45 protein-coding genes and 1 pseudogene (2 of these 46 cut by a window edge) are annotated in these 57,671 nt (G+C 68.0%); 19 read left to right on the forward strand and 27 right to left on the reverse strand.

What is annotated here, in order from left to right:
- The 7 genes from AB0H50_RS09460 to AB0H50_RS09490 all read left to right on the forward strand — a co-directional run.
- On the forward strand, positions 1-1,475 hold the 3' portion of the coding sequence (locus AB0H50_RS09460; protein ID WP_357448930.1) for an alpha/beta hydrolase-fold protein. The gene continues 400 nt to the left of window position 1, outside the view; 1,475 of the gene's 1,875 nt are visible here — the last part of the coding sequence; its start codon lies off the left edge, out of view; the stop codon is at positions 1,473-1,475.
- Between the two features lie 101 nt (positions 1,476-1,576).
- A complete protein-coding gene (locus tag AB0H50_RS09465) occupies positions 1,577-2,125 on the forward strand; it encodes a DUF732 domain-containing protein (RefSeq protein WP_357448932.1) in 549 nt (182 codons plus the stop codon).
- A gap of 47 nt (positions 2,126-2,172) precedes the next feature.
- On the forward strand, positions 2,173-3,105 hold the full coding sequence (locus AB0H50_RS09470; RefSeq protein WP_357449401.1) for a cutinase family protein: 933 nt from the start codon (positions 2,173-2,175) through the stop codon (positions 3,103-3,105).
- Between the two features lie 167 nt (positions 3,106-3,272).
- Positions 3,273-4,292, forward strand: coding sequence for an LLM class F420-dependent oxidoreductase (locus AB0H50_RS09475; protein ID WP_357448933.1), 1,020 nt, complete (start codon positions 3,273-3,275; stop codon positions 4,290-4,292).
- A gap of 196 nt (positions 4,293-4,488) precedes the next feature.
- Entirely contained in the window at positions 4,489-6,408 is a 1,920-nt protein-coding gene (gene fadD32, locus AB0H50_RS09480; RefSeq protein WP_357448935.1) for a long-chain-fatty-acid--AMP ligase FadD32, read from the forward strand.
- Positions 6,409-6,606: 198 nt separating this feature from the next.
- Positions 6,607-11,769, forward strand: coding sequence for a polyketide synthase Pks13 (pks13, locus tag AB0H50_RS09485; RefSeq protein WP_357449402.1), 5,163 nt, complete (start codon positions 6,607-6,609; stop codon positions 11,767-11,769).
- Entirely contained in the window at positions 11,766-13,310 is a 1,545-nt protein-coding gene (locus AB0H50_RS09490; protein ID WP_357448937.1) for an acyl-CoA carboxylase subunit beta, read from the forward strand. Before pks13 ends, AB0H50_RS09490 begins: the two co-directional genes overlap by 4 nt.
- Positions 13,311-13,373: 63 nt before the next feature.
- Here the strand turns inward: AB0H50_RS09490 and AB0H50_RS09495 are convergent, their stop codons facing one another.
- Complete coding sequence (locus tag AB0H50_RS09495; protein ID WP_357448939.1) at positions 13,374-13,877, reverse strand: peptidylprolyl isomerase; 504 nt, start codon at positions 13,875-13,877, stop codon at positions 13,374-13,376.
- A 163-nt stretch (positions 13,878-14,040) separates the two neighbouring features.
- Between AB0H50_RS09495 and AB0H50_RS09500 the strand changes: the two genes are divergently transcribed.
- Positions 14,041-17,352, forward strand: a complete 3,312-nt coding sequence (locus AB0H50_RS09500) for an arabinosyltransferase domain-containing protein (RefSeq protein WP_357449404.1) — start codon at positions 14,041-14,043, stop codon at positions 17,350-17,352.
- Between the two features lie 147 nt (positions 17,353-17,499).
- Complete coding sequence (locus AB0H50_RS09505) at positions 17,500-18,087, forward strand: Uma2 family endonuclease (RefSeq protein WP_357448941.1); 588 nt, start codon at positions 17,500-17,502, stop codon at positions 18,085-18,087.
- 501 nt (positions 18,088-18,588) lie between these two features.
- Here AB0H50_RS09505 and AB0H50_RS09510 read toward each other — a convergent pair.
- The 8 genes and pseudogenes from AB0H50_RS09510 to AB0H50_RS09545 all read right to left on the reverse strand — a co-directional run.
- The gene (locus AB0H50_RS09510; RefSeq protein ID WP_169810867.1) at positions 18,589-18,750 is read right to left on the reverse strand and encodes a hypothetical protein; all 162 of its coding nucleotides are present in this window, start codon (positions 18,748-18,750) and stop codon (positions 18,589-18,591) included.
- Between the two features lie 341 nt (positions 18,751-19,091).
- On the reverse strand, positions 19,092-22,346 hold the full coding sequence (locus tag AB0H50_RS09515; RefSeq protein WP_357448943.1) for an arabinosyltransferase domain-containing protein: 3,255 nt from the start codon (positions 22,344-22,346) through the stop codon (positions 19,092-19,094).
- Between the two features lie 142 nt (positions 22,347-22,488).
- Positions 22,489-24,327: a glycosyl transferase gene (locus AB0H50_RS09520; protein WP_357448945.1), complete on the reverse strand. Its 1,839-nt coding sequence runs from the start codon at positions 24,325-24,327 to the stop codon at positions 22,489-22,491.
- Between the two features lie 203 nt (positions 24,328-24,530).
- A complete protein-coding gene (locus AB0H50_RS09525) occupies positions 24,531-26,450 on the reverse strand; it encodes a galactan 5-O-arabinofuranosyltransferase (protein ID WP_357449407.1) in 1,920 nt (639 codons plus the stop codon).
- A 156-nt stretch (positions 26,451-26,606) separates the two neighbouring features.
- Complete coding sequence (locus AB0H50_RS09530; RefSeq protein ID WP_357448947.1) at positions 26,607-27,047, reverse strand: PIN domain-containing protein; 441 nt, start codon at positions 27,045-27,047, stop codon at positions 26,607-26,609.
- Positions 27,044-27,286, reverse strand: a complete 243-nt coding sequence (locus tag AB0H50_RS09535; RefSeq protein ID WP_357448949.1) for a hypothetical protein — start codon at positions 27,284-27,286, stop codon at positions 27,044-27,046. The genes AB0H50_RS09530 and AB0H50_RS09535 overlap by 4 nt, the downstream gene beginning before the upstream one ends.
- Before the next feature lie 119 nt (positions 27,287-27,405).
- Entirely contained in the window at positions 27,406-28,209 is an 804-nt protein-coding gene (locus AB0H50_RS09540) for a hypothetical protein (RefSeq protein WP_357449454.1), read from the reverse strand.
- Positions 28,210-28,413: 204 nt separating this feature from the next.
- Positions 28,414-28,632 (reverse strand): annotated as a pseudogene (locus AB0H50_RS09545) (helix-turn-helix transcriptional regulator); the annotation flags it as partial.
- 240 nt (positions 28,633-28,872) lie between these two features.
- Here AB0H50_RS09545 and AB0H50_RS09550 point away from each other — a divergent pair.
- Both AB0H50_RS09550 and AB0H50_RS09555 read left to right on the forward strand, forming a co-directional pair.
- Positions 28,873-29,052: a hypothetical protein gene (locus AB0H50_RS09550; RefSeq protein WP_357448951.1), complete on the forward strand. Its 180-nt coding sequence runs from the start codon at positions 28,873-28,875 to the stop codon at positions 29,050-29,052.
- A 6-nt stretch (positions 29,053-29,058) separates the two neighbouring features.
- Positions 29,059-29,559, forward strand: coding sequence for a DUF4254 domain-containing protein (locus tag AB0H50_RS09555; protein ID WP_357448953.1), 501 nt, complete (start codon positions 29,059-29,061; stop codon positions 29,557-29,559).
- A gap of 379 nt (positions 29,560-29,938) precedes the next feature.
- Here the strand turns inward: AB0H50_RS09555 and AB0H50_RS09560 are convergent, their stop codons facing one another.
- The gene (locus AB0H50_RS09560; RefSeq protein ID WP_357448955.1) at positions 29,939-30,718 is read right to left on the reverse strand and encodes a decaprenylphospho-beta-D-erythro-pentofuranosid-2-ulose 2-reductase; all 780 of its coding nucleotides are present in this window, start codon (positions 30,716-30,718) and stop codon (positions 29,939-29,941) included.
- Complete coding sequence (locus AB0H50_RS09565; protein ID WP_357449409.1) at positions 30,715-32,202, reverse strand: FAD-binding oxidoreductase; 1,488 nt, start codon at positions 32,200-32,202, stop codon at positions 30,715-30,717. The genes AB0H50_RS09560 and AB0H50_RS09565 overlap by 4 nt, the downstream gene beginning before the upstream one ends.
- A gap of 226 nt (positions 32,203-32,428) precedes the next feature.
- Between AB0H50_RS09565 and AB0H50_RS09570 the strand changes: the two genes are divergently transcribed.
- On the forward strand, positions 32,429-32,956 hold the full coding sequence (locus tag AB0H50_RS09570; RefSeq protein ID WP_357448957.1) for a GtrA family protein: 528 nt from the start codon (positions 32,429-32,431) through the stop codon (positions 32,954-32,956).
- A gap of 15 nt (positions 32,957-32,971) precedes the next feature.
- Here the strand turns inward: AB0H50_RS09570 and AB0H50_RS09575 are convergent, their stop codons facing one another.
- The 3 genes from AB0H50_RS09575 to AB0H50_RS09585 all read right to left on the reverse strand — a co-directional run bounded on the left by AB0H50_RS09575 (position 32,972) and on the right by AB0H50_RS09585 (position 36,689).
- Positions 32,972-33,616, reverse strand: coding sequence for a pyridoxamine 5'-phosphate oxidase family protein (locus AB0H50_RS09575; RefSeq protein WP_357448959.1), 645 nt, complete (start codon positions 33,614-33,616; stop codon positions 32,972-32,974).
- 227 nt (positions 33,617-33,843) lie between these two features.
- Positions 33,844-36,033 (reverse strand): molybdopterin oxidoreductase family protein, encoded by a 2,190-nt coding sequence (locus AB0H50_RS09580; protein ID WP_357448961.1) that lies wholly within the window; start codon positions 36,031-36,033, stop codon positions 33,844-33,846.
- A gap of 173 nt (positions 36,034-36,206) precedes the next feature.
- A complete protein-coding gene (locus AB0H50_RS09585; RefSeq protein ID WP_357448963.1) occupies positions 36,207-36,689 on the reverse strand; it encodes a hypothetical protein in 483 nt (160 codons plus the stop codon).
- A 254-nt stretch (positions 36,690-36,943) separates the two neighbouring features.
- Between AB0H50_RS09585 and AB0H50_RS09590 the strand changes: the two genes are divergently transcribed.
- On the forward strand, positions 36,944-37,504 hold the full coding sequence (locus tag AB0H50_RS09590; RefSeq protein ID WP_357448965.1) for a DUF4282 domain-containing protein: 561 nt from the start codon (positions 36,944-36,946) through the stop codon (positions 37,502-37,504).
- 256 nt (positions 37,505-37,760) lie between these two features.
- Positions 37,761-38,606, forward strand: a complete 846-nt coding sequence (locus AB0H50_RS09595; RefSeq protein ID WP_357448967.1) for a helix-turn-helix transcriptional regulator — start codon at positions 37,761-37,763, stop codon at positions 38,604-38,606.
- 52 nt (positions 38,607-38,658) lie between these two features.
- On the opposite strand, the gene AB0H50_RS09600 is transcribed toward AB0H50_RS09595, so the two are convergent.
- The gene (locus AB0H50_RS09600) at positions 38,659-39,063 is read right to left on the reverse strand and encodes a MarR family transcriptional regulator (RefSeq protein WP_357448969.1); all 405 of its coding nucleotides are present in this window, start codon (positions 39,061-39,063) and stop codon (positions 38,659-38,661) included.
- 85 nt (positions 39,064-39,148) lie between these two features.
- Between AB0H50_RS09600 and AB0H50_RS09605 the strand changes: the two genes are divergently transcribed.
- Positions 39,149-40,612 (forward strand): MFS transporter, encoded by a 1,464-nt coding sequence (locus tag AB0H50_RS09605; protein ID WP_357448971.1) that lies wholly within the window; start codon positions 39,149-39,151, stop codon positions 40,610-40,612.
- 79 nt (positions 40,613-40,691) lie between these two features.
- Here AB0H50_RS09605 and rfbC read toward each other — a convergent pair whose 3' ends face one another.
- Positions 40,692-41,240, reverse strand: a complete 549-nt coding sequence (gene rfbC / locus AB0H50_RS09610; protein WP_357448972.1) for a dTDP-4-dehydrorhamnose 3,5-epimerase — start codon at positions 41,238-41,240, stop codon at positions 40,692-40,694.
- Between the two features lie 2 nt (positions 41,241-41,242).
- A complete protein-coding gene (rfbA, locus tag AB0H50_RS09615; RefSeq protein WP_357448974.1) occupies positions 41,243-42,115 on the reverse strand; it encodes a glucose-1-phosphate thymidylyltransferase RfbA in 873 nt (290 codons plus the stop codon).
- A gap of 283 nt (positions 42,116-42,398) precedes the next feature.
- Between rfbA and AB0H50_RS09620 the strand changes: the two genes are divergently transcribed.
- Positions 42,399-43,391, forward strand: a complete 993-nt coding sequence (locus tag AB0H50_RS09620) for an alpha/beta hydrolase (RefSeq protein ID WP_357448976.1) — start codon at positions 42,399-42,401, stop codon at positions 43,389-43,391.
- A 70-nt stretch (positions 43,392-43,461) separates the two neighbouring features.
- Here the strand turns inward: AB0H50_RS09620 and AB0H50_RS09625 are convergent, their stop codons facing one another.
- The gene (locus AB0H50_RS09625) at positions 43,462-44,151 is read right to left on the reverse strand and encodes a hypothetical protein (RefSeq protein WP_357448978.1); all 690 of its coding nucleotides are present in this window, start codon (positions 44,149-44,151) and stop codon (positions 43,462-43,464) included.
- 375 nt (positions 44,152-44,526) lie between these two features.
- The gene (locus tag AB0H50_RS09630) at positions 44,527-45,240 is read right to left on the reverse strand and encodes a hypothetical protein (protein ID WP_357448979.1); all 714 of its coding nucleotides are present in this window, start codon (positions 45,238-45,240) and stop codon (positions 44,527-44,529) included.
- 303 nt (positions 45,241-45,543) lie between these two features.
- Here AB0H50_RS09630 and rfbB point away from each other — a divergent pair, with 303 nt between their 5' ends.
- On the forward strand, positions 45,544-46,554 hold the full coding sequence (gene rfbB / locus AB0H50_RS09635; protein ID WP_357448981.1) for a dTDP-glucose 4,6-dehydratase: 1,011 nt from the start codon (positions 45,544-45,546) through the stop codon (positions 46,552-46,554).
- 100 nt (positions 46,555-46,654) lie between these two features.
- Here rfbB and AB0H50_RS09640 read toward each other — a convergent pair whose 3' ends face one another.
- Together AB0H50_RS09640 and AB0H50_RS09645 are read right to left on the reverse strand one after the other, a co-directional pair.
- Entirely contained in the window at positions 46,655-48,301 is a 1,647-nt protein-coding gene (locus AB0H50_RS09640) for a DUF2142 domain-containing protein (RefSeq protein WP_357449411.1), read from the reverse strand.
- 2 nt (positions 48,302-48,303) lie between these two features.
- Positions 48,304-49,293, reverse strand: coding sequence for a glycosyltransferase (locus AB0H50_RS09645; protein WP_357448983.1), 990 nt, complete (start codon positions 49,291-49,293; stop codon positions 48,304-48,306).
- 109 nt (positions 49,294-49,402) lie between these two features.
- Between AB0H50_RS09645 and AB0H50_RS09650 the strand changes: the two genes are divergently transcribed.
- Entirely contained in the window at positions 49,403-49,969 is a 567-nt protein-coding gene (locus AB0H50_RS09650; protein ID WP_357448985.1) for a GtrA family protein, read from the forward strand.
- A 127-nt stretch (positions 49,970-50,096) separates the two neighbouring features.
- Positions 50,097-51,995, forward strand: a complete 1,899-nt coding sequence (locus tag AB0H50_RS09655) for a glycosyltransferase (protein ID WP_357448987.1) — start codon at positions 50,097-50,099, stop codon at positions 51,993-51,995.
- A gap of 42 nt (positions 51,996-52,037) precedes the next feature.
- On the opposite strand, the gene AB0H50_RS09660 is transcribed toward AB0H50_RS09655, so the two are convergent.
- The 6 genes from AB0H50_RS09660 to AB0H50_RS09685 form a co-directional block, all read right to left on the reverse strand.
- Positions 52,038-52,658, reverse strand: a complete 621-nt coding sequence (locus tag AB0H50_RS09660) for a hypothetical protein (protein ID WP_357448989.1) — start codon at positions 52,656-52,658, stop codon at positions 52,038-52,040.
- Between the two features lie 213 nt (positions 52,659-52,871).
- Positions 52,872-53,723, reverse strand: a complete 852-nt coding sequence (locus AB0H50_RS09665; protein WP_357448991.1) for an NAD(P)-dependent oxidoreductase — start codon at positions 53,721-53,723, stop codon at positions 52,872-52,874.
- A 151-nt stretch (positions 53,724-53,874) separates the two neighbouring features.
- Entirely contained in the window at positions 53,875-54,921 is a 1,047-nt protein-coding gene (gene rsgA / locus AB0H50_RS09670) for a ribosome small subunit-dependent GTPase A (RefSeq protein ID WP_357448993.1), read from the reverse strand.
- Positions 54,922-55,173: 252 nt separating this feature from the next.
- A complete protein-coding gene (locus tag AB0H50_RS09675; RefSeq protein WP_357448994.1) occupies positions 55,174-56,169 on the reverse strand; it encodes a glycosyltransferase family 2 protein in 996 nt (331 codons plus the stop codon).
- On the reverse strand, positions 56,166-57,017 hold the full coding sequence (locus AB0H50_RS09680; RefSeq protein ID WP_357448996.1) for an ABC transporter ATP-binding protein: 852 nt from the start codon (positions 57,015-57,017) through the stop codon (positions 56,166-56,168). Before AB0H50_RS09680 ends, AB0H50_RS09675 begins: the two co-directional genes overlap by 4 nt.
- Positions 57,018-57,028: 11 nt before the next feature.
- On the reverse strand, positions 57,029-57,671 hold the 3' portion of the coding sequence (locus AB0H50_RS09685) for an ABC transporter permease (protein ID WP_357449413.1). It continues 194 nt past the right edge of the window; 643 of the gene's 837 nt are visible here — the last part of the coding sequence; the start codon falls outside the window, past its right edge; the stop codon is at positions 57,029-57,031.

Consider the following 57,671-nt stretch of genomic DNA (forward strand, 5'->3'; position numbering starts at 1 on the left):
TCACGGTGGTGCTGCCGATCGGCGGCCAGTCCAGCTTCTACTCCGACTGGCTGCAGCCGGACAACGGCAGGAACTACAAGTGGGAGACGTTCCTGACCAAAGAGCTCCCTCCGCTGTTGGAGAGCCAGTGGCGAGCCACGGATGTGCGTGGCATGCAGGGTCTTTCGATGGGCGGCACGGCGTCGATGTTCCTCGCCGGGCGCAATACGGGCTTCACCAAATATGCCGCTTCGTACTCGGGCTTCCTCACCACGACCACCCTCGGCATGCCCCAGGCCATCGAGTACGCCATGCGCGAGGCGGGCGGTTTCGACTCGGCCGCGATGTGGGGCCCGCCGACCAGCCAGGAGTGGGAGAACCACGACCCGTACGCGCTGGCCGACCGGTTGAAGGGCATCAGTCTCTACGTCTCCAGCGGCAGCGGCGCGACCGGGCCGTTCGATCCGGCCGCGGGCATTCCCGGTATCAGCACCAACTACGCGGGCATGGGCCTGGAGATCCTGTCCCGGCTCACCTCGGAGAACTTCGTCGCCAAGCTGACCGAGTTGTCCATTCCGGTGCAGGTCAACTACCGCGCCTCGGGCACTCACTCGTGGCCGTACTGGGATTTCGAGATGCGGCAGTCCTGGCCGCAGGCGGCGTCCGCGCTCGGCGTCGAGTCCGGCAAGCCCGCGTGCGCGCCCGCGGAGTCGATCGGCGCAGCGGTGGCCGCCAACGGCTGGCTCGGCGAGTGCCTCACCGGGGAGTACCAGGTGGCGGGCGGCGTCGCGCAGGATTTCCGCGGCGGTCGGGTGTTCTTCTCGCCGGAGACCGGGGGCCACGCGGTGGCGGGCATGATCGGCGGCGGCTATCAGGCCGCGCACGGACCCGCGGGCCCGCTCGGCCTGCCTACCGGCGGCGAACGCGCGCTGCCCGACGGCCGCGGACGGTTCCAGCCGTTCCAGCACGGCTCGCTGTATTGGACGCCACAGACCGGCGCCCAAGTGGTGCGCGGCGCGATCCTCGACGAATGGGGCAGGCAGGGCTTCGAGCGCGGGCCCGCGGGCTACCCGACCGCGCCCGAGGTCAAGACGCCGAACAAGGACGGCGCGGTGCAGGCCTTCGAAGGCGGCCCGTTCTACTACAACGCCAAGACCGGCGTGCACCGAGTGCAGGGCCTGATCCTCGTGAAGTACGCCGAGCTGGGTTACGAGAACAGCTGGCTGGGTTTCCCTGCGGACGAAGAACTTCCGCTGAAGGACTTCGGTCGCTACAGCCGATTCGAGGGCGGCAACGTCTACTGGAGTCCGCTGTCCGGCGCGTGGGCGGTCCGCAACGGACCGATGCTGGACGCCTGGCAGAGCGTCGGCTTCGAGAACGGCAAACTCGGCTATCCGATCAGCGACGAATTCGCGATTCCCGGCGGCGTGCGGCAGAACTTCCAAGCCGGGTTCATCACGGTGCGTGACGGCAAATCGGAGGTTCACGGCCTTTGATTCCGACCGGTCTGTCGGCTGACTGACGGCACTCGGCTCGTCGTTGCCATTACCCTGGGGGCGACCGATCCCCCTTGCCGACAGATCGAGGACAGAAATTCATGCATCGGACCCGTGGAAAGGTACTGGGCGTTGCCGCGGCGATCGCGGCGACCGGCCTGCTCGCCGCTTGCGGTGACAACGATTCGACCGCGACGAGCACGCCGACGCTGGCGCCGACCACGACGGTGACGTCACAGCCCGCTGCCGCGCCGACCAGTCCCGCCGAAAGCGGCCACGAGGGCCACCAGAGCACCCCGGCCCCCGCCCCCGAGCAGGCACCGCCCGCCGAAACCGTCCCGCCCGAGCGCCCGCAGCCGGTGCCGACCAACGAGGTGCCGCCCGCGGACACCTCCAACCTCAGCGAGAAGGACCGCAAATTCCTCGACGCGCTGAAGGCGCAGGGCGTGACCCCGTCCAGCCCGGACATCGCGCTGAGCATCGGCAGCTACGTCTGCCAGGGCGTCGCCGCGGGCGCGTCCGAGGCTGATCTGACCACGTTCGTCAATGCCATGGCCGGTTCCGATCCGTCCTTCGACCCGGCCAAGATGCCGGTGGAGCAGGCCGGGCAGATCTACATCCAGACGGCCAAGCAGAACTACTGCCAGTGAGTGCGCGTCGCGGTTCGAGACCCCGCCGGATAGGCCCGGCGGGGTGCCTGGTGTTTCTCGCGGTCATCGCGTTGATAGTCGTCGTGGTGATCCTGTTGTGGTTCCTGCTGGCCGGACGGCTGCGGGTGCCGAAGCCGGGACCCGAGCCGACGCCGCCGCCCACCTCGCAGCCTGCCACCTGTCCGGACGTGCAGATGATCTCGGTGCCGGGCACGTGGGAGTCCAGCAGCACGGACGACCCGCACAACCCGGCGGCCAATCCGCTGTCGCTGATGCTCAACATCTCCGGGCCGGTGCGGCAGCAGTTCCCCGCCGAGCGGGTCGATGTCTACACCGTGCCGTACGTGGCGCAGTTCTCGAACCCGGTCGCCATCCCGCCGGACGGCCAGCAGTCCTACAACAACAGCCGTTCCGAGGGCACCCAGCGGATGGTCGACATGATGACCGAGCGAGCCCGTGAATGCCCATTGACCACCTATGTCATCGCCGGGTTCTCGCAGGGCGCGGTGATCGCGGGCGACATCGCCGCGCAGATCGGGGCTGGCAAGGGGCCGGTTCCCGCCGACCGCGTGCTCGGCGTGGCGCTGCTCGCCGACGGCCGCCGCGCGGGCGGGCCAGAAGCGGGCGGAGCCATCCCGGTCGGCACGCCGCCGCCCGGCGTCGGCGCGGAGGTCGCGTTGGCGGGCCTGAAGGTGCCCGGCATCACGATGACCGGTCCGCGGGACGGTTTCGGCGCGCTCGCCGACCGCACCTACACCATCTGCGCCCCGGGCGATCTGATCTGTGATTCGCCGCAGCAAGCGCTGAATCCGGTGAACTGGATTCCGAGTGTGGTCACGCTGGTGCGCGCCGTCGGGAACCCGGTGCACGCTCTCTACAATGGTTTCGTGGTGGACGGAAACGGCACCACGGCGACGCAGTGGACTTCGAGTTGGGCCAGCGGTCTGATCGAGGGAGCCCCTCGGCCGCCGCATTCGTGAGATGGCACAAACCACGCCGACGTAGGCGTGTGTTAAGCCATCCGGTGCCGCCGCAAACGCACGTGAGTTCGTCGGCACGTTGTAAAGTGCGCTGATGATCGCGACTACCCCCGAGTATCGGGGGCAGGATTCGCGCCGCATTTCCTTACAGCCAGGAGCATGAGTTCATGACACAAGCCGCCGCCCCGGCCGGTGAGCTGACCGCATTGGGCACCCCGTTGCGTCCTTTTCGCTTCGCGGCTGCGGGCGAGGGGAACAAGCAGGAGGGCGGAGCCCGCAAGTTCGTTCAGACGGCGCAACAGGCCGAGGAGTACGGCTTCGACACCTTCGTCGTGCCGGATCACCTCGGTGACCAGATCGGTCCGATCGCCGCCCTCGGCGCACTGACTCAGGCCACCGAGAAGATCCGCCTCGGAACCTCGGTGCTGGCCAATGGTTTCCGGCACCCCGTGGTGCTCGCCAAGGACCTGGCCACCATCGACGTGCTGTCGAAGGGCCGTCTCGAGGTGGGTCTCGGCGCGGGCTGGAAGCAGGACGAGTACCAGGCCGCCGGCTTGGTCTACGACTCCCCTGGCGTGCGTCTCGCGAAGCTGGACGAGGCGCTGACCATTCTGGACGTGCTGCTGCGCGGTCAGGAGTGCACCTTCGAAGGCAAGTACTACCAGGTGAACGGCATCAAGGGCACGCCGCGTCCGCGGCAGGGCCCGCGCCCGCCGATCTGCACCGGTGGCGGCGGACCGAAGATGCTGCGCCTGGCCGCCAAGCACGCCGACATCATCTCGGTCGTTCCGGTCACCACCAAGAACGGCAAGGGTCTGCTCTCCGGCATCACCATGGAGAAGACCATCGAGAAGGTCAACCTGATCAAGGAGGCCGCGGGCGAGCGGTTCGACCAGATCGAACTGAACTGGGCCATCACCGCGATCGTCATCACCGACGATCGGGAGAAGACCGCCGAAATGGCGCTCTCGGCCATCGACCGCGGCCTGCACCCCGACCTGGAGGTGGACACCAAGCTCTCGGTCGAGGACATCCTGAATTCGCCCTACGTGGCGATCGGAACGTTCGAGGAGATCGCCGAACAGATCCGTCGTGTGCGACAACTCACTTCGATGTCGTACGTCGGGGTGTTCCCCACCCAGATGGACGCGTTCGCGCCGGTTATACCCCTGCTGCGGGATGAGTGACCGGGCCTTCTCTGTAACATCACTTTGGTTTGAGAACATTTAGCCGATAGCGGTCACCGCGCAGACCGCGTGAAAATCTGCAGGTTCGGCTCTAGAAGAAGAGCACCCGCGGGCGAAAGCGAGTCGGGGCCTCACAGGTAGGTGACGGGCGGTGGAGCCGCCGTCTTGCTGCGTGTGCCTCGGAGGAGAAGAAGGAATGGACGAGACTTTCGACGACTACCTGGACGAAACCGGGAACATCCGTATTCCCGAGGATCACACCCTGGTTGATCACGTCGAGAAGCACACCCGCAACGACGCGAACACTCTCGCGTACCGCTACATCGACTACTCGCGGGAACGCGATGGTGAGGTACACGAGCTGACGTGGCAGCAATTCGGTGTCCGGCTGCGCGCGGTGGCCGCCCGACTGCAGCAGGTGACCAAGCCGGGCGACCGGGTTGCGATCCTGGCTCCGCAGGGCCTCGACTACGTGGTTTCCTTCTTCGCCGCCATCTACGCGGGCACCATCTCGGTGCCGCTGTTCGATCCGGACGAGCCCGGCCACACCGACCGCCTGCACGCGGTGCTCGGCGACTGTGAGCCCTCCGCCATCCTGACCGCGAGCTCCTCCGCGGCCGGGGTGCGCCAGTTCTTCCGCGCGCTACCCGCCGCGCAGCGCCCGCGCATCATCGCCGTCGACGCGATCCCCGACAGCGTCGGCGAGACCTGGGCGCGCCCGGACATCAAGATCGACGACATCGCCTACCTGCAGTACACCTCGGGCTCGACCCGGGTGCCTGCCGGTGTGGAGATCACCCACCGCGCCGTCGGCACCAACCTGCTGCAGATGGTCCACTCCATCAATCTGGACTGGAACTCGCGCGGCGTCACGTGGCTGCCGCTGTTCCACGACATGGGCCTGCTGACGGTGATTCTGCCCGCGGTGGGCGGCAAGTACATCACGATCATGTCGCCGAGCGCGTTCGTGCGCCGCCCGTACCGCTGGATCAAGGAACTGGCCGCGGTCTCCGATGGCGCCGGAACCTTCGCCGCCGCACCGAACTTCGCCTTCGAGCACGCCGCGGCGCGCGGTCTGCCGAAGCCGGGCGAGTCGCTGGATCTGTCCAACGTCATCGGGTTGATCAACGGCAGCGAGCCGGTCACCACCTTCTCGATGAAGAAGTTCAACGAGGCCTTCGCGCCGTTCGGCCTGCCCAAGACCGCCATCAAGCCCTGCTACGGCATGGCGGAGGCGACCCTGTTCGTCTCGGCGACCAAGGCCGAGGACGAGGCCAAGGTCGTCTACGTCGACCGCAACGAGCTCAACGCGGGCCGGATGGTAAAGGTCGAGCAGAACACCGAGAACGCCATCGCGCAGGTGTCCTGCGGTTACGTGGCGAAATCGCAGTGGGCCGTGATCGTGGACCCGAACACCGTCGAGAACGACGGCGGCGGCCACGAGCTGCCCGACGGCCGGGTCGGCGAGATCTGGCTGCACGGCAACAACATGGGCATCGGCTACTGGGGCAGGCCAGAGGAAACCGCGAAGACTTTCCAGAACAAGATCACCGAGCCGCTCGCCGACGGCAGCCACACCGAGGGCACCGAGTCCGACGCGCACTGGATGCGCACCGGCGACTACGGCGTCTACTTCGAGGGCGAGCTCTACATCACCGGCCGCGTGAAGGACCTGGTGATCGTCGACGGACGCAACCACTACCCGCAGGACCTCGAGTTCTCGGCGCAGGAAGCGAGCAAGGCGCTACGTCCGGGCTTCGTCGCCGCGTTCTCGGTGCCAGCCAACCAGCTGCCCGCCGAGGTCTTCGAGCAGGGCAGCCACTCGGGCCTGAAGTCCTTCGACGCCGACGACGCCTCCGAGCACCTCGTCATCGTCGGCGAGCGCGGGCCCGGCGCCGGCAAGGCCGATCCGCTGCCGATCGCCGACGCGGTGCGCGCGGCCGTCTCGCAGCGCCACGGTGTCACCGTGCGCGACGTGCTGCTGGTGCCCGCGGGCTCGATCCCGCGCACCTCCAGCGGCAAGATCGCCCGGCGGGCCTGCAAGACTGCTTATCTGGAGGGAACCCTGCGGGGCGGTTACACCCAGCAGGCTTTCCCCGATGCACCGGAAGAGTAATTGCCCAGGGTGAGTTAGGGGCCGATCATCGACGCTCGGCGCGGATCTCATCCACGCCGAGCGTCAATTCACGGCGCGCCCGGTTACGCAGACAGGTAGCTTGAGGAATTGATGGCTGACAACGAGGGCACGCCCACCCAGACGACCGAAACCGCGTCCGCCGCCACGGAAGGCACGGCCGCGCCCGCCACTGCCGACATGTCGGTGACCGAACTGCGAGAGTGGTTGCGCCGCTGGGTCGCCGACGCGACCGGGCAGCCGATCGAGCAGATCACGGTGGATCGGCCGATGGAGGAATTCGGGCTCGCCTCGCGCGACGCGCTCGCTCTCGGCGGCGACATCGAGGAACTCACCGGCGTGGTGCTGACCGCGACCGTCGTCTACAAGCACCCGACCATCGCGTCGCTGGCCGAGGTCATCGTGCACGGTGAACCCGAGGCGCCCGAGGAGTCGGCCGACGACGCCTTCTACGCCGCCGGTTACACCCCGGGCGAGGCGCACGACATCGCGATCGTCGGCCTTTCCACCCGGCTGCCCGGCGCGGGCGATACCCCGGAGTCGACCTGGGAGTTCCTGATCAACCGCGGCGACGCGATCCGGGAAGCGCCCGAGGGCCGGTGGTCGGAGTTCCTGAGCGAGCCCGAAGTCGCCAAGGCTGTCGCCGAGGGCAATACGCTCGGCGGCTACCTGGACCAAGAGGTCGTCAAGGGCTTCGATGCCGAGTTCTTCGCGATGTCGCCGATCGAAGTCGAGCGCGTCGATCCGCAGCAGCGACTCATGATGGAGCTGACCTGGGAAGCGCTCGAGCACGCCAGGATTCCGGCGAGCGAGCTGCGCGGTGAGTCGGTCGGCGTCTTCATCGGTTCGTCCGCCAACGACTTCCAGTTGATCGCGGCGCTCGGCCTCAGTAGTGAGCCCGACCCCAGCTTGCCCGCGACGGCCCAGGGATACGCCATCATGGGCAGCGTCTCCAGCATCATCCCCAACCGGGTGTCCTACTTCTTCGACTTCCGCGGTCCGTCGGTCTCCGTCGATACGGCCTGCTCGTCGACGATCGTCGCCGTGCATCAGGCGGTGCGTGCGCTGCGCGACGGCGATGCCGATCTGGCGCTGGCGGGCGGCATCAACATGATCCTGACGCCGATGGCCACACTCGGCTTCGACATGGGCGGCGGCGTCGCGAAGGATGGCCACATCAAGGCCTTCTCCTCCGACGCCGACGGTATGGTCCGCTCCGAGGGCGGCGGCCTGGTCGTGCTGAAGCGCCTGGCCGACGCAGAGCGGGACGGCGACCGGATTCTCGCGGTCATCAAGGGCTCCGCGGTCAACAACGACGGCCGTTCCAACGGTCTGCTGGCGCCCAACCCGGACGCGCAGGCCGACGTGCTGCGTGCGGCCTACCGCGACGCGGGCATCAAGCCCTCCACCGTCGACTACATCGAGGCGCACGGCACCGGCACCCCGATCGGCGACCCCATCGAGGCCGACGCACTCGGCCGGGTGGTCGGTCGCGGTCGCGACGCCGACAAGCCCGCGTTGCTCGGCTCGGTGAAGACCAACTTCGGGCACCTGGAGTCCGGCGCGGGTGCGGCCAGCCTGGCCAAGGCGGTGATGGCGTTCCAGCACAACGTGATTCCGCCGAACATCAACTACGCGGGCCCGAGCCCGTTCATCCCGTTCGAGCAGGCGCGGCTGAAGGTCGTCGATGAGCCGACCGAGTTCCCGCGCTACAGCGGCGTCGCCACCGTCGGCATCTCCGGTTTCGGCTTCGGCGGCACCAACGCCCACGTCGTGCTTCAGGAGTACGTGCCCGCCGCGGCCGCTCCCGTCGAGACCCGCGCCGAGGAGAGCCTCGACGAGGAGACGACCGACGTTGTCGCCGAGGCCACCGAGATCGTCGCCGCGGCCGAGGTGGAAGCCGCCGAGGTGGAAGCCGAGGAAGCGGAAGCCGAAGCGCCCGCCGAATGGTCGGCCGAGCGCGAAGAGCCGCTGCCGGTGATCCTCGCGGTGTCCGGCTACCTGCCCTCCCGTCGTAAGCGCGCCGCCGCGGTGCTGGCCGACTGGCTGGAATCCGGCGCGGGTCGCGACGTCCCGCTGCCCGATGTCGCTCGTTCGCTGGCCAAGCGCAGCCACTGGCGTTCGCGCGGCGTCGTGCTCGCCAAGACGCACGAGGAGGCCGTCGCCGGTCTGCGCGCGATCGCCGCGGGCAAGCCGGGCACGGCCGTCTTCACCGCCGACGCACCTGCCGCGCAGGGCCCGGTCTGGGTGCTCGCCGGGTTCGGCGCGCAGCACCGCAAGATGGGCAAGCAGCTCTACCTGGAGAACGCGATCTTCCGCGCCGCCGTCGACCAGGTCGACGAGCTGGTGGAGGACGAGGCCGGTTACTCGATTCGCGAGCTGATCCTGGACGACACCCAGGACTACAGCGTCGGCACCTCGCAGGTCGGCATCTTCGCCATCCAGATCGGTCTGGCCGCGCTGCTGCGCGCGCACGGCGCCGAGCCCACCGCCGTCGTCGGTCACTCGATGGGCGAGGTGGCGGGCGCTTACATCGCGGGCGGCCTCGCGCTCGAGGACGCGGTGCGGGTGATCTGTGCCCGGTCCCGTCTGATGGGCGAGGGCGAGGCGATGATCACCGACGCCGACGTGCGCAATATGGCGCTGGTCGAGCTGAGCGCCGCGGACATCGAGGCCATGCTGCCGGAGTACCCGGATGTGGAGGTCGCGGTGTACGCCGCGCCGACCAACACGGTGATCGGCGGTCCGGTGGATCAGGTTTCGGCGATCGTCGCCAAGGTCGAGGAGGCGGGCAAGTTCGCCCGCGTGCTCCAGACCCGCGGCGCGGGCCACACCTCGCAGATGGATCCGCTGCTCGGCGAGCTGGCCGCGGAACTGGCGGGCATCGAGCCGACCCGCATGAAGGCGGGCCTGTACTCGACCGTGAACAAGGAGCAGTTCTACCGGCCCGGTCACGACCCGATCCACGACGAGGACTACTGGGTCAGGAACATGCGCCACAGCGTGTACTTCACCAACGCGGTGAAACTCGCGGTGGACTCCGGACACACCACCTTCCTGGAACTCGCGCCGAATTCCGTTGCCCTGATGCAGGTCCTGGGCACCACGTTCGCGGCAGGCCTGCACGACGCGCAGCTCATCCCGACGCTCAAGCGCAAGGAAGACGAGTCGGCGGGCGTGATCTCCGCGCTGGCCCAGCTCTACGTGCACGGCCACGCCGTCGACCTGTCCTCGCTGCTGCCCGCGGGCGAGTACGCCGATGTGCCGCGAACCGTGTTCGTGCGCAAGGAGTTCTGGCCGCAGAGCCGGATGTCCAGCGGAAGCGGCAACACCAGGGTTCCCGGCGCGCACGTCGCGCTGCCGGACGGCCGCCACGTCTGGGAGGTGCAGGCGGGCGTCGTCACCGATCTGGCCGCGCTGGTGAATTCCGCTGCGGCGCAGGTGCTCAGCGATGTCGCGGTGGGCGCTTCGATCACCCACAGCGCGCTCCCCGCCGCGGGAACGCTGACCACCACGCTGACCCCGCACCTCGGCGGCGCGTCGGCGCAGGTGCACGCCAAGGAGGGCAACGCATTCCGCCTGCTCTTCGAGGCCGTCGTCACTTCCGGCGCCACACTGCCCGAAACCGCTGTCGCGCAGCCGGTCACCGAGACCGCGGTCGCGACCGTCACGGAGCCCGAGGTCGTGGAGACCTTCGGCGACCGCTGGGATCCCAACGGCAGCCAGACCATCGAGGATCGGCTCGCGATCATCGTCGCCGAGTCTATGGGCTACGCCGTCGAGGACCTGCCGATGGAGATCCCGCTCATGGAGCTGGGTCTGGACTCGCTGATGGCGATGCGTATCAAGAACCGCGTCGAGTACGAGTTCGACATCCCGCAGCTGCAGATCCAGGCCGTGCGCGACGCCAACCTCAACGAGGTCGGCAAGGTGCTGCGCTACGCCATCGAGCACCGCGAAGAGGTGCAGGCCATCGCGGACAAGCAGGCCGCGGGTGAGGAGATCACCGTCGACGGTGATGCTCTCGCGGCGGCGCGTTCGGCGCTGGAGTCGGGCGATGACCCGGCCGCGGCGGTCAAGGCCGCGGGCGCGCCGGTGCCCGGGCTGGATGCCGAGAACACCACGGTCGAGGCCGAGGCGGAGAAGATCGTCGCCGAAGCCGAATCGGCCGCCGCGACTCAGCAGGCGATCCCGGCCGTCGCGCCCGCCGAGGCGGCCGCGATGTTCGGCGGTCAGGAGCAGAGCTCCGCCACCGAGGACGATGTGCCGCCGCGCGACGCCGCCGAGCGGTTGACCTTCGCCAGCTGGGCGGTCGTCACCGGCAAGTCCGCGGGCGGCATCTTCAACACCCTGCCGATCCTGGAGGAGGAGGTCGCCGAGAAGCTGGCGGCTCGCCTCACCGAGCGCGTCGGCGCCGAGATCACCCTCGATGACGTGCTCGACTGCGAGACGATCGAACAGCTGGCCGACGTGGTGCGCCAGCTCCAGGACAGTGGCGCCGACGTGGACGGTTTCGTCCGGCCGCTGCGTGCGCCCGCCGAGGGTTCGAACGCGGTGCCGGTCTTCGTGTTCCACCCCGCCGGTGGCAACACCCTCGTGTACGAGCCGCTGCTGAAGCGGCTGCCCGCCGACACTCCGATGTACGGCTTCGAGCGAGTCGAAGGCTCGATCGAGGAGCGTGCGCGCCAGTACCTGCCCGAGCTGCGCAAGATCCAGGGCAACGGACCGTACGTGCTGTACGGCTGGTCGCTGGGCGCGGTCTTGGCGCTGCAGGTCGCGCAGCTGCTGCGGGCCGAGGGCGCGGACGTGCGGTTGGTCGGCCTGATCGACCTGGCGATCCCGGTCGAGGACGAGGACAACAGCCCCGCCGAGCGGGTGCGCCGGATCGAGCGTTTCCAGGTCTTCGCCAGGAAGACCTACAACGTCCCCGGCGAACTGGATCGCGGGCAAATCGAAGAGCTGGCCGCCGCCAGTGACGAAGAGCAGTACAAGATGATCACCGACCTCATCAAGATGAGCGGTGCGAAGATTCCGGGCGGCGTGCTCGAACATCAGCGCACCTCGTGGATCGAACAGCGAGCGCTGCAGCAGATCACGCCGAGCCGCTATGACGGCGACGTCGTGCTGTACCTCGCCGATCGCTACCACGACGGCGCGATCGAGCTGGAGCCCCGCTACGCGGACCGGCGCCCGAACGGCGGCTGGGACGAGTACATCGAGAACCTCGAGATCGTGCACATTCCCGGTGATCACTTGCAGATCGTCGACGAGCCGCGGATCGGCAGGATCGGTGCCGACCTGACCGCGAAGCTCGGGGAAATCGAGGCGAAAGGCGCACAGTGAGCACTACTGCCGAAAAACTCGCCGAACTGCGTAAACGTCTCGAGCTAGCGCAGGAACCGGCGGGGGAAGCGGGAGTCGCGAAGCGGGCAAAGAAGGGCATTCCCAGTGCCCGCGACCGGATCAACATGCTGATCGATCCGGGAACCTTCGTGGAGATCGGCGCGCTGGTGCGCAAACCGGGCGATCCCGCCGCGCTGTACGGCGACGGCGTCGTCACCGGGCACGGCCTGGTGGAGGGTAGACCCGTGGCGGTGTTCTCCCACGACCAGACCGTGTACGGCGGGTCGGTCGGCGAGATGTTCGGCCGCAAGGTCGCCTACATCATGGAGTACGCCGCCAAGGTCGGCTGCCCGGTCGTCGGCATCAACGACTCCGGCGGCGCGCGCGTGCAGGAGGCCGTCACCTCGCTGGCCTGGTACGCGGAACTCGGTAGACGCCAGGAGCCGCTGTCGGGCCTGGTGCCGCAGGTTTCGATGATTCTCGGCAAGTGCGCGGGTGGTGCGGTGTACGCCCCGATCAACACCGACGTGGTGGTGGCCACCGAAGAGGCGTACATGTTCGTCACCGGGCCGAAGGTGATTCGCGAGGTCACCGGCGAGGACGTCAGCCTCGAGGAACTGGGCGGCGCGCAGAGCCAGGCCGAGTACGGCAACATCCATCACGTCGCCAAGGACGAGGCGGCCGCGTTCCAGTGGGTGCGCGAGTACCTCGGCTTCCTGCCGACCAGCTGCCAGGAGCTGGCCCCGATCGTGAACCCCGGCCTGGAGCCGGAGCTCACCGACACCGATCGCGAGCTGGACTCGATCGTGCCCAACTCGGACAACGCGGGCTACGACATGCACGAGATCCTGCTGCGCATCTTCGATGACGGCGATTTCCACGAGATCGGCGCGAGCGCGGGGCGCAACATCATCACCGGCTTCGCCCGCGTCGACGGCCGCAGCGTCGGCGTCGTCGCCAATCAGCCGATGGTGTACGCCGGTGCGCTGGACGCCCGCGCCTCGGACAAGGCGGCGCACTTCGTCCGGCTCTGCGACGCCTTCGAGGTCCCGCTGGTCTTCGTGGTCGACACGCCCGGCTTCCTGCCCGGCGTGGAGCAGGAGAAGATCGGCGTCATCAAGCGCGGCGGGCGCTTCCTGTTCTCCTTCGTGGAGGCGAGCGTGCCGAAGGTCACGGTGGTGATCCGCAAGTCCTATGGCGGTGGCTACGCGGTGATGGGCTCCAAGCAACTCGGCGCCGACGTGAACCTGGCCTGGCCGACGGCGCGCATCGCGGTGATGGGCGCGGAGAGTGCGGTGAGCCTGATCGGCGCCAAGCGGATCGAGGCGGCGCCGGAGGACCAGCGCGCCGTGATGCGCCAGCAGATGATCGACTTCTACAACGCGACCGTGGCGACGCCGTGGGTGGCCGCCGAGCGCGGGTACATCGACGCCGTCATCGAGCCGTCCAGCACCCGACTCGAGCTACGCAGGGCGCTGCAGCTGCTGCGGGACAAGAAGCTCGAGCGCAACCCGCGCAAGCACCACTTGCTGCCGCTGTAAAGCCTGGTGAACCGGAATCGGGCCGTACTCCTGTGGGAGACGGCCCGATTCGCGTTTCGTCCGTCAGCCGATGGTCGCGGAAGTGATGACGACCGCGTCCAGCGGCACGTCCTGGTGCATGCCCGCCGAGCCGGTGGCAACACCCGCGATCTTGTCGACCACGTCGGTGCCGTCCACGACGGCGCCGAACACGGTGTAGCCCCAGCCGGACTGGGTGGGGGCCGAGTGGTTCAGGAAGTCGTTGTCGGCGACGTTGATGAAGAACTGCGCGGTGGCAGAGTGCGGGTCGTTGGTGCGGGCCATCGCGACGGTGTACTTGTTGTTCTTGAGGCCGTTGTTCGCCTCGTTCTTGATCGGGGCGTTGGTGCCCTTCTGGCGCATGTCGGGCTCGAAACCGCCGCCCTGGATCATGAAGTTCGGGATCACGCGGTGGAAAATCGTGCCGTTGTAGTGGCCTGCGTTCACGTAATCCACGAAGTTCTGCACCGTCGACGGCGCCTTCTCCGCGTCCAGTTCCAGGACGATAGCTCCGAAATTCGTCTCGAGATTCACCTTGGTCATACCCATACCTTTCCATTCGCCCGGTATCGGGTCACCAAGTCGGGTCCACTTTCGGGCGCGAAGGACCCTCGGCCGGAAATTCGAGTAACTCGTCGCGCGCTTCCCGAGCCCGGCATCGTCCCGTTACCCGCTAGCATTGCGAACCGTGCCCGACGTCGCTACCGCTGTCTTGACGAAGCCTCCCGCCGCGCCCGCCGTCCGACCGAAGGATTTTCGGACGGCGCGAACAATCGCGCTGCTGGCCGGAGTGCTCGGTGCGCTGCTGGCACTGGCCACGCCGTTCCTGCCCGTCGAGCAGACCACGGCGGTGCTGAAATGGCCGCAGGGCGGCACGCTCGGCAACGTGCAGGCGCCGCTGATGTCGCAGGTGCCGACCGACCTGCGGGCGAGCATTCCGTGTTCGGCGGTGGCCGCGCTGCCCGAGCAGGGCGGCATGCTGCTTGCGACGGCGCCACCGCAGGGCGACCGCGCGGCGCTGGAGGCGATTTTCGTCCGGGTCTCCGATACGGCCGTCGACGTGGTGAACCGCAACGCGGTGGTGGCCTCGGCCGAGCGCGCACGGATGGGCGAGTGCTCCTCGATCGTCATCACGTCGGATCACAACCACACCTTCGCCGCGTTCCAGGGCATGATGCTGACGGTCGACCGTCCCGTCCAGGGCGGCGCTCCGGGACAGACGGAGACCGTACAGGTGCCCGCCGAGGGCACGATGCCCGGTGACTTCCGGCCGCAGGTGGTCGGCGTCTTCTCCGATCTGAAGGGCGCGGTGCCCGCCGGTCTGTCCTTCGACATGACCGTCGACACCCGGTTCAGTTCCAGCCCGACGCTCGTCAAGCTGATCGCGATGATCGCCGCGGCGCTGTGCACGCTCGTCGCCCTCGCCGCGCTGGCCCGCCTCGACAGCAGCGACGGCCGCGGCCACCGCCGCATCCTGCCCGCCCACTGGCTGAAGCCGACCTGGGCCGACGGCGCCGTGATCGGCACCCTGCTGTTGTGGCATTTCATCGGGGCCAACACCTCCGACGACGGCTACATCCTCAGCATGGTGCGGGTGGCTCCGGACGCGGGCTACATGGCCAACTACTTCCGCTGGTACGGCGTCCCCGAGGCGCCGTTCGGCTGGTACTACTACGTGATCCAGGTGTTCGCGGAGATCTCCACGGCCAGTCCGTGGGTGCGCCTGCCCGCGCTGTGCTGCGCCATCCTCTGCTGGATGGTGATCAGCCGCGAGGTGGTGCCCCGCCTCGGGCGCGGCGTGCGGACGAGCAAGGTGGCGCTGTGGACCGGCGGCCTGGTGTTCCTCGCCTTCTGGCTGCCGTTCGACAACGGCCTGCGCTCGGAGCCGATCGTCGCGCTCGGCGCCCTGCTGACCTGGGTTTCGATCGAGCGCGCCATCGCGACCGGCCGCCTGCTGCCCGCCGCGGTGGCGGTGCTGATCGCCGCGTTCACGCTGGCGGCGGCGCCCACCGGCCTGATGTGTATCGCCGCGTTGCTCGCCGGTATCCGGCCGCTGGTGCGGATCGTGGTGCGCCGTCACCGCGAACTCGGCGCGCTGCCGTTGCTCGCGCCGATCGCGGCGGCGGGCCTGCTGGTGTTGACCGTGGTCTACAGCGATCAGACTTTCGCGGGCATCCAGGAAGCGAACCGGGTGCGTCAGGCCACCGGCCCGAACCTGGCCTGGTACGAGGACTACCTGCGCTACTACTACCTGTTCGTGGAGACCGTCGACGGCTCGCTCTCGCGCCGCTTCGCCTTCCTCGTCATGCTGCTGTGCCTGTTCACCACGATGCTCGTGCTGCTGCGGCGCAGGCGGGTGCCTGGCATCGCGAGCGGCCCGACGTGGCGGTTGATGGGCATCGTCCTCGGCACGATCTTCTTCATGATGTTCAACCCGACGAAGTGGACCCACCACTTCGGCGCGTACGCGGGCATCGCCGGCTCGCTGGCCGCGGTCACCGCGGTCGCGGTCTCGGTCAGCGCGTTGCGGGCCCGCAAGAACCGGGCCATCTTCCTCGCGGGCCTGTTGTTCGTGCTGGCGATCGCGTTCTCCGGCATCAACGGCTACTGGTACGTCTCCAGCTTCGGCGTGCCGTGGTTCGACAAGCAGATCTCGCTGCGCGGCTACCAGTCGAACACGTTGATGCTTGTCCTGTTCGGTCTCGCGCTCGCGCTGGTCGCCTGGTCCGTGCTGCGCGAGGACTACACCAAGCCGCAGCCGTCGGCGAAGACCGTGCGCGGCAAGCGAATCCGCAAGTTCGCGGCGATCCCGCTGACCGTGGTCGCCGCGCTGATGGTGCTGTTGGAAGTGGCGTCGCTGGCCAAGGGCGCCTACTCGCAATACCCGGCGTACTCGCTGGCCCGCTCCAACTTCGACGCGGTCGGCGGCAACATGTGCGGCCTGGCCAACGACGTGCTGGTGGAGACCGACCCGAACGGGGGCAGGCTGACGCCGATCATCGATCCGGCCAACCCGCCCGCCAACGACGATCCGCTCGGCGGCGGCAAGCCGGTCGGCTTCGATCCCAACGGCGTGCCGGACGACCTGTCCGCCGACACCGTCGAGGTGAAGCCGGGCACCGGCAACACCTCCACCCAGTCGGTCGGCGCGGCCTTCGCCGAAGGTGAGAGTGCGGGCACCGGCGGCGGTCAGGGCGCGCGCGGCGTGAACGGCAGCACTGTCGCGCTGCCGTTCGGCCTCGACCCCTCGACGACCCCGATCATGGGCAGCTACCAGGAAGGCATGCAGCAGCCTGCCGCGTTGACCTCGAGCTGGTACGAACTGCCCGCGCGCTCGGCCGACCGCCCGCTGGTGGTGATCTCGGCCGCCGGACGCATCATGTCCTTCGACGACACCGGCGCGATGAAGTACGGCCAGTCGCTGACCGTGGACTACGGCCGCCGCCTGCCCGACGGAACGGTGGAGAAGCTCGGCACCTACCTGCCGCGCGATATCGGCCCGTTCCCGTCCTGGCGCAACCTGCGGGTGCCGCTGGACGAGATCGCGCCGGAGGCCGACACCGTGCGCATCGTCGCAGAGGACCGGATTCTGATCGGTGACCAGTGGCTGGCGTTCACCCCGCCGCGGATGCCGAAGCTGAAGTCGCTCAACGACTTCCTCGGTTCCCAGCAGCCGATCCTGCTGGACTGGGCCGTCGGCCTGCAGTTCCCGTGCCAGCGGCCGTTCTACCACGAGAACGGCGTGGCCGAGGTGCCGAAGTACCGCATCCTGCCGGACCGTCCGCTGGCCATCAGCTCCACCAATACCTGGCAGGCCGAGGAATTCGGCGGCCCGCTCGGCTTCGCGCAGATGCTGGCCAAGTCGACGACCATGCCGACCTACCTGAAGGACGACTGGGCGCGCGACTGGGGTTCGCTGGAGCGCTACGACCAGTACGACTCGACCGCGAAGCCCGCCCGCCTCGAGACGGGCACCGTGAACCGTTCCGGAATGTGGTCGCCGGGAGACATGCGAGTGTTCTGACCGATCCACCTCCGCGTTCGCTCCGGCGATGCGCGGGGCTGTCGGCGGACTTCGTCCGGCTGCGTTCAATGGGCAGGGCAGGTCCGTCGGCATGATCGGCCGACGTGACCGCCCTACCGTCTTCCTCGATGGCGGTAGTCTGACGGCATGACGAGCAGCGCACCCAGCGACTGGTATCGCTGGATCCCGGAGCAGATCACCGCCCGGGACTACGAACAGCTGCCCGAAGATTTCTGCCGGACGATCGAAGTCATCGACGGTCATATCGTGAAGTGCGAGAGCCCATCACGATTGCACAATCGGGTGGCACGGCGCATGGCGGCACGTATGGAGGCGGCCCGCAAACCGGAGCCGTGCCTGATGGTCGAGACAGACGTGGACGTCCGTATCAGCAATGTCCCACTCAGCCTGCGCCGACCCGATGTCGTCGTGTATCGCTGCCTGGACGATGACGCGAAGCTCTACGCCGATGACACAGTGCTCGTCGTCGAGATCGTCTCTCCCGACAGTTCTCACCACACCGATACGGTGGAGAAGAAAGCCGCGTACGCGGCGGCGGGAATTCCGGTGTACCTCATCGGGTTTCTCACCGAGGCCGGTGACGGAATCGACCAGATCGAGGAGTATCGACTGTCCGAGGGCCGGTATCACCTCGTATGCCTGCACACTCGTCGGCTGACACTGGATGTGCCGATTCCGGTGGACATCGCCTTCGGTGACTTGACGACCGCTTGATCAGCCGCCGAGATACTCCCGTCTTATCTGCCGGGTAGCGCCACCCGGCAGGTCGACGAGCAGACTCGTCCGGCTGCGTCAAATAGGCGTACCTCCGCCTTCGCTCCGGCCATGCGCGGGGCTATCGACGGACTTCGTCCGGCTGCGCCTATTGTGCGTACTCCGCCTTCGCTCCGGCCATGCGCGGGGCTATCGACGGACTTCGTCCGGCTGCGCCTATTGTGCGTACTCCGCGTTCGCTCCGGCGATGCGCGGCGCTGTCGACGGACTTCGTCCGGCTGCGCCTATTGTGCGTACTCCGCGTTCGCTCCGGCGATGCGCGGCGCTGTCGACGGACTTCGTCCGGCTGCGTCAAATAGGCAGGGCCGTGCCGTCGGTGAGGATTCACCGGCGCACGGCCCTGTGCGTTTTCCGGGGGACGTAGTAGGGGTTTCGGACAGTCTTATTGGCACGGCTTTTCGGCTTTCGCCGGTAGCCGCGGGTGGGTTTCTGGGGTTTGGCTCAGACCTCGAGCATGCGGCGCCCGAGTTCGCGGCGCAGGACCTCCTGAGAAGGGAGGCGGCCGAGTACCCGCTGCACCGCAGGGCGTATTTCGCGCTTTTCCTCGTCGGTGAGCAGATCGACGAGATCGCGGAGATCCATGTCATCGAAGGCTGCTGTCATACCGACAAGATTACGGTTGAAACCCGTCGGCGTCTCGTATTCGAATCATCGGTTACGGAGGTGTCACCTTACCGAAACCGACAGTGCTTCAGGAGGTTTCGTGGGACGCCCGAGTCGCAGGGGCGACGCAGGCCGACGGTTCGAAACCGACCGTCCAGCCTCCCCGCCGGTACGCGACCGGCGGCCCGTTCGGCGTCGAACTCCCAGCCGTCACGGCCGTTTCGGGGCCGGGACGAAGGCGGCGGTACGCAGCCGAGCGAAGGCCTCCGGACTCCGCGCACAGCCGGAGCGCAGGGGTAGGTACACAACCGCGCGTGGCCGGAGCGAACGCGGAGGTACGCCTACCGCACCCGGATCGGGTCGTCCTGCGCGAGCCCGCTGCGCGTCACCTCGGTGACGCCGATCTGGGCGGGCACGGCATCCGGGGCGTAGGGCGTGAACTGTTCCAGCGAACCCCAATCCCGGGACCAGTCGTGGTCCAGATAGCTGGGCACCGTCTCGGCCTTCGTCAGCAGTCCGGTCCAGCCGAGCGGGCCGCCGCCGATGTCGTCCTGCCAGGCGTTGGAGGCGTCGGAGCCGACCCGGTCGGGCAGGATGCGCCACTTCGGCGTCTCGGCGACGCCGTCGTGGTGGTCGAACGGCCGCTGGCAGGGGAAGGCCAGCCCGACGTGCCAGTCCAGCAGCACCGGATCCGTCTGTCCGACAACCGAATTCAGGGTCGCCAGCCGGGGCAGGCGGGGCGGGGTCACGGCGAGCCACTGCATGGCGGTGATGTCGTTGTCGACCGCGACCAGGCGCACCGCGTTGGCCTCGACGGGCAGTTGATCCAGCGGGACACGGAGGTTGCGCCAGGAGGGCGCAGGACCGATGTCGAGGGGTTGCACCGAGCCGAGCGCGGTCACCGCCCCGTCGGGCCCGCGGGTTCCGTACTCGAGCTTCAGGTCCTGGCCGTAGGTGACTACGCCGTCGGCGTCCACCGACCTGATCCGCCCTGCCGCGGTGACGGCGAGCACCCGGTAGGCGGGGTCGTGGCGCATGCTGTCGGTGAGATCGAGGCGGTACCACTGCGAGGTCAGCGAGGACTGCGTCTGCTCACTCTCCCGGTAGGAGCCCATGACCGGGGTGCGGGCGGGGTCGAGCCCGAACGGCAGCGCCACGGTGCTGCCGTTGATGCCCGCCTGCTGTGTCGAGCCGCCGCCGGTGCCTGCGCCGGTGGTGTTGGTGGTCTTGTTCTCCGAGTCCTTGTCGACCGTGTTCGCCCCGCCCGTTGTGGTCTCCTCCGCGTCGGCGGTGAGGTCGCTCGCGACGCCGTTGGGGGAGAAGCCCTTCGACTCGGCGTTCAGGCCGTCGGCGGGCGAGCCCTCGTAGGGCAGCAGCAGCGAATCGGCGGTGTCGGTCTCGACGAGCACCTCGTCGGCCAACGCGCACGGATTGCCGCGCAGCGACTCGACATTCGACTTGGCGATCGAGTACGCCGGGTACTGGGTGGCCGCGGCTTTGCCCAGCGAGGCGAATTCGAAAAGCACCAGCAGCGCGGCGGCGATGGTCAGCGGCGCGGAGGCCAGCCTGTCGAAACCGTTGGCGGCCGTGGTCCTCGCACGCCGGTAGGGCTCGCGGTAATGGAACCAGAGCGCGAGCAGCAGTGCCGCGACGGTCAGTCCGAGGAACAGCGTCGAGATGCCCTTGCCCGCCACCAGCGGCGCCTTGTCCCACCACGGCACACCGTAGCTGGACACGTACCACCAGCCGTTGGAGCCGGTGAAGGTGATCGCGAGCAGGAACAGCACGGCGGCGGCGAACAGCGCACGGTTGCGCGCGGAGCGAATCGCCGCGCTGCCCACCGCGACGGCGGCCAGCGCCGCCAGCGATCCGGCCAGACCCGCGTACACGCCGAAGTGGTGAGTCCACTTGGTCGGCGTGAACATCATCAGGAACAGCGAGGCGAAGACGATGCCGAGGATGCGCACCGAAGGACCGCGCGAGGTACCGGGGATGCGGCCCTTGCGCAGCACCTGGAGCACGCAGACCAGCAGGCACAACAGCATGACCAGCACGCCGAAGCGCCGGGACAGCGAGCCGTCCGGCGCGAGCATCAGCAGCGAATCCCAGCGGGTGCGCTCGTCGAACCAGGCCACGTTCGGGCCGACGATGGTGCGCACGCGGGTCGCCTCCATCACCGTCGCCAGGGTCTGGTCGGCGAAAACCGCGATCAGCACGAGGGTTCCGGCCGCGAGACCGGGAAACAGCAGCGCCGACCAGCGGAACACCTTGGTGCCCAAGGAGTCCGTGGCCGTGCCGCGCGCCCGCTCGACGATGATCTCCAGCACCGGCCGCGATCCGGCGATCAGCGCGGCGACGCAGATCAGGCCGGTCGGACCGGCGGCCAGCGAGAAGGCCGCGATGAGGACCGCGACGGCGGCGGGCAGCAGCCTGCCGGTGGCGATGGCGCGCTCGATGGAACACCAGGTGAGCAGCGCGCCCGCGGCGATCAGCGGTTCCGGGCGCAGTCCGTTGTCGTAGGGGAGCCAGAAGGCGAGGAAGACCAGTCCCGCCGTCCACAGCGCGACCCGGTTGCGGCGGACCCGAGCGCCGAGGCGCGGCAGCACCTCTCGGCTGATCACCAGCCAGCAGACGATTCCGGCGAGCAGCGTCGGCAGGCGCATCCACGGGCTGGCGTCGGAGATCTTGGTCATCCAGGCCAGCACCTCGTAGGACCAGCCGAATGGCGCCTCCGGCACCGCGAACCAGCGGTAATAGTTGGCCATGTAGCCCGAATGTTCCGAGGCCCTGGCCATATTCAGGATGTAGCCGTCGTCGGAGGTGTTCGCGCCGATGACGTGCCAGACCGCAAGGGAGCCGAGCACGACGGCGTCGGCGGGGGTGAACCGCCACCAGTGCGCGGGCAGGAAGCGGCGGGCCCGCCTGCCGTCGCCGGTGTCGAGCAGGTGCAGTGCGACGAGCGCGATGATCGTGCAGACCGCGGCCGCGATCATGGCGGCCAGCTTCAGCGTGCTCGGCGTCGAGGAGAACCGCGAGTCGATGTCGGCGTGCAGCCGGGCGCCGCCGAGCTGGTCGGCGGGCAGGTCGGTGAACACGCCGACCAGCTGCGGGCGGATGTCACGGTCGATCGTGTTGCGGAACGCGGTGCCGTCTTCGCGGCGTACTCCGGTGAATTCGACGGTGGTGGCGGCCGCGGTCGAGGAGATCTCGATGCCCCCGCAGGATCCGATCTCGGCCACCGGCGCGGACAGCAGCGGAATGTCGCGTTGCAGCACCGAGAGCGTGCCGTCGGCGACCGAGACCACCAGGCCCTTGGGATTGGCCTGGCCGGAGGCGACCGGAATGGTGGACAGCAGCGTGCCCGCGCCGGATTGCAGCGCCGAGCACGGCAGCGTCGCGTCCAGCCGCAGCGGCACGTACGACACCAGCGGCGCCTCGACCTCCGCGGCGCCCGGCTGGGGCCAGTCCAGCGCCGCCTGGTCCTGCCGCACCGGCAGCAGCGGTGTGAGCAGCGCCAGCACGAATCCGAGAAGCCCGGAGACGAGGGCGATCAGGCGGTATCTGGTGAACGCTCGAGAAGATCGGTCCGGTCGCACGATCGTTCATGCTAGCCACCCCGTGATCGTGACTCTCGGCACGAGGGCTAGCGGGCCATGCGAGCGGTTCAGCGGGGTCGGCGCGGCCGATCGTCGGGATGCGCCGATTGCTGGGCTGCCAACGCCGTGCGGTTCGACCGTCTCAGACCAGTGCGTGGACGTCCCACACCCACACGTCGTCGACGCGGGTCGGGGCGAAGCCGAGCAGTTGGGTGACGGTGCTGGCGAGCACCTCGGTGTTCTTCGTGGACGGCAGTACGAGGACGTCCGCCCGCCAGAATTGCAGATCCGCCAGCGCCGCGGCGCGTTCCTCGGCGCCGATCGCAGGCACCGTTCCGGTGTCCTGTGCCTTCACCAGCAGCGCCGCGGTCTGCCGCGCCTCGGGACCGTAGCTGCCCTTCTTGTCGACGCCCGTCGGTCCGACGAAGTAACCGCCCGCCAGCGGGAAGGTGAAGTCCGCGTCGGCCTGCCAGCGCAGCGCCCTGGCGTCCGGCGGGCGGGGCGGCGGAATCATGACGACTGAACCGTCGCCCACGTACTGCCGCACCGTGCCGTCGGCGAAGAATCGCGGCGTCGGCGCGCGATCGGTGACGGGCAGGACGGTCGGCGTCAATGGGAGGAGCGCGAAGGTCAGCGCCGCGAACCAGGCCAGCGGCTTCCAGTCCGTCGCCGACTGCTTCCACGAGGCCGCGGCGCGATCGGAGGCCAGTGCGAGCACCGCGGCGATCGCCGGGACGGCGGCCATCGTCAGCCGGGTCTCCAGCACCGACCCGAGCAGCGGAATCTTCTCGGCCAGCGTCCACGGCAATTCGACGCCGGTGGGCCGTTTGCCGACGGTGGCCACCGCGCCGAGCGAGAGCACGCCGAACACCACGATCACGACCGCCGCCGCGCGCACCACCCGATCACGCCACAGCAGCGCCACGGTGGCGGCAAGCACCAGTAGCAGAGGCCAGCCGAAGTACGCGTTCTGTTCGGTGTCGTTGATCGCCACGTATTGGCCGGGGGACCACGCGCCGCCGAGGGATTCGGACGGGAACTGCGCCAGGGCCTTCAGGTCGTTGCCCATCGGACCGTGGTCGATGGAGTGATAGCTCTGCGGCCCGAAGAACTGCCACCAGAGCGGGACCGCGGTGAGCAGCAGCGTGAGCCCCGCGGCCGCCGCGACCGTCGGGGCAAGCACGCGCAGCGCCCGCGCGCCGTCCCGCGGCCGGTGCAGGTGGTAGACCACCGCGAACAATCCGAACGCTAGCGCGAAGATCAGCAGCGGCTCCTCGCCGATCGCGATCTGCGCAGCGACGAGCAGGGCGAGCACGATCGCGTCCCGCGTCCGATTGCGCGGCGCGGCGTCTGCGTCGAGCGCCGCGCGCGCCATCCGGATGAGCAGCCCGGCGATAACCGGGAGCAGCGCCAGCGCGACGAAGTTCGGGTGCGCGTTGGCGTGCGAGATCATCGCGGGGGCGAAGCCGCAGAACAGTCCGCCGATCGCCGCGGCCGCCCGTGAAGTCACCAGCTCGCGCGCGAACAGCCGGTACCAGGCGTAGGCGGTGGTGGCCAAGCCGAGGGTGAGAGCGAGCACGAAGGTGACCGTCGGACCGAAGATCAGCGTGACCGGGGTGAACGGGACACCGACGCCGAACATGGCCGTATTGGCCATCATGTTCACCCCGGCGGGGAAGTTCTGCAGGTTCGTCCCGAGCGGGTTCTCCAGATGGGCGACCGAATGCGCGGTCACCGCGAAGAACCACTCCCACATGGTCTGGTCCTGACCGCTCTTGATCAGGTAGCCGCTGCCGGTGTCGCGCCACTGCCTGGAGAGGACGGCGGTGGCCAGCGCCAGATAGGCGCAGCCGGCGAGCAGATCCGCCCGGTGGACGCGCAACCGTGTGATCGCGGGGCGCTGGAGCAGTCCCGGCCTGGCGGCCGTGATACCTCCCGCCGATCGCTGTGTCGTCTCCCGATCGGCGCTGTCCAACCGCACGCGCTAACTCTCCCTCTGCCCTGCCGGAAATCAGCCGCCCACGGTAGCGGCGGCTGAGAGCGGGCGTCCACCGAGCCTGTGCGGTGCCCGGACGGAAGCGGTCGACGGTACGCGTGGGTCGGGGATACGCCCAGTCCGTCGGTTATCCAGAAAAGGTCCCGCCGACACATCCGTTTCGCGGCCGTGCGGGTGACCTGCGGTTTTCAGCGCCGGACGGTGATAAGGGTGAAGGGCCCGATGTCGGTTGTGGTGAAGGCGGGGTCGTCGAACAGCTTTTTCGGGAAGCTCACCGAGTAGCGCTTCACGTTCGGGTCGTTGGGGTAGACGTCCTTGGCCAGGCGCAGCGTGTACGCGTCGTCGCTGCTGCGGAACAGGAAGGCGTCGGGTGCGCGCCACGGGCTGTGCGCCATCGCGTCCAGCAGCTGGGCGGGCGAATCCAGCTTGCTCCAGGCCTCGATGGCCGCCGCACGGCCGGGGAAATCGGCGAGCTGGTTGGCGTAGTGCGAGGTGAGCGCCTGGAAACCCCAGTAGGGATAGAAGGAGAGGAAGCTGGTGTCGGCGGTGAGCACGACCGTCTCGTCGCGCGGGCGGCCGGTCTGGGCGAGCAGCGCCGCGTCGATCTCGTCGTAGTAGGAGACCGCCGAGGGCGGGCGCTTGTCGGCGCGGTTGCCGTCGCCGTCGGTGTCGGTGTAGGCGGTGGTGATTTCCGGGGTCAGCACGTGCGGGATGTCTTGGACGAAGGCGAGTGCGCCGATGATCGCGATCGCGACCACGGCGAGCCGGAACCGCGGGGGTTCGCCGAACCCCTGGTACACGGCGCGCGCACCCTCGACGAAACCGAACGCTCCCGCGGCGGAGAGCAGCACCATCAGCGGCGCCTCCAGCCGGAACGACAGCAGAGTGGTGCCCGCCGCCGTCGCCAGCATGGACAGCAGCGTCCACAGGTAGATCGCCACCACACCGATGCCGAGCGCCTGCGCGCGCCGCGACGAGCCTGCGCGCACCACCAGCCACACGGTTCCGATCAGGCACAGTCCGCCGAGCAGCGTGAACTCGGCCATCGGCAGCGGAAGCTCCGCGCCCGACTTCGGCAGGTAGTGCAGCGCGGTGCCGGAGCCAGGGGTCTTCGTGGTGAGCGACTTCACCAGGTACGGACCCCAGCACACCAGCGCGATCAGCCCGGAGATCGCGGCGATCGCCAGCAAGCGCAGCAGCGGCGGCACCGCGGCGCGCCATGCCCGCCGCTGCCGAACCCCGAGCCCGGCGGCCAGCAGTCCCATCAGCGCGATCGCGAAGGCTGCGACGAGGAAGTGCAGGGTGTAGAAGGTCGCGGCGATGCCGAGGAACAGGCCGGTGCCGATCACCGCACCCCAGCCCCCGGCCGTCCGGGGAGCGTCCTCTCCGGGTGCGGCCCCGTCCTCCAGCGGTCGGTACAACGCGCCCCAGGCCAGCACCAGCGCGGGCGGCAGCAGCAGCACGATCACGCCGCTGTACGGCTCGGGCGAGGCGTAGGTCACCGCCACCGCGGTGGTCGCCGCCGTCACCGCCACGGCCCAGTCGGCGCGGATCAGCTGGGTCCACAGCACGAGGGCGAGCACCGCCGCCACCGCGAGCGACCCGATCGCGTACGGCTTGAACGCCTCCCACCCGTCCATGCCGAGCACATTCGCCACGCGCCCGCCGACCCAGAACCAGCCGGCCGGATAGAACGGCGGCAGATCCACATACGTCATATCCCGCAGCGCCGCACTGTCGGTGAGCCGCGTCAGATACTCGGTCCGAAACTCCTGATCCACCGAAACGCCGAACAGGTACAGCTTCGTCGCCGCCAACGGCATCCCGAGCGTCACCGTCACGAACGCCGAAATGCCCGCCCAGGAAAGCACTTTCGCCACCCAAGGCCACTTCCGCACCCGCAGCAGCCAGACCGCGGCGACCAGCATCACCACCGCCGCGACCTGTCCCGCCGTCGTCAACGCGCGCGTCACATTGGAGGAGTTGAACGCAGGCCAGTCCACCAACGAAAACGCGAACAATCCCACGGCAGCCACCACCCCGGCCACCACCGCGGCGAGAACCCCTTCCCCGATGCCGACCCCAACCTGCCGCAGCAACAGTGACATCCGCCCGGACGCGATCCCGGTGCTCTGTTCCGTGACAGGTGTGCTCATAGCGCCTCCGGTTTCGTTAGTCGGCTCCGGGCTTGGAACGCACCGGTCACCGCCGCGGATTCGAACCGCACGCTAACAAACTCCCCGTATGGAGGCTGGGGAGCGGTCTCACCGACGCCGAGCAAGCGCCTTTTCGCCAGGCACCAACTCGAAGGCACCGCAGTGCGTCGGGACGACTTGCCGAAAGTGGCGATGGTCCAGCGTCGCGATCCGAGTGACACCGAGCCGTTCCGCGACCGCTACTACGGAGGCGTCGGCCGCGCCCAGAGGGAAGCTGCCGTATTTGACGACGAGGTCAGCCATGCGAGCGTAATCCGTCGGCGTGTGCGACTCCACATGAAGTTCGCCCGTTGCCAGCGCTAGCGATCGGAGAAAGGCCGCTTCCACCTGCGGTCCCAGCCTGCCGAGCATGTAGCAGACTTCGCTGACCACCAGTGCCGGAATGATCAGCGGCCTAGTCACTTTCGCGAGCGCGGCCGTGCACGCCGCGTGCTCGCTGTCGTGCTTGTTGGCGACGGCCAAGAGCGGCCCGGTATCGCAGACGATCACTCGTGGCCGCCGAGCTCGCGCCGAAGCACTTCTTGCGAAGTGGAGGCAAAATCCGGCGGGCCTTCGGCTATTCCTGCGAATGACAGAGGCGGACTCGGCGTGTCTGTGGCATCCGGCTCGATGCGCTCGCCGTGGCTGGTGACCAAGCGCAGCACGACAGGTCGCAAATCCTGCTGCTCCTCCTCGGTCAGTAGACCGACGAGCTCAGGCAGGTTCATGTGGTCGTATGCCGCCGTCATGTCTTCAGGTTAGCGCCCTTGCGCCAGCCTGCGTCGTTTCGGTGAGGACCGCAGGTTCGACGTCCGGGTGCGTCATCGCGGCGTCGTCTCCGTGCCGACCGATTCACGCTGGCCGGGGATCAGAGGGGTGTAGCGCCGACGCGTTGAGCGAATCGGCCGAGGTCACCTGTCGTCAGGTCACGTCGCGCCTTGCGCATCATGTGGCCGACGAGTTCGCGCACATGCGTCATGTTCCGAACATGTTGGGGCGCGACGTGTTCGGCGCGAAGGAGCGCATGCAGGGATTCGCGGTAGCTGCGCTGCATCGCGTGTGCGCGGCCGATCTCGACGAAGTACTGCGCTCGGCGGCCTTCGGCGGGCAGATCGCCGGGAGAGAGCAGCGGTGCGAGCTTCAGCACTTCGCCCGGTTCGCGCCGTTCCATGGCTGCGGACATGCGCCACAGGGTCACGTTCGCCGGGCGGAACGTCAGATTACGGACGATCGAGGTGCCCGGCTCGGCGCTCATGAGCCTGCCCGCTTGCTCGACCGCTTCCGTCAGATGCGGTTCCGGATCGCCACCGAGCGCGGCGGTCACTAGCGACGCCTGTAGATGCAGCATTCCAGCCGTCTCGACTTCGCCGACTGTGCGTACTTCAGCCGACAGTCGTTCGGCGGTGCCTTGCGCATCCCTCAGCGCCGCCGGGAGTGCACCTGGTCGAGACAACAGGATCTGGCTCCGGTAGAACGCCACACTCGCCAGGGCCGCCGGGTTGCCTATGTGCTCAGCGGCTCGCTGCGCTTCCTGCGCCGCTGTCCAGGCCAGCGCGGGATACCCGCGAGCTTTGAGCGCGGATGCCACGCCGTAGGCGATGACTCCGAAAACGTCCCATGCCCGCTCATCGTCTGGCATATCGCGCACATGCCGATAGCCGTCGGTCAGCATTGGCGCGAGCATCGGGCCGAGCTTGGCGTACTGGCAATCCGCGCGTAGTCGGGTGGCTTCGACTGCGAGGTCCGCCAAGTCGTCGAGCGATCGGGCTGGACGGGTGTCGGTGACGTTGCCCTGTGTCCAGAGCACAGTCTCGATCTCCGGTACCGCCGCGTGGAATCCCGCCGCGGAAGGGTCGCGCCGTTCCTGTTCATGGCCGGTGAGATCGCCGAGCGAGATGCCCAAGGCTTGCGCCAGCGCGAGGAGGATGCGGCGAGAGTCGACCGGGCGTTCTCCGTTCTCGTACTTCGCGATTGCCCCACGGGACAAGCCGGCGAGGTCGGCTAGCACCTGCTGGGACATCCCGCGTCGCCGCCGGATGATTCTCACCTGCCGACCGACGTAGCGGTCTTGGTCCTGATCTGCGGTTTCGCTCATGTTCGTGCTCTCCCTCTGCGGCACGGTCTATCCCAATGCTAGAGCGATCGACTGTTGTCCCGCAGCGGGACAGTTTCGGTTGCGCAACACCTGAACCTGGTCCTCGCACACCGGCGCTGGACCGCAGGCGATTCCTCTATCTCGTCTCGGATACGCGAACCGGCCGTCGTGTAGGGCTCATGGCCCGGCGCGGCCGGACCGGTGCCGGTGTGCTCCAACCATCGCAGGGGAGAGGCACGGATGTCGTCGCTGATGGATCGCATGCAGCAGTGGGAAGCCGAACAGCGGGACTGTGCAAGTCCGCCGGTCGTCATGGACTGCGAGCACGCCGCTCTGGTGCTGTCGCAGCACGCCGAACACGGCCCGCGCTGCCGCCAGTATCTGGCAGCGCTCGCTCGCGTCTCGACGGTCTTGGACTGAACGGCCGTGCCGGAGAACATCGTTCGGGCGACGGCCGGTTACGGTTCGCGGCCGACGCTTCCTGGATGGCGTGAGCTTTCGGCCGCGTTTCGCGGCGTCGCCGGACATCAGCCCGGTGAGCACCTCGTGCTGCGTTGGGCGCACGCATTCGCGCATCTGCATCGGATGCGAATCATCGATCCTGCCAGGCAAAGCCGGGTCGACACCCGTCGCGGCGAACTGCGCACCCTGATCGACAACTGGGTGGTCGTGCACATCCAACCGCGCCAGCCCTGGTCGCGGACGACCGGCTACGGCCAAGCGGTCGACGACATGGCCGCCGCGCACGTCGCCGCCGAACTCGTCCTGGTCGCCGAACACACCGCCGACGAACTGCACCGGGCGTGGTCGCACGTCGGCTACCTGGCCACCCGCTGGGCCGATCTCGTGACCGAAGCCGTCGACGGCCAGCGCACGATTCCGCGTCGGTCACTTCTTCGCGACTTCATCCCGGAGACCCCGAAATGACTCTGCTGCAACACGACCCACTCGTTCTGGTCGCCATGGTCGTGGTGATCGCTGCCATACTCGCCGTCGGCCTCCGCGCCGAGGACGAACCGCCGAGACCGAACGTGCGGCAGATCCAAGACCGCCTCGCCCGCCAGGGCTACCGCATCACACCCGATCGTGAACCCGGCGCGCACCGCATATCCGCTTCGGTCCTCCGACCACCCACTGCGCGGCACAGCCCGCTCGGCGGGCGCGGGACCGCGACGACGGTATCGAGCGGAGGTCACCGCGGCCCGACAAGCGTCGAGCCGCGCCCGTACCGCGCCTCGGGGCGGTGACGAACGCGGCTCGACGGCACACGCTCAGCGCGCCGCGAAGATCGGGCGCGATCCGAAACTCAGAGAGGGAGTTTGCGGAAGATGGGGCGGGGGATGTGGCGGATGATGGACATGAGGAAGCGGACGGGGCCGGGGGCCCAGATGAGCTCCTTGCCCTTTTCGGAGGCGGCGACCGCGAGTGCGGCCACTTCTTCCTTGTCGACGGTGAACGGGGCTTCCTTGGCGCCGGTGGCCTTCCAGTGGTCCAGGGTGGTCGTGGTGCGCACCTGGCCGGGGCGGATGACGAGGACGCGCGGGCCGAAGGGGCGCAGCGCCTCGCCGAGGCCGAGGTAGAAACCGTCCAGGCCGGCCTTGGTCGAGCCGTAGACGAAGTTGGAGCGGCGCACCCGCTCGCCCGCCACCGAGGACATGGCGATGATGCGCCCGTAGCCCTGCGCCTTCATCTTCTCGCCGACCAGCACGCCGACGGAAACCGCGGCGGTGTAGTTGATTCCGGCGACCTGCACGGCCTTGCGCTGGTCCTGCCACAGCTGTTCGGCGTCGCCGAGCACGCCGAACGCCACGATGGCGACGTCCACGTCACCGCCGGACCAGGCCGCGTCGATCACCTTCGGGTGCGAGTCGGTGTCGAGCGCGTCGAAGTCGACGACCTCCACCTTGGTCGCGCCCGCGGCCTCCACCTGAGCCACCGCGCCCTCGCGCAGCGGATCGTTGGGCAGGGTCGCGAGGATGATCCGCGCCGGCCCCTTCTTCAGGTACTCGGCGCAGATCGCCAGCCCGATCTCCGAGGTACCGCCCAGCAGCAGGATGGTCTGCGGGTTGCCTACGGCATTGATCACTGAAGCTCCAGCCTTCTCGCCATATCGGACATGAAAACGCCTGTGGGATCGACACTCCGGCGGACCTTGATCCACTCGTCGATCCGCGGGTACATCTTGTGGAAGGTCTCCGCCGTGGTGCGCGAGTCCTTTCCGGTGTAGAGCCGCCCGCCGAATTCGAGCACCCGGCGGTCCAGATCGGTGACGAACTCGTTGAGACCCGCCGAGATCGGGAAGTCGACGCAGATGTTCCAGCCCGGCATAGGGAAGCTCAGCGGCGCTTGATTACCCGGGCCGAAGAGCTTGAAAACATTGAGGAACGAGTAGAACCCGGACCGCTGGATGTCGATGATGATCCGCTTGAACTCGTCCACCGACTCCGGCGGCACCACGAACTGGTACTGCAGGAAGCCGTTGGAGCCGTAGCCGCGGTTCCACTCGCCCAGCATGTCGAGCGGGTGATAGAACTGCGTCAGGTTCTGCACCTTGCCGCGGTAGGTGCCCGACTTGCGGTACCAGAGCTCGCCGATCGGGGTGAAGGTGTACTTGTTGGCCAGCCCGTTCGGGAACACGTCCGGCAGCGTGAAGAACGTCTTGCCGTTGAACCGCAGCGGATCCTTCTGCAACTTCTTCGGCAACTGATCCAGCTTGGCCAGGTTGCCACGCGAGATCGCGGCCCGGCCCAGCTTGGGTTCGGGGCTGATCGCGTCGAACCACGCGGAGCTGTACTCGTAGCGATCCTCGGACCCGTCGCTGTGGAAGGCGATGGTGTCGTCCAGCGTCGGCGTCACGTCACCGTCGGCGATGAAGTACGCGGTCTCCGTCGGCGTCATCTCGATGGTGGCGCGCAGGATGATGCCGGTCAGGCCGCAGCCGCCGATGGTGGCCCAGAACAGCTTGGCGTTCTTCTTCGGTGTGATGTGCTGCACGGTGCCGTCGGCGGTGAGCAGCTCCATCGAACGCACGTGGTTGCCGAAGCTGCCCGCGCTGTGATGGTTCTTGCCGTGGATATCGGAGCCGATCGCGCCGCCGATGGTGACCTGTCGCGTGCCGGGCAGCACCGGAACCCACAGACCGAACGGCAGCGCGGCCTTCATCAGCTGGTCCAGGTTCACGCCCGCGTCCACGTCGACCAGGCGGGTGTCGCGGTCGATGCGGTGGATCTTGTTCAGCGCGGTCATGTCGACGACGAGGCCGCCCGCGTTCTGGGCGTTGTCGCCATAGGAGCGACCGAGGCCGCGGGCGATCACGCCGCGGCGTAGGTGGGCCGGCTTGCCGTCGTTGTCCTCGGCGACCATGGCCACGGCCTTGGCGATCACTTCCGGATCGCTGGTCGAGAGCACTTCCGCGGAGGTCGGCGCGGTGCGACCCCACCCGGTCAGTGCCCGGGTCTGGGTCGGCAACGCGAAGCCGTTGGCGCTCGCAGCGCCGTGGTCGGTGCTACCTGCGGTCCCGCTGTCACCGTTCGTCGCGGTGGCGGGCGAAGCTTTCGTGGACATCGGCATAGAGGCTACATGCATGACGGCAGAAGGGGTTGTTGTCTCCGTACTCATCAGTATGGATCGGTCGCTCCGGGTATCCGCTCCCGCTCACCCGGCCTGCTTCAGCCGTACGCGAAGCTCAGGGCCGACGGGTCTGGTCGCCGCCCGTGCGGCGTACCTTCGCGTTCGCTCGGTCCATACGCAGGCCGAGGGCGGACGCCGTCCGGCCGTGCCCGTTACGCTCGTGCGCGTGCAAGCCGAACCCCACCTGCCGCTCCCGGCCGAATTGCCGCTGGTCGACGAGCCTGCCGGCGCGAGCGACGGGCCCGAAGGAGGCAGCGTGCGTAACCACGTAGGGCCCCGGGAGCGCCGAGTCGACGACAGCACCGATGTCGACCTGAAGACGCAGATCATCCGGTTCACCCTGACCGGCGGCCTGTCGGCGATCGTGGACTTCGGGCTGTACGTCCTGCTGCTGAACGTGCTCGGCCTGCCCGTCTCGGTCGCCAAGTCCATCGGTTTCATCGCGGGCACCACCACCGCCTACCTGATCAACCGGAGGTGGACCTTCCAGGCGCCGCCGAGCCGCGCCCGCTTCGCCGCCGTGGTCGCGCTGTACGCGACGACCTTCGCCGTGCAGGTCGGCATCAACCAGGTGCTGTACTACGCGATCGGCGAGCAGTGGTGGCGGGTGCCGCTGGCGTTCGTCGTCGCGCAGGGCACCGCGACGGTCATCAACTTCGTCGTGCAGCGCCTGGTGATCTTCAAGATTCGCTGAGGCGCCGCGCGCCGCTCATCTGGCCAGCGCGGGGGCCGAGCCTGGCACGTCGGCGAGCTCGGCGCGGGACTGCGCCTTCACGCCGAAGTAGTCGCCGCCCTTCGCCCGCACATTGTCCGTGCCCCACTCCCGCTCCCGCTCCGCGGGGACGAGGTGCGGAATGTGTTTGCGGCAGTGGATGTACGCCTCCTCGATGTCGACCACGACCCATAGCTCGGCGGCCCTCCCCTTGATGTTCTCGGGAAGCTCGGGAACGCTGCGCCGCAGCGTCGCGTCCTCCACGATGCGTGCCGATCCGTTGATGTGCAGGCCGATGAGGTCGCGCACGAAATCGATTAGCAGGATGCCTACGTGCGGGTTCTCCAGAATGTTGCCGAGACTGGCCATCACGCCGTTGCCGCGGTATTCGGGATAGGCGACCGTCCGCTCGTCGATCACATGCAGAAATCCGGGTGGACCGGCGCGGAAGCTGTTGTCGCATTCACCGTGTTTGTCGGCGGTGGCGACGAACGCCATGTCCATCCTGCCGATGAACTCGATCATCGTCTCGTTGAGCCGATCCAGCATCTGATCTGCGTAGAAGCGGTCCGCCCTCCCCTCCGTGCCGTACCTTTCCTGTAGTTCGCGCTCGCCATCACTGCCACAACGTGTACCGGGCATCGCGCCCCCTCTGGTCGCCGGAATCCGGGGTACCGCGCGACTCGACACTGAACCGCGACTTCACCGAAATCCTGTCCATTTTAATGGGTTCGGGCATGGCAGATCTACGAAACCGCCACTGAGGATGCACCGAATGCGGCGTTAGCGCAAGGGTTTCCGTAAGTTTGCCGAATTCCGACCGACCGGAATTCTTTCCGGCCGGTCGGCGCCGCTGTCGTGCGGCGATCTCACGCGGGCGTCAGCGTCACCGGCACGCCGTTGAACACCGCGTTCCCCGAGGGCACGTCGACCACCGAATCATCGGTCAGCACATTGGCATTCACCCCGGCGTTGGCCTTGGCCACCGACTGCGAGCTACCGTCGTGGCCCCATCCGTGCGGCAGGCTCACCACGCCGGGCATGATCGCCTCGGTCGGTTCGAGCGGCACGGTCAACGCCCCCGCCGCGGACTTGACCACGGCCTGGTCGCCGAGGCCTAGCCGGTTCACGTCGTCGGGGTGGATCTGCAACGTGCACCGGTTGGTGCCGCTCACCAGGGTCGCGACATTGTGCATCCAGCTGTTGTTGGACCGCAGATGCCGCCGCCCGATCAACACGAAATCGGGCGCGTCCTCGGCCAGTTTGGCGCGCAGCCTCGCCACGTCCGCGAGCAGCGGTTCCGGCGCGAGCTCCACCCGTTTCGACGCGGTGCGCAGCGCCTCCGGCAGCCGGGGCCGCAGCGGGCCGAGATCGATGCCGTGCGGGTTGTCCAGCAGCGCTCGCAGATTCAGGGTGCCGCCGTTCCACTCGCCGTACGGCCCGAGCCGCAGCATCAGGTCGATGCGCTGCTCGGTGCTGGTCTCCCCGTGCAGTTCCGGCCGACGCTCCGGAATGCCCGCCTTGTGCAGCATGCCCGCGATGACCAGTTCGTCCACCATGGTCAGCGGGTCCTGGTCCCCGGTGCCATTGTGCGGCCTGCCGGTGAGCGCCGCGCCGAGCCGGGCCAGCACGCCGGCCTCCGACGGGCGGTCGCCGAGCGGCACCAGCGGACGCGAATAGCGGGTGTAGTTGCGCACCGCGAACTGGAGCAGCGCGAAGTCGTAGTGCGGGGACTGCAGCGGGCGCGGCGGCGGCAGGATGACATCGGCGTGCCGCGTCGTCTCGTTGACGTAGCGGTCCACGCTCACCATGAACTCCAGCCCGGCGAACGCCTGGTCCAGCCGCGCTCCGCTCGGTGCGGAGAGCACCGGGTTGCCCGCGACCGTCACCAGCGCGCGCACCTGGCCCTGGCCGGGCGTGCGGATCTCGTCGGCGAGCGTGGCCACCGGCAGCTCACCCATCGACTCGGGCAGCCCGCGCACCCGGCTGGTCCAGCGGCCGGTGCGGAACGGTTTGGTGCGCGGGACGCCGCCCGCGGCGGCGGTGGCGAACATGGCGCCGCCCGGCGAGTCCAGGTTGCCGGTCAGCACGTTGAGCACGTCGACGAGCCACTGGGTCAGGGTGCCGAATTCGGCGGTGCAAGTGCCGATCCTGGCGTACACGGCCGCGGTCGGGGCTGCGGCCAGCTCGCGAGCGATGCGGACGACCGTCTCAGCGGCCACTCCCGTGCGGGCCGCGACGATCTCAGGCGTGAAATCGGCGGCGGCCGCGCGCAACTCGTCCAGTCCTGCCACCTCGACCCGCACGTCGGTGAGTCCCTCGGCGAAGAGCGTGTGCACGATGCCGAACAGCAGGTAGGCGTCGGTGCCCGGCCGGACGAACAGGTGCTCGTCGGCCAGCTTCGCGGTACGCGTCAGCCGCGGGTCCACCACGACGAACCGGCCGCCGCGCCGGCGCAGCGCCTTCAACCGGCCGGGGAAATCCGGCGCGGTGCACAGCGATCCGTTGGACTCCAGCGGATTGGCTCCGAGCATCAGCAGGTAGTCGGTGCGGTCCAGATCCGGCACCGGCACGGTGAGCGGGTCGCCGAACATCAGCCCGCTGGCCACCTGCTTGGGCATCTGATCGGCGGTGCTCGCGGAGAACAGATTCTTGGTGCCGAGCGCGCGGATCAGCACTGGCAGGTACAGCGCGCCCGCCACGGTGTGCGCGTTCGGATTGCCGAGATAGAGTGCGGCCGCCTGGTTCCCATGCTCGGCGAGGATCGGCGGTAAACGTTCGGCGATGTAGTCGAATGCCTCGTCCCAGCTCGCGGCGCGCCACGTGCCGGTCGCCCGATCGCGGATCAGCGGTTCGGTGACTCGGTCCGGGTCCTCGTCCAGGTGGCCGAGGCTGGCGCCTTTGGGGCAGATGAAGCCCTTGCTGAAGGGGTCCTGCTTGTCGCCGCGGATCGAGGTGACGTGGTCGTCGCCGTCGAGGGTGATCTCCAGCCCGCACACCGCTTCGCACAGCGGGCAGGTGCGCAACAGGTTGCGGGAGAGGTCTGTGATCGGAGCCATACACCATCTTGACCCGGTGGTCGGCGAGAGGGAAGGCAAATTTGCGACATTTTTGGAGGATGTCCCATAGCCGCGAGCGGTGCGGGAGAAACGAGGAAGACCGGCATCCGTCGAACGGATGCCGGTCGTTCAGGGCCGGTAGTGCGGGCCGCCCCTGCCTGAGGGGGGAGCGGTCAGCAGGCGACGCTGGTCAGCTGCGGGCGGCGCCGGGTGGCGGCCGAACGCACGGCGGCGCTGATCGCGACCACCGGCGGCACCCAGCGGGCCTCGTGCGGGGCGACGCCCCAGCAGGCCGACCCGGCCGAGAGCTTGCTCGGCGGCAGCGGGATGCCCGCGCCGTCGGAGTACACGGTGGCGCCCGCCTCGCGCAGCGCCTCCAGCGCCATGGCGGCCTTGCGCAGGCCGGTGACGAGGTGGATCTCGCGACGGTCGGCGCCCGGGAACTCGATCACCGGACCGGACAGGTTGTTGGCGCGCAGGAAGCGTCGTACCGCGCCGGCCAGTTCGCCACTGACCTCGATGCCGGAAATCTCGTCATCGGTGATCAGGCAGATTCCGTTGGCCGTTTCGGCGACCGTCCACCCGCGCTGGATGTAGTCCTGCGCCGCGGCGTCCATGTCGGCCGCGGAGACGGAAGTCGGAAACGAGGTGCGCACTGTTTTCTCCATTCCCCGATAGATCTGGGTCCTGCTTCATGGGTCGTATCGAGGGTCGGTGGCCCCGGCGTTACGCGATTCGGCAAAGTTTTCCGAACTGTGCAGTACGTCTCATCCGGAAGAGGTCCGGTCGGGGTCGTTCGGGCCGCTGACACGGGCCAACTTTCGGCCGCGTCGCTGTCGGGACGCTGTGTCGCCGCTGTGACGTTCCTGGGGGCTGGTCCCGCACGTGAAATGCGTGGAGGATTCGGCACATGACCGAGGAATCGAGCGGGACTCCGGTGCCCGATCCGGAGGAGTACGAGACCGAATCTCGTTGGATCGCTTGGAAAGAGTCGGCCACCAAGCGCTTCGCCAGGGCGGGCGAGCGCGACGAGGAACCCGCCGAGCCGTTCCGCAGCCCACTTGCCTTCCGGCAGTGGAGCGCCGAGACCGCGCGCGCCCTGATCGACGTGCAGTTCCACCGGACCGCGACCACCACGCTGCTGCCGCTGGCCTACATGCTCGGCCTGATCTTCGCCTTCGCCGTCCCGATCAGCATGACGGTGTGGATGTGGCAGGTTTCGGCGGTGCTCGGCGTGCTGGCGGGCCTTGTCGCGCTGCCGCTCGGTCTCTCGATCGCCGCCGCCGTGCGCCTGGTGCTGGAATTCCTGGTCAACGCCTCGCGGCTGGCCACAAGGGTGGAGCACATCAGCGAGCTGGCCGACGATCTGTTCCAGGCGCTTTCGGATGTCGCCGAGCCGGTGAACCAGCTCTCCGAGGACGTGCGCGCGGTGCAGTTCTGGCGCTTCCGTAGGCGGGGTTCGCGCAAGTAAGTAACCCGACAGAATTGCCATGGGATGATCAGGTCGAACCTTATTGTCTCTTTCAAGCCATCGGCCTGCCTGAGCCAGCGATCCTGCACTAGGTGAGTTTCGCTGTGAAACAATGCTGTTCGAGCGTGCGGGAAGGTTCCGCATGCTCGGTAGGGAGCGTCGGTATCGGCGGCACGGGAGGTCTTCGTCGTGTCACATCGACGCCTGGCGCGAGGGGGAAAGCATGGCTTTACCGCAGGGAACAACCGGATCGACCATGCCACGTCGGCAACTCGGCCGACACCTCCGCGACCTGCGCAACCGCGCCAGGATGACCACCAGAATGGCCGCCCAGCAACTGGAATGGTCGGAGGCGAAGATCTGGCGGATCGAGACCGGCCAGACCTCCCTGCGCAGCCTCGACGTCGAGGCGATGTGCAAGATCTACGGCGCGCCCGGTGATCTCGTCGGCCCGCTCACCGCGCTGGCCAAGGAGACCAAGGCCAGGGGCTGGTGGACCGCCTACAGCGATGTGCTCGGCGAGGGTTTCGAGATCTACATCGGTCTCGAGGAGGCGGCGCGTCAGCTGTCGACGTACGAGAACGAGCTGGTGCCAGGGCTTTTGCAGACAGAGGCCTATGCGAGGGCGGTGCTGAGCGCGGCGCGGCCGGACGCCTCGCCCGCCGAGATCGAGCGCAGGGTCCAGTTGCGGCTGGCCAGGCAGGCATTGATCACCCGCGGCGAATCGCCGGTGCGACTGGACGCGGTGATCAGCGAGGCGGTGCTGTGGCGGCGCGTCGGCGGCGCGGAAGTGGCGGCGGACCAGCTCGAGCACCTGCGGCGGATGAGTGACCTGCCGAATGTCCGGATCGAGACGGTGCCACCGGAATCCGGGTATCACGCCGGGATGGAGTCGGGCCGGTTCGTGATGCTCGAATTCCCCGAGGGCCGCATGGGTGAGGAGCCCGAGCCGCCGGTGGTCTATGTGGAAGCCTTCACCGGACCGGTCTACCTGGACAAGGACAGCGAAATCGACCGGTACCGGAGGGCTTTCGCGGACATCAGGTCGGTCGCCGTCGACGCGCGTCAGGTGCTCGACGACGCCCGCGCGGCAATCGCCTGATCGGACACACTCCGCCGAAAATCCGCGCGCGACCTGAGGTTTCGCCGACCGTCTAGTGCCAGGCGCGGCCGAGCACTTCGCGGTGCGTCGGCAGTGCCTGGTTGTAGACCCGCTTGCCCTTCTCGGTCAGGCAGACGAAGATCGCTCGCCGGTCGTCGGAGCACATGCTGCGCTCGACGAGTCCGTCGCGCTCCAGCCGCGCCACGGCGCGGGACAGCGCGCTCTGGCTCAGGTAGATGTCGTTGGCCAGATCGCTCATTCGGTACTTGCCGCAATCGGCGTCGACCAGCCGGTCCAGCGTCTCGAACTCGCTGAGCCCCATCTTGTGCCTGCCCTGTAGCTCTTTCTCCAGCGCACAGCTGACGGTGGCGTGCCGGTCGAGGAGCTCGCGCCATTCGCCAACCAGCTCGGTGGGCGCGACGGTGCGCCGAGCGGTGTCAGTGGTCGGCTTCGACATGGCCCCATCTTAGTGCTCCAGGCGTATGCATGCAACGACATTTAATGTGTTGGCATTTAATGCGTGCGCATGTAATGTCCTCCGCATGACTTCACCAGCAACGCTCTCGGCCGCCGACGTGGCGACCGATCCGACCAGATGGTCCGCCCGGCTCTGGGGCATGCTGATCACGCTCTGCATCGTGTTGTTCCTCGACGGTCTCGACGTCTCGATGATCGGTGTCGCGCTGCCCTCCATCGGGGCCGAACTCGATCTGTCCACCTCGACCCTCCAGTGGCTGGTGAGCGGTTATGTGCTCGGCTACGGCGGCCTGCTGCTGCTCGGCGGCCGCACCGCCGACCTGCTCGGGCGCCGCAAGGTCTTCCTGATCGCGCTGGCGGTCTTCGCACTCGCCTCGCTCGCGGGCGCGCTGGTCAGCTCCGGCCCGTTGCTGATCCTGACCCGTTTCATCAAGGGCCTGGCCGCCGCGTTCACCGCGCCGACCGGTCTGTCGATCATCACCACCAACTTCGCCGAGGGCCCCGCCCGCAACAAGGCGCTGTCCATCTACACCGTGTTCGGCGCGGGCGGCTACTCCTCCGGCCTGCTGTTCGGCGGCCTGATGACCGGCGTCGGCTGGCGCTGGACCTTCCTGCTTCCGGTGCCGATCGCGCTGGCCGCGCTGGCCGCCGCGTGGGTGCTTGTGCCCAAGGACAAGCCTGCCGAAGAGGGCGGCCACGACATCCTCGGCGCCGTGTTCTCCACCGCCGCCATGCTGCTGCTGGTCTACACGGTGGTCACCGCTCCCGAGGTGGGTTGGACCTCCGCGCGCACCTTGGGTTCGTTCGTCGCGGTGATCGCGCTGTTCGCCGCCTTCCTCGCGGTCGAGCGGCGGGTCGCGCACCCGCTGGTCCGCCTCGGCATCCTGCGCAAGTCCTCGCTGATCCGCGCCAGCCTCGCCATCGTCGCGGTCGCGGGTTCGTACTTCAGCTGGCAGTTCATCGTGACCCTGTACATGCAGGAAACTCTCGGCTGGTCGCCGCTGAAGCTGGCGCTCGCGCTGCTGCCGGTGGGTCTGCTCGTCTCGCTTTCCGCGGTGTTCTCCGACAAGCTGGTCGAACGCTTCGGCACCGGGCCGATCATCGCCGTGACCATGGTCGTGATGGGAATCGGCTACCTGCTGTTCCTGCGGCTGAACACCGACCCGTCCTACCTGACGGTGATCCTGCCCGCGGTCCTGCTGATCGGCATCGGCTGGATCGGCTTCCCCGCCATCAACATCCAGGCCACCAACGGCATCGATGACGACGAGCAGGGCCTGGCCGCGGGCGTGCTGCAGACCTCCATGCAGGTCGGCGCGGCCATCGTGCTCGCGGTGACCACCGCGATCATCGCCTCCGGCGGGCACGGTGACTCGCCCGCGGACATGCTCGACACGTACCGTCCCGGTTTGGAGTTCGCCGCAGGCGTCGCCATCGTCGGCGCGCTTGTCGCCTTGCTCGCCTTTGTGCCGAAGCGCGGCAAGCGGGCGCAGGCTGCCGCCGAACCGGAGCTCGAGCTCGTCGGCTGATCCGCAGCGGCCGACGACAATCGGACGCCACGTCCGGCAGCACTCGCTGTCGGACGTGGCGTCCGGCTTTTCGAAGAACTCAGGAGAACGGCGGCGCGGCGGCGTCTTTGGGGGAGCGCACGTAGGTCAGCGGCGCGCCGTCGCGGCCGGCCTTCGGCCATTCGATCCCCAGCCGAGGGTCGAAAGCGTCCAGGTCCCTGTCGAATTCGGGGGTGTACTCGATGGAGCACAGATAGGTGACCGTCGACTCGTCCTCCAGCGAGAGGATGGCGTGGCCCAGTCCTTCGGACAGGAACACCGAGCGCCGGTCCACGTCGTCGAGCAGCACGCTGTCCCAGCGACCGTAGGTCGGCGAGCCGGGGCGCAGATCCACCACCACGTCCAGGAAGGCGCCGCGCACGCAGGTCACGTATTTGGCCTGGCCGGGCGGGTCTTCGGTGTAGTGGATCCCGCGCAGCACGCCTGCGGCCGAGACCGAGCAGTTCACCTGGTGCAGCTCGAACGGCCGTCCGGTCGCCTTCTCGAACTCGGAGGCCTTGAACGACTCGACGAAGGTGCCACGCTCGTCCTGGAACCGGCGCGGGGTGACCACCCACGCGCCGGGCACCGCGAGCTCCCGGATTTCCATGCTCACCAATCCCGGCCGCGTTCCAGCAGATCGATCAGGTAGCCGCCGTAGCCGGACCGGACGAGCGGCTCGGCGCGGGCGCGCAATTGCTCGTCATCGATGTACCCCATCCGCCAGGCGACCTCCTCCGGCACGCCGATCTTCAGACCCTGCCGCTCCTCGATGGTGCGCACGTAGTTGGCGGCGTCCAGCAGCGAGTCGAAAGTGCCGGTGTCCAGCCAGGCGGTGCCGCGGGCGAGCACGTCGACGCGCAGCCGGTCCTGTTCCAGGTAGGCGCGGTTGATGTCGGTGATCTCGTATTCGCCGCGCGCCGAAGGCCGCAGTCCGCGGGCGATCTCCACCACGTCGTTGTCGTAGAAGTACAGCCCGGGGATGGCGTAGTTGGAGCGCGGGACCTTGGGCTTCTCCTCGATCGACACCGCACGTCCTTCGGTGAACTCGACGACGCCGTAGGCGGTCGGGTCCGACACCCAGTACGCGAACACCGCGCCGCCGTCGATCCCGGCGAACCGGTTCAGGCTGGTGCCGAGGCCGGGCCCGTGGAAGATGTTGTCACCGAGCACGAGGGCCGCGCACTCGTTGCCGATGTGATCCGCGCCGAGCACGAAGGCGCGCGCGAGGCCGTCCGGCTCGGGTTGCACGACGTAGCTGATCGAGATGCCGAACTGGGAGCCGTCGCCGAGCAGCCTGGCGAACGCGTCGGCGTCCTCCGGTGTGGTGATCACCAGGATGTCCTTGATGCCCGCGAGCATCAGGGTGGACAGCGGGTAATAGACCATCGGTTTGTCGTAGACCGGCACCAGCTGCTTGCTAACACCGCGCGTGATCGGGTGAAGCCGGGAACCGGTGCCGCCCGCCAAGATGATTCCGCGCATGCCCAGGAGTCTGCCAGTTCGACCGCTCCCGGATTCGGGGAGGTTCCGACTCGTGCACGAATTCATCACGAATGTTTCGCTGCCTGGCGTGCCGGGCGATTGATGTTGCATGGATCACATTCCCGTGGTCTTCTGAAACACGCTGCGACATGAGCGATGGCCTCGGAGGCGGTCGCGAATGTACGCAGCGTGAGATGTCGGCGCTGACTCTCGCCCGCGGCCCGCCTGAACGGTTCGGTTCCGCCAGGTCGGGTTCGGCGCGCCAGGATGAGGTAGGTGCGCGATGACAGCGACCACGGGCGAGGGCTCCGCCGTCGTGATGAATCCGGACGGCCCGAGCGCCGCGGCGCGGCTGCTGCTGGCGACCTGCCGCGGTGTGGTGCGGCCGATGCTGCGGGTCGCCCCGATCACCAGGGCCACCATCCCGGTCGGCGCGTTCGCCATCGACGGGCTGGCCCGATTGCGTCCGGCCCCGCACGGCATCGACCGCGAGCAGGTCAGCCTGGGTGGTTTCCGGATGGAGATCGTGCGCCCCTCCGGCGCGGGGCGGGCCATGCGACACGGCGCGGTGCTGTACATGCACGGCGGCGGGTTCGCGGTGTGCGGGCTGGAGACGCACCGACCGGTCGCGGCCAGCCTGGCCAGGCGTATCGGTCTTCCGGTGGTCAACGTCGACTATCGCCAGCTCCCCGCGGGCAGCATCGGCCGGTCGATCGAGGATTGCCTCACCGCCTACCGCTGGCTGCTCCGGCACGGCGCCGATCCGGCGCGAATCGTCTTCGCCGGTGATTCCGCGGGCGGCTACCTGAGTTTCGCGACCGCGCTGCGCGCGATACAGGCCGGGCTGCCCGCGCCGGCCGGGTTGATCGGACTGAGCCCGCTGCTCGACCTGGACTACGCGGCCAAACGCGACTACGTCAACGTCGCGCGCGACCCTTATATCCCGCTGTCGGCGCTGGAGGCGGTCGTGAAGCTCGGCGCGGAGATCGACGGCGCGCTCGATCCGCTGCTCTCGCCGGTGAACGGCGCGCTCGCCGGGCTGCCCCCGGTGCTGATGATCGCCGCGGAGGACGAGGTGCTGCGCTACGACTGCGAGCTGATGGCACGGCGGCTCACTGCGGCGGGCGTACCGCATGCGGTGGAGCTGTGGCGCGGCCAGGTACACGCGTTCATGAGCATCGCCCCGAACCTGCCTGAATCCCGGGCTGCGCTCGGCCGGGTCGCGCGCTTCGTGCGCACCAGGTTCGAGCAGTTGGAGCAGGCTCGGACGGCCTGATCACGGTCGGCCGGACGAGTCTCGTCCCGCCCCGGGCCCGCGCCCGGGGCGGGATACTCGGCGCATTACCTCACTTCGCGGGGAACGGCGCGTTGATCGTGGTGAAGTACTGGGCGACCGCCGCGACAGCGACGGGCGCGGTCACGAACAGCTGACCGGCGACCACGCCGAGCGGGCCGATCGCGGCGACTCCGCCGAGACAGCCGACGGCGGCCGCGGGCAGGAACGGCCCGAACAGTCCCGCGATGGTGGCCGCGGCCACGGATGCGCCCACGATGCCGCCGAGCACGCAGCCGACCGCAGCGCCACCCAAACCGCCGAGCAGCGCGCCCATGCTCACCCCGAGGCCGATGGTGCTCGACATCCGCGCCCAAGCGGCCTGCTCGCGCTCGTACTCGGACTTCCACGGCGCCTTGTCCTCGAAGGGCAGGGCGACCGGCTCGTAGACGGCCTTGTCCATGGACAGCTGTGGGCTCAGGGTCGCGGTGCGGCCGGAAATCTGTGCGGCGATGGGGAATTCGAAGTCGTCGACGCGGAACTTCAGCGGGGTGCCCGCGAGGACGGTGCCGTCGTCGGCCCTGATCTCGAGGATGTCGTCGGCGATCACGAGCGCTCCGGCGTCGATGCCGAGCACGGCGGTGTCGCCGGTGGCGCTCGCCGTGAAGCCCACCGCCTCGGCGTCTGCGGCGGCGGTGCCCGCGGTGCTCGCCACGACGGCGACCAGCAGCCAGGCGGTTGCGGCGAATTTCCTCATCAGCATTTGTCCGTATCCCTTATTCGCGATGTGCCAGGAACTGCGCGCGGAGTGGAAAACAATTGGTAACCATACGAATCGGCAATGTTAAGATTGTGTTCACTCGATTACCGGTCCGCTTCGGCAATTCCCTGTTCGGAGCCGTTCGATCCCCGGCTCTGCATCGACGTTAAAACCTTGACCTTGGGTCAGGTCAAGTGTGCGGTGGCGCGACATGCGGCGGCCGTGCCTTGGTTGCGGAGAATGTGCGCCCGCTGTGGCGGCTGCGCATCGGAGTAGACGTCGCCCGGTACGCGAAAGCCCCACCCGGTCGGCCGGGTGGGGCTTTCTGGTTCGCGTCTTCAGTTGTGCGAATTCAGTTGTGCGGCAAGCCGTTCAGAATTACTTGGCCGGAGGCGTGAACGGCTGGTTGATGGTGGCGAAGTACTGGATCGCAGCACCGATCGCCACCGGGGCGGTGATGAAGATCTGGCCGGCGAGGGCGCCGAGGGCACCCACGGCCAGGATGCCGCCGATGCAGCCGACGGCCGCGGCCGGAATGAACGGACCGAACAGGCCGACGATGGTGGCCGACGCGACGGTCGCGCCCGCGATGCCGCCGAGGACACAGCCCACAGCGCCGCCGCCGAGGCCGCCGACCAGGGTGCCGATGGTGGCGCCCATGCTGATGGTGTCCTTCAGGCGGTTGAACGCGGCGAGCTCACGGTCGTACTCGTTCTTCCACGGCGCCTTGTCCTCGTAGGGCAGGGCGACCGGCTTGTACACGGCCTTGTCAACGTCGAGCTGCGGCGTCAGAGTCGCAGTGCGGTCGGAGATCTCGGCGGCGATCGGGAGCTCGAACTCGTCGACGCGGAACTTCAGCGGGGTGCCCGCGACCACGGTGCCGTCGGCGGCCTTGATCTTGAGGGCGTCATCCTCGACGACCAGCGAGCCGGAGTCGAGGGTGATGATCGACTGGGTGTCGGTGGACTTCGCGGTGAAGTTGATCGGCGCGTCGGCGGCCGGAGCCTCAGGGGCCGCGTTGACGGTGCCTGCGGTGACGCCGAGGGCGGCGATCAGCAGCGCCGAGGTGGCGGCGAATTTCCTCATCAGCATTTCGTTTGGATCCTCGATGTGAAGCGTTCGGAGGGGACTAGATGATCGAAATCTAGACCAGCTAACGCGTGGTGAACCGGTTGTGACCGTTAATTCAAATTTTGTTCACCATCATGACTCACAGTGCGGTGCGAACTCGGAAACGTACACGCGGAACAGGGATTTCGACGGCGAACCAAACCGGTCGTCACTTTCTACCCAAAAGTAGTGAGACGAAGGTCACATGCACGCTCTCCAGAACGTCCGTACCTTTCATAGCCCACCGTCATAGAGGTCGGGACCCGATCCACGTAAAGTCGTGGGGTGCGATTGCTCGTAACCGGCGGTGCCGGCTTCATCGGTGCGAATTTCGTCCACCAGACGGTGGCCGAGCGACCCGACACGACAGTGACCGTGTTGGACGCCCTGACCTACGCGGGTAACAAGGCGTCGCTCGAACCGGTCGCGGGCCGAATCGATTTCGTGCACGGCGATATCGCCGATCTCGACCTGGTCGACGAACTGGTCAGCGGGGTCGACGCCGTGGTCCATTTCGCCGCCGAATCGCACAACGACAACTCGCTGACCGAGCCGTGGCCGTTCGTGCAGACCAATATCGTCGGCACCTACGCGCTGCTGCAGGCCGTGCGCCGCCACGACGTGCGCTACCACCACGTCTCCACCGACGAGGTGTACGGCGACCTCACCGCCGACGAGCCCGCCTTCACCGAGCGCACCCCGTACAACCCGTCCAGCCCGTACTCCGCGACGAAGGCGTCCAGCGATCTGCTGGTCCGGGCCTGGGCCCGCTCCTTCGGCGTGCGCGCGACGCTGTCCAACTGCAGCAACAACTACGGGCCCTACCAGCACGTGGAGAAGTTCATCCCGCGCCAGATCACCAATCTGATCGACGGCGTGCGGCCCCGGCTCTACGGCGCGGGTCATCAGATCCGCGACTGGATCCACGTCGACGATCACAACCGGGCGGTCTGGGACATCCTCGACCGCGGCCGCGTCGGCCAGACCTATCTGATCGGCGCGAACGGCGAGCTCGACAACAAGACCGTGGTGCGGATGCTGCTCGAGGCGTTCGATCGCGATCCCGACGATTTCGACCACGTCACCGACCGTCCCGGCCACGACCAGCGCTACGCGATCGACGCCACGTTGCTGCGCACCGAACTCGGCTGGGAACCGCGTTACGCCGACTTCCGCGCGGGCTTGGCGGCCACCATCCAGTGGTACCGGGACAACGAATCCTGGTGGCGCCCGGACAAAGCCGCGACCGAACGCGCCTACGCGGCGGCGGGCGAGCAGACCCTGGGATCCGTGTAACCGACCGGGTTCCGTAGCCTGCCGCGCTTGTGCGTCGGCGGGGAATTCAGCGCAGCGGTGAGTGATTCAGCGCGGCGGCGCGAGGCGCGAGCGTGCGGGATCAGCCCCAGACGATCGTGCTGTACTTCGCGACCGAGGCGATCAGCGCGACCGAGCTCGCGACGACGATCGTGACGGCAGCGCCCGACGTCGGCGTCTTCCCCCTGGCATCGGTGAGCCGCAACGGCATCCAACGCAGCAGCGCCGCGAAGGCGATCAGCGCCAGCGGCACGAAGTACCGGCCCTGCACGCCGTCGATGATGTAGTAGCCGACCGGCGTGAACGACATGTACAGCGTCACGTAGATCATCGCGACGCTGGCCGCCACGGTGAGCGCGACGATCAGCGTGCGCACGAACGTGGCGGTGCGCGGGTTCATCCGGTCCGCGATGCCGAGGCTCACCGCGAAGGCGAGCAGGCAGGCCAGCATCGCGATGGCAGGCACGTCGATGTAGGCGAAGCCGAGCTCGCCGAAGAACTGGGTGAACCAGCGCTGATCGCGGTAGAAGATGCTGTCGCCGAAGACGTTCAGGAAGTGCAGCGGATCACCGAGTATCTCGCCGAGTTGTTCACCGGGTTTGACGGTGTACCACTGGTGGCGCGGGCGCATCAGGCTCATGCCGTCGCCGGTCGGCGCGGCGATTTTCATCCAGACCGCGAAAACCAGCGCGCCCCCGGCGGCGAACGCCCACGGCACGAGTCGTCGCCAGCTGAAGCCGGAACCCGCCGCGGCGCCGAAGAACGCGAAGCGGTCCACCGGAACCAGCACCACCAACATGGCGAGCAGCACGTAGGTCGGCTTGCTGACCGGAAGCAGCAGCGTCGCGCCGAGCAGCGCGGCCGTCTCGGTGCGGGTCAGCCGGTTGCCGAGGAACAGCGCCTTGATCAGCAGCGCGGACACCATGATGGCCAAGGCGTTGGTGAGGGTGTCGGCGGTGACCGTGCCCGCCTGGAACACCGCGATCGGCAGCACGGCGACGGTGAACGCGAGCCACTGCACCCGGTGCGCGCGCAGCGCGTACAGGCCGAAACCGACCACGACCAGATAGCTGAGCAGACCCGCGAGCCTGGTCAGTGTCACCATCGAGCCCACGTCGAGATCGAGCAGCGCGGCGGCCCGGATGCCCACGGCGGCGGGCACATACGGCACGGGGGAGTAGGCGGCGGTGTTGGTGAACCACACCGGCTCCATCGGCGAATCGACCTGGGCGCTCTTCAGCCGGTCGTACGCGCCGGGATCGGACACCATCGCACCCGGCTCTTCCGGGTTGTCCTGGTAGTCGCGGAACGAGTAGCCCATCAGCGCGTCGATGCTGACGGGCACGTCACCGCCGTAGGCGAGGCCGCGATCGTCCTGGATCCGCTGCGGCAGGAATCCGCCGTATGCGACCTGGTAGGCGCGGCCGAACTGGGTGATCTCGTCGTGGCCCCAGAACGGCGGGGTGAGCACCGTGAACAACGTGCCGAAGAGCGTGGTGAGCACGGCGAAAGCGACCGTCGCCGCGCCGAAGCGAGTCACGATCGCGCGCGCGGCCTTCTCGACCGCGCCCGGCGACTTCGCCGAATCCTGTTCATGCGCATCGGCTTCGGCCTCGGGCGCCGTCTCGGCAGGGTCGGCGGAAGCCGGTGCGCCGTCCTTGTGGCCAGATCCGTTGGTCGGCGCCGTGCCCGCTTCGGTCTCCTCGGTGGTGCCGCGATCGGCGGACATCGTCACCGCGTGTTCCCACGGGTCTGCGCGTCACCGCCGTTTCGGAACGGGTCGTCGTCCGCGGCGACCGCCGAATACCGCAGGTAGACCAGGCGCGCGGCCTCGTGCCGGGAACGACGGATGCCGTCGAGGATCAATCCGGCGGTCCAGGCCAGGCTGCCCAGCAGCAGCAGGGTGAAGCCGAGGAACAGGGTGGGGAAGCGCGGAACCTCGTGCGTCCTGGTGAACTCGATGACGATCGGGATCGTCAGCACGATCGAGACCAGCCAGCTCAGCGTGCCGAACAACCCGTAGAACGCGACCGGGCGCTCGTGCCTGGCCAGGCCGATGATCAACGCGAGGATCTTGAAACCGTCGTGGTAGGTGCGCAGCTTGGACTCGCTGCCCGCCGGGCGATCGCGGAAGCCGACCGGCACTGCGGTCTGCGGCACCCGAAGGTGCAGCGAGTGCACGGTCAGCTCGGTCTCGATCTCGAACTCGCGGGAGACCGCGGGGAAGCTCTTGACGAAGCGGCGCGAGAACACCCGGAAGCCGCTGAGCATGTCTTCGACGTTCTCGCCGAACACCTTGCCGACCACGCCGTTGAGCACCCGGTTGCCGGTCTCGTGGCCCGCGCGGTACGCGGTGCCGGTGGCGTCCTGCTTGCGCACGCCGAGCACGTGATCGTAGGGGCCGTCGAGCAGCGTCTTGATCATCCGCGGGGCGTCGCCGGCCTCGTAGGTGTCGTCGCCGTCGATCATCAGGTAGACGTCGGCCTCGATGTCGGCGAAAGCGCGCCGCACCACGTTGCCCTTGCCCTTGGTGTGTTCCTGACGGACGATCGCGCCTGCCTCGCGGGCGAGCTCGGAGGTCCGGTCGGTGCTCAGGTTGTCGTAGACGTAGACGACGATTCCCGGCACGGCGGCCTGCAGGTCGGCGACGACCTTGGCCACCGAGGCCTCCTCGTTGTGGCACGGGACCACGGCGGCAATACGAAGCTCGGTGGAGTCCACCCGGGGTCATTCCTCGATGTCGGCGTGAATGGGGAACATCGGGAGGGTACATGGCTCACGGCCTCCGGCGCGCACCCGAGGCATTCAGGTGCTGGGGTACCGTCGCCCGGTGTCTTCCCCCGAGCAGCCCGTGTCCGTTCCCGAGCGCTCCACTCGATCGACGCAGACCGAACCCGCGCAGCCTGCGCCCGAGTCCGCCCTCACCGCCGCGGCGAGCGTGCCGCTGACCGCCAAGGTGACCGGCGCACTGCGCAAGGGCGCGGCCTTCCTGGTGGTCGGTGCGATCGGGTTCCTCGTCGACGCGGGCACCTACAACGCGCTGGTGTTCTGGGGTGGCGAAGGTGTGCTGTACCACTCACCGCTGCCCGCCAAGATCATCGCGATCGCGGTCGCGACGGTGGTGACCTACTTCGGCAACAAGTGGTGGACCTTCGGCCACCAGCAGACCGGTAATCCGGCGCGGGAGTATCTGCTCTACGCGGTGTTCAACGTGATCGCCATCGGCCTGCAACTGGGCTGCCTCGGCTTCTCCCGCTACGTTCTCGACCTGTCGAGCCCGCTGTCGGACAACATCTCGGGAACGCTCGTCGGCCAGATCGTCGCGGTGGTCTTCCGGTATTGGGCCTATGACAAATTCGTCTTTACCGGCGAACCGGCAAACAAACAGCAACAATAGTGGGTGAGGTACCCCTGGTTGCTGGACGGGCAGGGTCCGACGTCGGTTGATATCCTCGCTCCCGCCGCGCACGGTATCCAGGGACGTGTCTGTCCCGTCGGCAATAAATGAGGATTTCGAGGACTTCATGGAGCAGTCGGCTACCCAGGCCGTTACCGAATCGAACGATCACGCTACGCCCGCCGCCGCGCCCGCTTCGTTGCGTGCCGATCACCGGGCACCGGACAGGTTGGTCCTGCAGCGTGGCATCTTCACCGGTCCATCGGCCAAGGTGAGCGACGAACTCTACGCGGTGGTCAAGGGACGCTCGACGCGCGAACGACTGGCGTTGCACCTGGACAAGGGCGCCACCGCCCACACCAACACCTACTTCGGCCGATTCTCGGCCAGCTACTGGCAGCGCTGGACCACTGTCACCGAGGTCCGCGCCACGATGGTGCTCGACGTGACGAAGAAGGCCAGGATCAGGCTGGTCGCCTCGGACATCGCGGGCCACCGCAGGATCATCGACACCGCGACGGTCGACGCGAGCGGTCCGCTCACCCTGACCGCGCCGCTCGACCAGTACGTCGACGGCGGCGCGATGTGGCTGGAATTCGACGCCGACGGCGGTGAGCTCGGCATCTCCGAACTCACCTGGTCCTCCGTCGCCCCCGAGCGCATCCGCCCGGTGGCCATCGCGATCTGCACCTTCAACCGGGCCGCTGACTGCGCCGAGACGGTGGCCGCGCTGGCCTCCGACGCCACCGTGCTCGCCGCCATCGATGCGGTCTACGTGGTGGATCAGGGCACCGACCTGGTGCAGGACCGGCCGCGGTACCAGGAGGTGCAGCCCGTCTTCGGCGACAAACTGCGCTACATCCGTCAGCCGAATCTGGGCGGCGCGGGCGGCTTCACGCGCGGGCTCTACGAGGTCTCCGCGGTGAACGAGCACGCGGACGTCATCCTGATGGACGACGACATCCTGTGCGAACCGGAAACGGTGCTGCGGCTCAACGCCTTCGCCAACATGACGGTGGAACCCATGCTGGTCGGCGCGCAGATGCTGTTCCTGCTCAACCCCGACTACCTCAACGTCGGCGCCGAGGAAGTGCACCTGCACGAGCTGCGGCACGGCCAGAAGGTGCCCAAGGCGCTGCGCAACACCAGCATGCTCAAGAAGAACCAGGAGCGCCGCGTCGACGCGGGCTACAACGCCTGGTGGACCTGCCTGATCCCGGCCGAGGTGGTCGCGAAGATCGGGCTGCCGATTCCGATCTTCTTCCAGTGGGACGACGTGGAGTACGGCGTGCGCGCGCGGGAGCACGGTTTCGTCACCGTCACGCTGCCCAACGCGGCGGTCTGGCACGCGGACTTCTACTGGAAGGACTACGACGACTGGGCGCGCTACTTCAGCACGCGCAACTCGCTCATCGTCGGAGCCATGCACGCCGATCTGGACGGCAAGAAGATCACCAAACAGCTGTTCCGCAACATCGCCGAGCACCTGGTCGCCATGCAGTACGGGCTGGTGCACACGACGCTGCAGGGCATCGAGGACTTCCTGGAGGGGCCGAAGGTGCTGCGCGACGGCGGTATCGCCGCGCTGGCCGCGGCCCGCACCAGCCGCGCCGACTACGGCGAGACGATCAAGCACCCGGCTGCGACGCCGCCGGTGCGCGCGGCCGACATCCAGTTGCGCCGGGCGAACGGCGAGCCGAGCCGGGAAGCGCTGGTGCTCGTCAAGCGCGCGATCAACCAGTGGTTCGGCCGCACCCAGCACGGCCTGATCGGGGTCACCCGCGAGGACGCGCACTGGTGGCACGTCTCGCTGTTCGATCACGTCGTGGTCACCGACGCCTCGCAGTCCGGCGTCCGGGTCCGGCAGCGCGACAAGGTACGCGCCCGCGCGCTGCTGCGGCGCACGTTCCACGTGCTGCGTCGCCTGCGCAAGGAACTGCCCACCCTGCAGGAGCAGTACCGCGCCGCCATGCCCGAACTCACCAGCCGCGCCAACTGGGAGCGCCTCTACGGCATCAGGGACTGAGCCGGAACGCGGCGCCGTCGTCACGGCGGCGCCGCGGGACGGTCACACCAATTCGGGTACGCGCAGGTGCGCGAGCGCCAGCTCGAATTCGCGGACGTCGATCACCCGCATGCCCGCGCGCTTGGTATTGGTTTCGCGCATCGCCGTGGCCTGCTCGCGGTTGCGGTCCATCGCGTCCGCGCTGTCGAAGGTGACGGTGGAGACGCCGCGGCCGGAAGCGCGGTCGACCATCAGGCTCGCGCTGCAGAAGCCTTCCAGGCTTTCCAACTCGGGCAGAGCGTGAGATTTGTAGGTCTCGATCGCCGTATCGGCTCGATTCGGGTCACCCTCCACCCAAACCGCGCGCACACAGGCGCCTTCTCGTGAGCGGTGGTCGCGGTGCAGCACGGCGATATCCCATTCCTGGACTTCCGCGTTGCCGCCGAATGCCTCGGCCGCGCGCTCCCGGATCGGCCGCACCCGGACCGCGCTGTCGTGCATCGCTTGCTCGGTCTCCCACGCCGTCGTGATTATGCATCGCCCGGAACGTCGGTCGACCAGCAATGACAGCCCGACACAGCCGCGTATGCCTTCCACCGCGGGCATTACTACGTCGCGCACGTGCGCGATCCCGGCGTCTATCTCGGAGGTTCGCGCATGAATAGTGGTAGAACGTGCGAACACGGTCCACCCCCTCTGTGCTCGGGGCAGCGCCCCGGTGGCGCCACCGGTACATCTCACACTTCTCCGCCAGCGACTTTCAGGCAATAGGCCGCACAGAGGTTCCACACGCCTCGCAGAGGTTGCATGGTCTGCGAGGCGTGCGGAGGGTCTGCGAAGCCCGGTGCCGGAGTGGTCAGGCGAAAGCTGGGGAGCGCCGGGCCAGTTCGATGACCGCTAGAGGAAGAGGTCGGTGGTGAGCTCGGCGTCGCCGGGGACCACACGGTATTTGTCGAGGTCGGTGATGCCGTGCGCGGCGAGCACCTCGTCATCGATGAAGAAATTGCCGGTGGTCTTCTCGGCGGGGGAGGTGAGCACCAGGTAGGCGGAGTCGGCGTAGATGTCGGGGGTGCGCGAGGTGGCGACCATCTGCTCGCCGCCGAGCAGGTTGCGCACCGCGGCGGTGGCGATGGTGGTGCGCGGCCATAGCGAGTTCACCCCGATGCCGTCGCCCTTCAACTCTTCCGCCAGACCGAGCGTGGTGAGCGACATGCCGTACTTGGCGATGGTGTAGCCCAGCGATGCGCCGGCCCACTTCGGGTCCAGGTTCAGCGGCGGGGAGAGGGTGAGGATGTGCGGGTTGCGCCCGGCCTTCGCCGATTCGCGCAGGTGCGGCAGGCTCAGCTTGGACAGCAGGAAGCTGCCGCGGCAGTTGATGTCCTGCATCAGGTCGTACTTCTTCATCGACAGCGCGTCGGTATTGGACAGGTCGATCGCCGAGGCGTTGTTCACGACGATGTCGATGCCGCCGAAGCGTTCCACGGTCAGGCGCACCGCCTCGGCCACCGACTCGTCGACCCGCACGTCGCCGACGAACGGCAGCACCTGACCGCCCGCCTCCTCGAGTTCCGCGGCCGCGGTGTGGATCGTGCCGGGGAGCTTGGGATGCGGCTGATCGGTCTTGGCGATCAACGTGATGTTGGCGCCGTCGGCCGCGGCGCGCTTGGCGATCTCGAGACCGATGCCGCGGCTGCCGCCCGACATGATCATCGTCTTGCCCGCCAGCGGCTTCGAACCCGGTTCCGTCATGGCCTGCTCCTGTCGTCGTGCCGCGGATCGCGGCTGCCACGCCTTGCAGGCTAAGCGTAACCCCGCGCCCTATGCACCTAGTTGCATAGGGCGCGGGTGGTCGCACCGATGTGGCCGAGCGCCTACCGGAGGCGATGCGCTGGCTCGACCGTCAGCGCTTCGAGCCCCGCTCCCGATACATCCGGCGCTGCTCCTTCCTGATGCCGCGCCAGGCGCGATCGCGCTCGGCTTGCAACCGCTTGTCGACCCGGGCCGCCATCCAGGCGTTCTCCTTGGCGAGCTTGCGATAGCTGTCGAAGCGGCGCTGGGAGAGCGCCCCCGTCTCGAGGGCATCGCGCACCGCGCACCCGGGTTCGCTCTCGTGCGAGCAGTCATCGAAACGGCATGCGGCGGCGAGGGATTCGATATCGCTGAAGGTCTTCTCCAGCCCTTCGGCGGCATCCAACAGGCCGACGCCGCGCAGACCGGGAGTGTCGATGAGGGTTCCGCCGTTCGGCAGCGGGCGCAGCTCCCGGTGCACGGTGGTGTGCCTGCCCTTCTTGTCCACCGCGCGAACGGCGTTGGTGGCGAACACTTCCGCGCCGAGCAGCGCGTTGGCCAGCGTCGACTTGCCCGCACCGGAGGGGCCGATCAGCGCGACCGTCCCGTCCAGCACGGCGGTGAGCACATCGATGCCGTACCCGCTCGCCGCGCTGACCGCGAGCACCGTGGCGCCCGGCGCGACGGCCTGTACTGCCTCGATCGGAACATCCTCCGCCGCATCGGCTTTGGTGAGCGCGACGACCGGTTGCGCGTTGCTTTCCCAGGCCAGGGTGAGCAGTCGTTCGATCCGGCCGAGGTCGACGTCGCCATCTGCGGCCGCGCAGACCAGCACGGTGTCCACATTGGCCGCGAGCACTTGGCCCTCGGACCGCCGCGACGCCGTCGAACGCACGATCGCGGAGCGGCGCGGCAGCAGCGCGCGCACGTTGCGCCGCGCGTCGAGGCTCACCCAGTCGCCGGTGCACAAGCCGCTCGGCTCGGCATCCGAACGCGGGCACTTCGCGCGCGCCCAACCTTCTGGCGTCGCGACATCACATTCGCTGCGATCCATCCGGATCACCCGCGCGGGCACGCACCCGTCGTCGATGAGTGCGGCGTATTCGTTGGCTACGGCTTCCGTCCAGCCGTAAGGGATGAGCAGGTCGTAGTCGACCATGATGGGAAGAATCCATTCGTCGGGCGCCGAACCCGACCTGGGTTCAGCGAGAGGAAACAGAGGTGGAGTGCGGTGCGGCAACGCGCTTCAGCGCGGCGCACACGGGCACGACAACCCGAACGTTCGTCGTCACGATCTCCACCTCCTCACTTCCGTCTCGAACCTCGAATCTCCCAAAACCCTGCCAGACCCCTCACCACCCCCGCAACCGATTTATCGCCCACCCCAAAGGAACCCCGTCCCCCCGACCCCCTACTTCTCCGGCTTCCCGAACTGCTCGTTCCGCCCGAGCGACCGCAAATGGAACCACTCCTTCAACCCCGCGGGATCGCGGCGGGTGACGAGGAAGAACCAGGAGAAGCGAATCCACTCCTGCGGCAACAGTTTGCGCATACCGGGCTGGGCCATCAGATAGCCGCGGTTGCGGTAGGTGAAGTAGCGCTTCACCGGATCGTCGGGGTACTGGGTGTGCATCCGGCCGCCCAGGATCGGCTTGAATTCGGCGGCGCCGTTGGGATGCAGATAGGCGGTCTGCAGGCAGGTGCCGAAGGGCAGGCCCGAGCGGACCAGCCTGCGGTGCACCTCCACCTCGTCGCCGCGCACGAACAGGCGTAGGTCGGGCACGCCGATCAGGTCGACCGCCGCCGCGGAGATGAGCGCGCCGTTGAACAGCGACGCGATGCCGGGCAGGAAGTCCTCGTCGCCGAGTTCGGAACGCAGCCGCCGCCAAACCACGCCGCGGCGCAGCGGGAAGGCCAGGCGGTCCGGGTCGTCGATATCGCAGACCACCGGGGAGACCTCGGCGAGCCCGTGCCGCTTCGCGCAGTCGAGCAGGGTGGCCAGCACCTCGGCGCCCTCGGGTCGTCCGTCGTCGTCGGCCAGCCACACCCAGTCCGCGCCCTGGGTCAGCGCGTGCAGGATGCCGAGCGCGAAACCGCCCGCGCCGCCGAGGTTGTGGGCGGAGCCGAGGTAGGTGGTCTCGATCGGCTGCTGCTCGACCAGTTCGGCGACCTCGGGCTCGTTGCCGTTGTCCACCACGATGAGGTGATCGACCGGCCGCGACTGGGAGGTGACGACCTTCAGCGATTCGGCGAGCAGCTCACGGCGCTTGTGGGTGACCACGACGGCGATGATGCGTGCGCCCGGACCGGTGTCGCTCGGCGTGTACACCCGCTCCGGTTCGGTCGAGTCGACCGGGGTCTGCGCCCCAGCGGTGATCGGGGCGTCCTGCCCGGTCGGCTCGTTCATGCGTTGTTTCGCTCCAGTTCTCGTGCGCTGTCCTCGGACTTTTCGGTCGCCGCCCGCTCCGCTGCCATTTCCTTCAGCACGGTCGCGACGTGGTTTCCGGCGTCCGGACCCTCGTACGCGCGCACCACCTCTTCGATGCCGCCGCGCAACCGGATCTGTCCGTGATCGATCCACAGTGCGGAATCGCAGAGCTGAGCGAGGAATTCATTGGAATGGCTGGCGAACACCAGAATGCCAGAACGCGCGACGAGTTCCTGTAAACGCAGCCGTGCCTTCTTCATGAATTCCGCGTCGACCGCGCCGATGCCCTCGTCGAGCAGCAGGATTTCCGGGTCGATGGAGGTGACGACGCCCATCGCCAGCCGCACCCGCATACCGGTCGAATAGGTGCGCAACGGCATCTGCAGGTATTCGCCGAGCTCGGTGAACTCGGCGATCTCGTCGATCTTGGCGAGCATCTGCTTACGGGTCTGGCCGAGGAACAGCCCGCGAATGATGATGTTCTCGTAGCCGGAGATCTCGGGGTCCATGCCGACGCCGAGGTCGAATACCGGCGCCACCCGCCCGCGAATGCGCGCGCTGCCGCGGGACGGTTCATAGATTCCCGAAAGCAGGCGCAGCAGCGTGGATTTGCCCGCGCCGTTGTGGCCGACCAGGCCGACCCGGTCGCCTTCCTTCAGTGACATCGTGATGTCGCGCAACGCTTCGACCACGACCACATCGGATTGGTTGCGCCCGATCGCGCCGCCCGCCTTGCCGAGGAACGCCTTTTTCAGAGACCGCGACTTGGCGTCGAAGATCGGGAACTCGACCCACGCCTGACGGGTTTCGATACTCACACGGCTCATCGCTGCGGCTCCTATACCCAGTACGGTACGCGCGAACGGTACTGCTTCATGGCCAACGCCGCGACGATCCAGCCCACCACCGTGATCGTGCCGACGATCACCCAGTGCCGCAGTTCCTGTGGTTCACCGAGCAGGGGAGCGCGCACGATTTCCAGATAGTGGAAGGTCGGGATGATCTCCACCAGCCTGGCTCGGTCGCTTGCCCCGCCGATCTGGTCTTCCAGGGTTTTTGTCGTCCACATCACCGGCGTCAGCACGAAAAGCATCAGCGTGGTGCTGCTGAGAATCGGCGCGATATCCCGGTACCGGGTGCTGAAGATGCCGAACACGATCGACACCCACATGGAATTGAGGAAGATCAGGCCGATCGCCGGTATCGCAAGCAGGCTCGACCAGCGCAGGTTCTCCCATATCCCGAACGCCGCCAGCAGCACCAGGTAGATGACCATGTTGTGGGCGAAGAACAGCAGTTGCCGCCACACCAGCCGATACACGTGCACGCTCAGCGCGGAGGGAAGCTGTTTGATCAGGCCCTCATTGGCGATGAACACCTCCGAGCCATCGAGAATGCTCGCCTGGATCACGTTCCAGACGATCAACCCGACGGTCACGTAGGGCAGGTATTCGCGCAGCGGCTGATCGAGCAGCGTCGCG

The sequence above is a fragment of the Nocardia sp. NPDC050793 genome (genome assembly GCF_040654065.1).
In the GTDB taxonomy this organism is placed as follows: domain Bacteria; phylum Actinomycetota; class Actinomycetes; order Mycobacteriales; family Mycobacteriaceae; genus Nocardia.

Coding starts and splice junctions, on each gene's coding strand:
- AB0H50_RS09465 (WP_357448932.1), top strand. CDS start 1,577: ATGCATCGGACCCGTGGAAAGGTACTGGGCGTTGCCGCGGCGATCGCG.
- AB0H50_RS09475 (WP_357448933.1), top strand. CDS start 3,273: ATGACACAAGCCGCCGCCCCGGCCGGTGAGCTGACCGCATTGGGCACC.
- fadD32 (WP_357448935.1), top strand. CDS start 4,489: ATGGACGAGACTTTCGACGACTACCTGGACGAAACCGGGAACATCCGT.
- pks13 (WP_357449402.1), top strand. CDS start 6,607: ATGTCGGTGACCGAACTGCGAGAGTGGTTGCGCCGCTGGGTCGCCGAC.
- AB0H50_RS09495 (WP_357448939.1), bottom strand. CDS start 13,877: ATGGGTATGACCAAGGTGAATCTCGAGACGAATTTCGGAGCTATCGTC.
- AB0H50_RS09505 (WP_357448941.1), top strand. CDS start 17,500: ATGACGAGCAGCGCACCCAGCGACTGGTATCGCTGGATCCCGGAGCAG.
- AB0H50_RS09510 (WP_169810867.1), bottom strand. CDS start 18,750: ATGACAGCAGCCTTCGATGACATGGATCTCCGCGATCTCGTCGATCTG.
- AB0H50_RS09525 (WP_357449407.1), bottom strand. CDS start 26,450: ATGTCACTGTTGCTGCGGCAGGTTGGGGTCGGCATCGGGGAAGGGGTT.
- AB0H50_RS09535 (WP_357448949.1), bottom strand. CDS start 27,286: ATGACGGCGGCATACGACCACATGAACCTGCCTGAGCTCGTCGGTCTA.
- AB0H50_RS09540 (WP_357449454.1), bottom strand. CDS start 28,209: ATGCTGACCGACGGCTATCGGCATGTGCGCGATATGCCAGACGATGAG.
- AB0H50_RS09550 (WP_357448951.1), top strand. CDS start 28,873: ATGTCGTCGCTGATGGATCGCATGCAGCAGTGGGAAGCCGAACAGCGG.
- AB0H50_RS09565 (WP_357449409.1), bottom strand. CDS start 32,202: ATGCCGATGTCCACGAAAGCTTCGCCCGCCACCGCGACGAACGGTGAC.
- AB0H50_RS09575 (WP_357448959.1), bottom strand. CDS start 33,616: ATGCCCGGTACACGTTGTGGCAGTGATGGCGAGCGCGAACTACAGGAA.
- AB0H50_RS09580 (WP_357448961.1), bottom strand. CDS start 36,033: ATGGCTCCGATCACAGACCTCTCCCGCAACCTGTTGCGCACCTGCCCG.
- AB0H50_RS09590 (WP_357448965.1), top strand. CDS start 36,944: ATGACCGAGGAATCGAGCGGGACTCCGGTGCCCGATCCGGAGGAGTAC.
- AB0H50_RS09595 (WP_357448967.1), top strand. CDS start 37,761: ATGCCACGTCGGCAACTCGGCCGACACCTCCGCGACCTGCGCAACCGC.
- AB0H50_RS09600 (WP_357448969.1), bottom strand. CDS start 39,063: ATGTCGAAGCCGACCACTGACACCGCTCGGCGCACCGTCGCGCCCACC.
- AB0H50_RS09605 (WP_357448971.1), top strand. CDS start 39,149: ATGACTTCACCAGCAACGCTCTCGGCCGCCGACGTGGCGACCGATCCG.
- rfbC (WP_357448972.1), bottom strand. CDS start 41,240: ATGGAAATCCGGGAGCTCGCGGTGCCCGGCGCGTGGGTGGTCACCCCG.
- rfbA (WP_357448974.1), bottom strand. CDS start 42,115: ATGCGCGGAATCATCTTGGCGGGCGGCACCGGTTCCCGGCTTCACCCG.
- AB0H50_RS09620 (WP_357448976.1), top strand. CDS start 42,399: ATGACAGCGACCACGGGCGAGGGCTCCGCCGTCGTGATGAATCCGGAC.
- AB0H50_RS09625 (WP_357448978.1), bottom strand. CDS start 44,151: ATGCTGATGAGGAAATTCGCCGCAACCGCCTGGCTGCTGGTCGCCGTC.
- AB0H50_RS09630 (WP_357448979.1), bottom strand. CDS start 45,240: ATGCTGATGAGGAAATTCGCCGCCACCTCGGCGCTGCTGATCGCCGCC.
- AB0H50_RS09640 (WP_357449411.1), bottom strand. CDS start 48,301: ATGTCCGCCGATCGCGGCACCACCGAGGAGACCGAAGCGGGCACGGCG.
- AB0H50_RS09655 (WP_357448987.1), top strand. CDS start 50,097: ATGGAGCAGTCGGCTACCCAGGCCGTTACCGAATCGAACGATCACGCT.
- AB0H50_RS09665 (WP_357448991.1), bottom strand. CDS start 53,723: ATGACGGAACCGGGTTCGAAGCCGCTGGCGGGCAAGACGATGATCATG.
- rsgA (WP_357448993.1), bottom strand. CDS start 54,921: ATGGTCGACTACGACCTGCTCATCCCTTACGGCTGGACGGAAGCCGTA.
- AB0H50_RS09675 (WP_357448994.1), bottom strand. CDS start 56,169: ATGAACGAGCCGACCGGGCAGGACGCCCCGATCACCGCTGGGGCGCAG.
- AB0H50_RS09680 (WP_357448996.1), bottom strand. CDS start 57,017: ATGAGCCGTGTGAGTATCGAAACCCGTCAGGCGTGGGTCGAGTTCCCG.